A 57013-nucleotide genomic window follows, 5' to 3' on the forward strand; every position below is an offset into this window, starting at 1 on the left:
ATCCGCCCCCAGACCGAGGACCACCCCGACTACCGCGGCTACGCCGGCCAACTCGCCTCCGGCGTCCTGCGCGTCGGCGACCCGGTCACCGTCCTGCCCTCCGGCCACACCACCACCGTCACCGGCCTGGACCTGCTGGGCCGGCCGGTCGAGGAGGCCCGGGCCGGGCAGTCCGTCACCGTCCTGCTCGCCGACGACATCGACGTCTCCCGCGGCGACCTGATCGCCCCGAGCGCGGCCGCGCCCACGACCACCCGCGAGGTGACGGCCACCGTCTGCCACCTCGCCGACCGGCCGCTCACGGCCGGCCAGCGCGTCCTGCTCAAGCACACCACCCGCACGGTCAAGGCGATCGTCCAGGCGCTCCCGTCCCGGCTCGTGCTGGACGACCTCGCCCAGCACCCGGCGCCGGGCCGACTGGTCGCCAACGACATCGGCAGGGTCGTGATCCGCACTGCCGAGCCGCTCGCCCTCGACGCCTACGCCCGCTCCCGCAGCACCGGCTCCTTCCTGCTGATCGACCCGGCCGACGGCACCACGCTGGCGGCCGGCATGGCGGGCGACTCGTTCACCGCCGCCACGGCCGCGCCGGAGCGGGACGACGACGGATGGGACTTCTGACCGTGGCCACCACCAGCGCCGTCATCGACCTCCGGGGGGTGACCAAGTCCTTCGACGCCGCCGCGCCGCCCGCCGTCGAGGGGATCGACCTGCGCATCGAGGCCGGGGAGTTCGTCTGCCTCCTCGGCGCCTCCGGCTGCGGCAAGTCCAGCCTGCTGAACCTCATCGCCGGACTCGACCGCCCGACGGCGGGCCAGGTCACGGTGCCCGGACGGCGGCCCGCCGTGATGTTCCAGGACCACGCCCTCTTCCCCTGGCTGACGGTCGGCCGCAACGTCGAGCTGGCGCTGCGCCTGGCCAAGGTGCCGAAGGCCGAGCGCCGGGCCGAGGCCGCCCGGCTGCTCGCGGCCGTCCGGCTCGGCGACGCGTACGAGCGGCGGGTGCACGAGCTGTCCGGCGGCATGCGGCAGCGCACCGCGCTGGCCCGGGCGCTCGCCCAGGGCGCCGACTGCCTGCTCATGGACGAGCCGTTCGCCGCCCTCGACGCCGTCACCCGGGACCTGCTCCACGAGGAGCTGATCCGGGTCCGGGCCGAACACCGGCTCACCGTCGTCTTCGTGACCCACAGCGTCGAGGAGGCCGCCCGCCTGGGCAGCCGCATCGTCCTGCTGTCCGCCAACCCCGGCCGGATCGCCCACGAATGGACCGTGGACCTCCCGTACCCGCGCCGGGCCGAGAGCCCCGGCGTCGCCTCCCTCGTCCACGAGATCACCGAGCGCCTGGGGGAGGAGATCCGCCGCCATGCCCGCGACTGAGAACACGCTCACCGTCCTGCGCCCGCGCCCCGTGGCGCCACCGCGCCGCACCGCCCCCGGTGGTACGGCCCGCGGCCGCGGCCGCGGCCGACGCCGCCGTACGGCCGCCGTCGCGGGGCCGCTGTCGGCCGTCACGCTGGTGCTCTGCCTCTGGCAGCTCGTCTGCGTCCTGAACCTGTCGGCCACCCTGCCCACGCCCGCCGCCGTCGGCCACGACCTGGCCGCCGCCTGGTCGAGCGGGGCGCTCGCCCCCGCCCTGCTCGGCAGCCTCCGGCGGTGCCTGGCCGGCTTCCTGGCCTCGGTGGCGATCGGCGTGCCGCTGGGCCTGCTGCTCTCCGCCGCGCCCGTGGTCCGCACCCCGATCGCCCCCGTGCTGAGCGCGATCCAGTCCCTGCCCGCCGCCGCGCTGGTCCCGGTGGCCGTGGTGGGCCTGGGCAACTCCGAGCGCGCCGTGTACTCCGTCGTCCTGCTGGGCGCCGTCCCGGCCATCGCCGCCGGGACGCTCGCCTCCCTCGACCAGGTCCCGCCGCTGCTGCGCCGGGCCGGCCGCTCGATGGGCGCCGCGGGCCCCGCCTACGTGCGGCACGTCCTGCTTCCGGCCGCCCTCCCGGGCCTGCTCAGCGCCCTCGAACAGGGCTGGACCTTCGGCTGGCGCGCGCTGATGACGGCCGAACTGATCACCGCGACCCCGCTCCCCGGCATCGGCCGCCTCCTGGACGCGGGCCGCAAGGCCGGCCACCTCAGCCAGGTGCTGGCCGCGACGGTCGTGATCCTCGCCGTCGGCGTCCTCGTCGAGTCCGCGGTGTTCGCGCCCCTCCGCCGCCGGGCCCTGCGCCAACGGGGGCTGACGGCGCCGTGAGGTGCCGTGGCCGGTGCGGGCCGGGAGCCCGCGTCCGGGGCCTCCGGCCCTGATCAGGCCCCGAGCAGGCTCCGAGCAGACCCCGATCCGGAGCCGCGTCGGAGCCCGATCCGGAGCCGATCCGGAGCCGCGTCGGAGCCTCCGCGGAGCCGATCCGGGCCCGCTGTGGGGGAGATCACATCACCCTTCCGGGCCCGTTTCCGGCGCGGTCGGGGGCTCGGAGGGGTCGGTTATGGTGGGTGGGCCCAGACGCTGACGAGGGAACGATCTGGTCTATCTCGACGGGGTGCCATCGCGGTGCGCGAGTTCGGTCTGAAACGGTGGGGGCGGCGATCAGGCCCGGAGCAGTCCGGCGGCGCAGCGCGAACCGGAAGACCGAATTCCTGGACCCTCCCCGCGCTCCTGGTGGCGGCGGTGTCGCTGGCGCTGTTCGCCTGGTTCCGGCACAGCCACGGGGCCACCATGGTCGACATGCTGGTCTACCGGGCCGAGGGCCAGGCCGTCGTACGGGGCGAGGACCTCTACGCGATGCGGCTGCCCGGCTGGGACCTGCCGGCCACCTACCCGCCGTTCGCGGCGATGCTCTTCGTGCCGAGCACCTGGTTCGGCGTGAGCACCCTGCGCGTCCTGGTGATGCTCCTCAACTACGCGCTGCTCGCCGCGGCCGTGCACCTGTCGCTCAAGCTGGCCGGCTGGCCGAAGCAGCACCGCGGGGCCGTGGTGATCCTGGCGACCGGCCTCGGCATCTGGCTGGAGCCGGTCTTCACCACCTTCCAGTACGGCCAGGTCAACCTGGGCATCCTCTGCCTGGTCCTGTGGGACCTCACCCGCTCGGACCGCCACCGCCTCAAAGGCGTGGGCATCGGCCTGGCCACCGCCATCAAGATCACCCCGGGCCTGTTCGCCGTCTACCTGTTCCTGACCGGCCGGGTCCGGGCCGCCCTGGTCTCGGCCGGCACCTTCCTCGCGGCCGGCCTGATCGGCTGGGCCGTGCTGCCCGACGCCTCGTACGGGTTCTGGACCACCTACCTCTGGGACCCGAGCCGGGTCGGCGTGACCGTCCTGGTGGACAACCAGTCACTGCGCGGCGCCGTCTGCCGGCTGCTCGACGTCAACGACCCGGGCCTGGTCGGGCTGATCGCCTCGGCGCTGGTCGCGACCTTCGGGCTCGGGGTGGCGGTGCTGGCCGGGCGCTCGGCGCGGGTGCTGCGCCGGGCCGACGCCTGGGGCGCGGTCTGCGCCGCGCTCACCGCGCTGCTGGTCTCGCCGATCAGCTGGACCCACCACTGGGTCTGGTGCATCCCGCTCCTGGCCCTGCTGGCGGTGGAGGCCAGGACCAGGGGCCGGCAGGTGCTGTTCGGCCTGACCCTGCTGGTGTTCCTCTCCCACGTCATGTGGACGGTGCCGCACCGCTGGGGCCGCGGGGTGGCCTGGTACTGGCAGCTGCCCGGCTCGATCTATCCGCCGATCGCGATCGCCGTCCTGGTCGTCCTGGGCGTGCGGCTGTACCGCGCCCGGCGCCAGGCAGTGGACGCCGCCGGCGGCGGCGGGGCCCTGACCCTGCTGACGGCCAGGCTGGACCGCGATCCCGCACTGACGAACCGGACCTGACGGCCGGACCCACGGACCCAGACCGGACGGATCAGACCTGACGTGACCACCCAGACCGCACCCCCGCCGCCGGCCGCCGCCGTGCCCGCCGTCCGACGGCTGGCCGCGGCCGCCCTGCTCGGCCCGGGCCGGCGCACCCTGCTGCTCACCGCGCTCTGCTTCGCGGTGACCTGCGCCATCGGCCTGCAGGGCTGGACGTCCGTGTCGCTCGGCGGCTTCGACCTCGGCATCTTCGACCAGGGCGTGCGCGGCTACGCCCACTTCGGGCTGCCCGTCTCGACGCTGAAGAGCTTCCACCACGAGTTCCCGCCCGGCTTCTCGCTGCTGGGCGACCACTTCTCGCCGGTGCTGGCGCTGCTCGCGCCGCTGTACTGGATCTGGGACGACCCGCGCTCGCTGATCATCGGCCAGTCGCTGCTGTTCGCGGCCGGGGTGCCGCTGATCCGGCGGATCGCCGGGCACGCCTTCGCCGCCGCCGAGCCGCGCACCGCCCGCCGGGCCGCAGACCTGGCCGGCCTGGCGTACGCGCTCGGCTGGCCGCTGCTGGTCGCCGCCCGGGTGGGCTTCCACGAGGTCGCCTTCGCGGTGCCGCTGACCCTGCTGATGCTCGAGCGCGGTCTGGCCCGCCGGTACGGCACGGTGGTGCTCGCCGCCGCACTGCTGTGCTGCACCAAGGAGGACCTCGGCCTGATGGTCGGGGCGTACGGCCTGGTGCTGCTGCTGCGCACCCGCCGCACCGAGGACCGGGCGGGCCGTCTCACCGGCCTGGGGCTGCTGCTGGGCGGGCCGGTCGCCTCGGCGGCCGCGATCACCTGGCTGATCCCGGCGATGGGCGGGGAGCCGGGCTACTACTGGAACTACGGCTCGCTCGGCGAGGACGGCGGCGACGCGCTGCGCAACCTGCTGCACGACCCGTTCCTGCTGGTGCAGGCCGCCTTCGACCAGCCGCTCAAGCCGCTGCTGCTGCTCTGGCTGTTCGGCACCACGCTGCTGCTGCCGCTGCGCTCGGCCACCGTGCTGTGCGCGCTGCCGCTGCTGGCCGAGCGGATCCTGTCCAGCAACCCCAACCACTGGTCGATCGCCCGGCACTACGACGCGCTGCTGTGGCCGATCCTGCTCACCGCCGCGATCGAGGTGCTGGGGCGGCTGAGCGCCGCCGGGCGGCCGGAGCGGAGCGTGCGGCGGGCGCGCCGGCTGGGCCTCGGCGCCTGCGGCATCGCGCTGGTCGCCGCGCTGCCGATCGGGCTGCTGCCGCTGGCACTGCCGTCCTCCTGGGCTCCCAAGACGAGCGAGGCGGCGCTGGTGCGGGCGGCCGCGCTGATCCCGGACGGGGCGTCCGTCGAGGCGGACAACCAGATCGCGCCGAGGCTGACCGCCCGGACGGACGTGGTGCTGGTCGACGGCACGCCGCGCGGGCGCGAGTACGTGCTCACCCGGGGCGACAAGCGGTCCTTCCCGTTCAAGACGGACAAGGAGCAGGCCGAGCGGATCCAGCTGCTGCTGGCGCACGGCTACCGGCAGCTGTGGGCCGAGGACGGGGTCGTGCTGCTGCACCGGGAGGGCGACGAGCCGATCCCCGGCGAGCACGTGCCGGGGCCGGGCAGCACGCCGGTCCAGGACGAGGTCCCGTCCGACGTGGGGCACAACCTGTTCCGGGGCTGAGGTCCCGACACCGCTTCCCGCACACGCCGGAGGGCCGGCCGGAACGACGTCCGGCCGGCCCTCCGCGTGCCTCAGGGGCGGTTCGAGCCGGTGTGGCTGCCGCTCTGCTGGGAGCCCTGGGGCGGGACGGCGCCGTAGTGGCCGGGCCGGTGGCCGCGCGGGTGCCGGGTCAGCTTGTAGCCGATGACGCCGGCCAGCGCGGCCAGGAAGCCGCCGGCGATCGTCCAGTACCAGCGGCTGTTCCAGCCGGAGAACCAGCCGGTGTACCAGTGCTCCTCCTGGGCCACCGGCGCGGCCGCCTTGGCCGTGCTCGCGCCGCCGCCGACCGGCGGGACCAGCGGGGCCTTCAGCTCGCCGCCCTCCGGCTGGGCGTTGTCGGCGTCGCCCTTGGCGGCGACGTGCAACTGGACCGAGGAGGCCAGGCCGAGGTCCGGCTGCGGGACGTCGCTGACCGACAGCCGCACGTAGTAGGTGCCGGGCAGCGGGTCGCCGGACCACGGCTCGGCCCAGGTGCGGACCTCGCGCAGGGTGCAGTTCAGTGCCAGGGCGGTGGCGCTCTGCTCGGCGGTGGCGTTCTGGGTGCCGGCGGTGCACGACTGGCGCCGGCGCAGCCCGTCGAAGACCTCCACGGACCAGGTCTGCGGGCCGTGCCGGTCGGCCGTCGGGGCCAGGCCGACGGTCAGGTCGACCGTCGGGGTCTGGCCCTCGGAGGCGCCGAACGCCCAGTACAGGTAGTCACCGGTGGAGACGGAGACGTTGGCGTCCTGGCCGGGGGAGAGGTTGACGGCGGTCAGGAAGGAGGTGCCGGCCTTGGTCGCCGGGGCCGGGGTGCCGCTCGCACCGGCCGTGGGGGACGGCGAGGCGGCCGAGGCCGCCGGGGCGCCCAGGGCGCTCAGGGCCAGGGCGGGCAGCAGGGCGAGGGCGGCGAGGGCGCCGCGGATCGTCGTACGCATGGTCAGTTCTCCCGCCAGACGGCGATCCGCCAGCGCGCGATCCAGCCGAGGACCAGACCGAAGGCCAGGCCGGCCAGGGTGAGGGTGAGCAGCAGGATCCAGCCGCGGCCGAGGCCCATCGCGGCGCCCTCCGGGGCGGGCGAGGCGGAGGCCAGGTCGACGGTCAGCTCCAGCGGCATGCCGGGGTCGGCCAGGACGCCGCTCTGCGGGGCCAGCGAGTTGCTGACGACCAGGCAGACGGTGGTCTCCGGCTTCTCCTTGGAGCCCTTCGTCGCGGTGGGGCTCGCGGTGACGTAGCCCTTGGAGTCGTCGGTGGACCAGCGCAGGCCGGTGGAGACCACGTCGGTGCGGCCGCTGCCGGCGTCGGTGCCGCGGACCAGCTCCTGGCCGGTCGCGCTGGTGGCCTGGAGCAGCACCCCGTAGTCCCGGGCCACCGGGCGGTCGAGGGCGACGCTGACCGAGGCGCGCAGCTCCTGGCCGGACTTGACCGGGACCTTGTAGACGCGGTGCTCGGAGAACTTCTCGCGGTCGGTGTAGACGCCCGGGGCGAGAACGGGGGCGCTCTCGCACTTGTCGGTGCCGGTGGTCTTGACCGGGGCCACCGTGTAGGTGTCGTTGGAGCGGTCGACCAGCTGCTTCACCTTGTCGGTGAGCTGCTCCTGGGTGCGGACGTCGGTGTAGGTGCCGCCGGTCGCGTTGGCGATGCAGAGCAGCTGCTGGCGGGTCTTGTCGTCGTGGGCCAGGCCCAGGGTGTCGACCACCAGGTGGATGCCCTGGGAGGCGAGCTCGCGGGCGACGTCACACGGGTCGGGCGGGGTGCAGGTGTCCTCGCCGTCGGTGATCAGCACCACGCGGCGGGTGGTCTCGCCCTTGCCGAGGTCCTGGGCGGCGCCGCGCAGGGCCAGGCCGATCGGGGTCCAGCCGGTGGGCCGCAGGGTGGCGACGGCGGTCTTGGCCTCGACCTTGTTGGTCTTGCCGACCGGGAACAGCTGCCTGGTGTCCTGGCAGCCCTGGGCCTTGTCGTTGCCGGGGTAGTTCGCGCCCAGGGTGCGGATGCCGAACTCGGTCTCCGCGGGCAGCGCGTCGATCACCTCGTTCAGCGACTGCTGGGCCACCGAGATGCGGCTCTTGCCCTGGATGTCCGTGGCGGTCATGGAGCCGCTGACGTCCAGGACGAGGTCGACCCGGGGGGCCTCCTTGGACGCGGGGGCGGCCCCGGCTGATGGTTCGTCGGCGTGGGCGGGCAGGCCGAGGAGCAGCGAGGCGCCCGTTATCGCCAAGGCCGCCAGCAGGCTGCCGAGCCTGGTCTGTGGTCGTCGTCCGGTAGTCACCCGGCCGATCCTAGGGATCATCAGTTCGTCCTGGCGAAACGAGTCCGGATCGTGCCTCAACCAGCCACGGCGCGAACTCCGGCGCATCCGCGCGGAATTCGCTCACGCCGGCCTTACGCGTCGTGGATAGCCTTCGGTGCGCGGCGGACGGGAGCGGGGGCGCGATGGAGCTGGCGGCGGTGGGCAAGCGGTACGGGCGGCGGGAGCGGTGGATCCTGCGCGGGGTCGACCTGGCGGTCGGGCCGGGCGAGCTGGTGCGGATCGCCGGGGACAACGGGAGCGGCAAGTCGACGCTGCTGCGGCTGGTCGCCGGGATCGAGCGGCCGAGCACGGGGCGGGTGGTGCGGCCCGGCCCGGCGGCGTACGTGCCCGAACGGTTCCCGCCGGCCCTGCCCTTCGACGCCGCGTCCTACCTGCTGCGGGTGGGCCGGGTGCACGGGCTGTCGGCGGAGCGGGCGCGGCGGCGGGCGGGGGAGTGGCTGGAGCGGTTCGGTGTCGCGGACCGCGCGGGCACGCCGCTGAGCCGGCTGTCGAAGGGCACCTGCCAGAAGGTCGCGGTCGTCCAGGCGCTGCTCCCCGAGGCGCGGGTGCTGCTGCTGGACGAGGCCTGGACCGGGCTGGACCCGCAGGCCCGGGCGGTGCTGGACGAGGCGGCCGCCGAGCGGGCGGCGGCGGGCGGCACGGTGCTGTTCGTCGACCACGACCCGGCCCGGCTGGCCGGGCTGACCGGCGCCGCGTACCGGGTCGGCACGGACGGCGCGCTGCGGCCCGTCGAGGACGGGTACCGGGAGCCGCCGCCGGGCGGACCGGTGATGGAGGTCGAGGTGGACGTCCCGGACGGCGCCCCGCTTCCCGCGCCGCTGCCGGGGGCGCCGGAGGTCACCGCGCTGGCCGGGACGGCGGTGCGGCTGGTGGTGCCGGCCGCCCACTCGGACGCGCTGCTGCGCCGGCTGCTGCTGGGCCGTCCGGCCGTCCGGGTGCTGGCGGTGCGGCGGCGCGAGGAGGGGGAGCGGTGATGGCGCGGATCGGGGCGCTGACCCGGTACCACCTGGAGCTGCTGGTGCGCTCGCACGCCTGGCTGCCGCCGTTCCTGGCGTACGCGCTGCTGCTCGTGGTCGGGGTGGCGGTGGGCGATCCGCTGCTGGGCGGCCTCGGCTTCGGCGCGGGGGTGCTGCTGCCGGTGAGCGCCTGGTACGTGCGCAGCGTGCTGGGCGCGGAGCCGCCGGCCTCGCGGGCCTGCCTGGTGGCGGCGGCGGGCCCGGTCCGGGTCCACCTGGGGGCGCTGCTGGCGGCGCTGACGGTGTCGCTGGTACTGGCGGTCGGTCAGGTGGCGGCCGTCTGGTGGACCAGTGGGGCGGTGGCGGACCCGGGGGCGCAGCGGGACCCGGGGGCCGGGGCGGCGGTGGCGGCCGGGCTGGCGGCCTCGGTGGCCTGCGCACTGCTGGGGGTGCTGGTCGGGGCGCTGGTGAACCGTCCGGTGCCGGTCCGCGCGCAGTACGGCATTCCGGCGGCGCTGGTGCTGGCCGCGCTGCTGCTGGTGGTGCCGGCCTCGCCGGCCAACGCGGCGGTGAGCGGGCTGGTGTCGGCGGCCCGGACCGGGCGGGTGGCGGTGCCGTGGGCGAGCCTGGCGGCCGCCGTCGTCCTGCTGGCCGTGGTCGGTGCGGGGGTGGTGGCGCTGGCCGGGCGGCGGCCGGAGTGACGGTCCGGCACGGACCGGCGGGCCCGGGTGATTCCGGCAATGGCGGACACACCGCAGTGAATAGTCCATACATATGGATAACACTCGTTAGGGTGCGGAACCGGGGCGCGGCGCCACCGCGATGGCGCCCGGACCCGGCCGGCCTGTCCGACACCCTGGAAGGACCCCGCAATGAGCAACCTCTTCGCGATCGCCTACCCGGACCTCGCCACCGCCCAGGCGGTGCGCAACGAGGCGGTGGGGCTCCAGAAGCAGAAGCTGATCGAGCTGGAGGACGCGGTCGTCGTCGAGCGTCGCGCGGACGGCAGGATCAAGCTGCACCAGCAGGTCAGCACGACCGGGGCGGGGGCCGCGAGCGGCGCCCTGTGGGGCGGGGTCATCGGTCTGCTGTTCTTCATGCCCCTGGTGGGCGCGGCGGTCGGCGGTGCGACCGGGGCGGCGGTCGGCGCCTCCACCGACATCGGGGTGGACGACGACTTCATGCGCCAGGTCGGCGAGCACCTCCAGCCCGGCACCGCCGCGGTCTTCCTGCTGGTGCGCAAGGCGACCGCCGACAAGGTCGTGCCGGCGCTGGCCCGGTACGGCGGGCAGATCATCCAGACCTCGCTGTCGGCCGAGGCCGAGGCCGAGCTGAAGGCGACCGTCGAGGCCTCCCGCGTCCAGAGCGCCGTCTGACCCTCCCTCCGACCGCCGCTCCCGTCGGGGCGGACCGGCCCCCGTCGCCGGTCCGCCCCGATCGGCGTCCCCCGGCCGGCGGCACCGGGCCCTTCCCGATCCCCAGGACGGTCCGTGGCGACACCCTCCGCCGCGTCGAGCTCCGCCGCCGGGCCGAGCCGGCCGGTGCCGACCAGGCGCACCACCGAGCTCGTGCTGGTGGTCGGTGCCGTCCTGATCGCCGTGTTCGGCTACGTCGAGGTCGGCGTCAACCTGGACGGCCGCGTCCCGGCCGACGCGGCCGAGTACGGCGCCGCGCTCGGGGTGCTCGCCCTGGCGGCGCACGCCGTGGTCCGCCGGCGGGCCCGGTACGCGGACCCGCTGCTGCTGCCGATCGCGGTGCTGCTGAACGGCATCGGGCTGGTGGTGATCCACCGGCTCGACCGGGCCACCCCGGGGCGCGCCGCCGCCCCCACCCAGCTGCTCTGGTCGGCCCTGGGGGTGGCGCTGTTCATCGCGGTGGTGCTACTGGTGCGCGACCACCGGCGGCTGCGGCGCTACGCGTACGTCGGGGCGCTGGTGGCCCTGGTCCTGCTGGTGCTGCCGATCTTCTTCCCGCCGGTGTACGGCTCCCGGATCTGGATCGTGATCGGGCCGCTCTCCTTCCAGCCCGGGGAGTTCGCCAAGATCCTGCTGGCCGTCTTCTTCGCCGCCTACCTGGCGGTGCACCGGGACGCGCTGGCGCTCACCGGCCGCCGGTTCCGGCGCCTGCGGCTGCCGCCCGGGCGGGTGCTCGGGCCGGTGCTGCTGATCTGGGCGGCGTTCGTCGGCGTCCTGGTGCTGGAGACCGACCTCGGCACCTCGCTGCTGTTCTTCGGCCTGTTCGTGGTGATGCTCTACGTGGCCACCGCGCGCACCGGTTGGATCGCGGTCGGCGTGGGACTGGCCGCGGTCGGGGCGGTGACGGTGGGCCGGTTCTCGCCGCACGTGCACAGCCGGGTCGCGGACTGGCTGGACCCGCTGGGCTCGATCGAGGCGGGCCGGGGCGCCAACCAGATCGCCCAGTCGCTGTTCGCCTTCGCCTGGGGCGGCGAGCTGGGCACCGGGCTCGGCAACGGGCACTCGGTGCTGATCGGCTTCGCCGCGAAGTCGGACTTCATCCTCGCCACCATCGGCGAGGAGCTCGGGCTGACCGGGCTGATCGCGGTGTTCCTGCTGTACGCGGTGCTGGTCTCGCGGGGCTTCCGGACCGGCATCGCGCTGCGCGACCCGTTCGGGCGGCTGCTGGCGATCGGGCTGGCCGCGATCGTCGGCCTCCAGGTGTTCGTGGTGGCGGGCGGGGTGCTCGCGCTGATCCCGCTGACCGGGATGACCATGCCCTTCATCGCCCAGGGAGGGTCCTCGGTGGTCACCAACTGGATCATCGTCGCGCTGCTGGTCCGCATGAGTGACACGGCCCGGCGGCCCGGGTCGGGGGAGGTCCGGTGACACGCGTCCGGCGCGGGGGCAACGGCCCGCAGGGGCTGCCGGGCATCTCGGTGACCGGGCGCCGGGCGGGCACCTTCTGCCTGCTGCTGGTCGCGGCGCTGTGCGCGCAGGCCACCCGGGTGCAGGTCTTCCAGGCGAAGGAGCTCGACCGCAACAGCGCCAACCAGCGGCTCACCATCGAGCGGTACGCCCAGCCGCGCGGCGACATCCTGGTCGGCCCGGACCGGGTGACCGGCTCCGAGCCGACCGGCGGCCGGTACGCCTACCAGCGCGGCTACACCGACGGCCCGACCTACGCGGCGGTCACCGGCTTCGCCTCGCAGGCGTACGGCACCTCCCAGCTGGAGGGGACCGAGGACGAGCTGCTGACCGGCACCGACGGCCGGCTGGCGGGCTGGTCGCTCCGGGACGCCGTCGCCCGCCGGCGCAGCCCCGGCGGGGACGTCCACACCACCCTGAACCGGGCCGCCCAGCAGGCCGCGATGCGCGGGCTCGGCGACCGGAAGGGCGCGGTCGCCGCGATCGAGCCGGCCACCGGGCGGATCCTGGCGCTGGCCAGCACGCCCTCCTACGACCCCGGCTCCTTCGCCGGGTACGGCGCCGACGACCAGGCGGCCTGGAACCGCCTGCAGGCCGACCCGGACGAGCCGATGCTCAACCGGGCGCTGCGCCAGACGTACCCGCCGGGCTCCACCTTCAAGGTGGTCACCGCCGCCGCGGCGCTGGCCGCCGGGGTGGTCACCGACCCCGGCGCGCCGACCGAGGCGCCCTTCCCGTACGTGCTGCCCGGCACGACCACGCCGCTGGTCAACGACACCCCGGCCTGTGACCGCCCGGGCCTGTCGCTGGCCGCCGCGATGACCGCCAGCTGCAACAGCGTGCTGGGCTACCTGGGGGTGCGGACCGGGCTGGACCCGATGGCCGCGATGGCCGCGAACTTCGGCTTCAACGACCCGAGGCTGGACGTCCCGGTGCGCGCGGCCCGGTCGAACTTCGACACCCGGATGGACGAGTCCCAGCTGGCGCTCTCCTCGATCGGGCAGTTCGACACGGCGGCCACCCCGCTGACGATGGCGATGGTCGCGGCCGGGGTGGCCGACGACGGGACGGTGATGCGTCCACAGCTTGTGGACAGGCTGACCAGGAGCGACGGCACCACGGTGCAGCTGATGCGGCCGTCCGTGTACAAGCGGGCGATGACCCCGGAGGTGGCCGGGCAGGTGCGGGCGCTGATGGCCGACGTGGTGGAGAACGGCACCGGCGCCGCCGCCCGGATCGCCGGGGCGGTGGTCGGCGGCAAGACCGGGACGGCCCAGCACGGGGTGGACAACAGCGGGACGCAGTACGCCTGGTTCATCGCCTGGGCCGCGCCGGCCGGCTCGGACGCGGTGCCGCCGGTGGCGGTGGCCGTGGTGGTCGAGGACGGTGGCGCCACCGATGTGACGGGTGGCGCGCTGGCCGCGCCGATCGCCCGGTCGGTGATGCGGGCGGTGCTCGGCGGATGATCACCGCAGGGGCGCTGAGCTGCCGTTTTACTCACCGAGTGGGAGAAGCGCCGTTTACGAAGTGTCCGGTTTGTACATCAATATGCGCCGATCCGGACAATGCGCCGGTTGGGACTGTTCGTTTGCGACACTGGTGCTTTCGCCGGGTACTGTCCCATGTTTGTTCGGTTGATCCCCGTTGACACCCATGGGTGCCCCGGGTGAACAACCGCTAGGACACCCTCCCCCGCCTAGAAGGACCGCGGTTTTGGCCAGCAACACCCTCGGTGCGCGTCTACTGCGACGCAAGCCCGTCTCGACTCTGATCGCCGAGACCGAAGGCAAGAACTCCCTCCCGGCCGGTGCGCCCGAGGAGGGCGGACGCTCCGGCATCCACCTGCGCCGCTCGATCGGACTGTGGCAGCTGTCCTCGATCGGCATCGGCGCCACCATCGGCACCGGCATCTTCTTCGTGCTGAACACCGCGGTGCCCTCGGCCGGCCCGGCCGTCATCCTGTCCTTCGTGATCGCCGCGATCACCGCCGGACTCACCGCGCTCTGCTACGCCGAGATGGCCTCCGCGATCCCGGTGTCCGGCTCCTCGTACTCCTACGCCTACGCCACCCTCGGCGAGGGCGTCGCCTTCGCCGTCGGCATCTGCCTGCTGATGGAGTACGGCGTCTCCGCCTCCGCGATCGCGGTGACCTGGGCCGAGTACCTGAACAAGTTCTTCGACCTGGCCTTCGGCTTCACGATCCCCGAGCAGTTCTCCGGCGCGCCGGACAGCACCCACTGGTTCAACCTGCCGGCGCTGCTGCTGGTCGCCATGGTCTGCGTCCTGCTGATCCGCGGCGTCAGCGAGTCGGTCAAGGTCAACGCGGCGATGGTCGCGATCAAGATCCTCATCCTGGTGATGTTCATCGGCGTCGCGCTCACCGGCTTCCACTCCGGAAACCTGACCCCGTTCATGCCGCTCGGCATCAGCGGCGTCCAGATCGCCGCGTCCAGCATCTTCTTCTCCTTCATCGGCCTGGACGCCGTGTCCACCGCCGGTGAGGAGGTCAAGAACCCGCGCCGCACCCTGCCGATGGCGATCATCATCTCGCTGGTCGTGGTGACCCTGCTCTACATCCTGGTCGCCGTGGCCGGCATCGGCGCCCAGCCGTGGCAGAAGTTCGACGGCCAGGAGGCCGGCCTCGCCCAGATCCTCCAGGACATCACCGGCCAGAGCTGGCCCGCGATGGTCTTCGCCTTCGGCGCGATCGTCTCGATCTTCAGCATCACCCTCGTGGTGATCTACGGCCAGACCCGCATCCTGTACTCGATGGGCCGCGACGGCATGCTGCCCAAGCGCTTCGCCGAGCTCTCCCCGCGCACCGGCACCCCGGTCTGGAACACCCTCGTGGTGGGCCTCGGCGTCGGCGCGCTGGCCGCCTTCATCCCGCTGCGGGTCCTGGCCGACATCACCAGCCTGGGGACGCTCATCGCCTTCTCGGTGGTCTCGATCGGCGTGATCGTGCTGCGCCGCACCCAGCCCGACCTGCCGCGCGGCTTCAAGGTGCCCGGCTACCCGGTCGTCCCGCTGATCAGCGTCGGCTTCTGCATCTACCTGATCACCGGCCTGCACGCCGACACCTTCCGGGCCGGGGGGATCGCCCTCGCCGTCGCCCTGGTGGTCTACTTCGGCTACAGCATCAAGCACTCGCGGCTGGAGCAGGAGGAGCAGCAGTCCGTGTCCTCCGACAGCTCCGCCGACTGACCCGCAGACGAACCCCACGTGAAGGGCCGCCGACCGCCGAGACGACCGGCGGCCCTTTTCACGCCATCGCCCGTCCGGTGTCCTACGCCATGGCGACAGGGCCCGGTTCCCACCCATAACCTTCCACCATGGTGAGCACCCGCACGCCCGGCTACTCCCGCCCGCGCGGCCGCTTCACCGGCCGCAGCAGAACGCCGGCCCAGACCTCCGCGACCGAGGCCTCGTCCAGACCCGGACGGCCTCCGCGCGGCTTCTCCGTCCGCCCCTTCCCCCGTCAGCGTGGCGAGAGCACGTTTCCGCCCACGCCCGATCGGCTGAACGGCGACCGGCTCGCCAGGCTCGCCTCGATGCGGACCGTCCACCTGCTCGGCTGCCTGATCGCGGCCGGCTGGGCCGCCGCCTTCCCGCTCGTGTCCGACCTGGCCAACCAACGGCTGTGGGGCCTGATCGCGGCCCCCGCCTACGCCCTGGCCGGACTGCTCTGCGTGGCCCTGCCGCGCCGCCACGCGGCCCGGGCCGCCGCTTCGGTCGCCCTCGTCGGGGCCGTCGTGGTCCCGCTCGCCCTGCTCGCCCTGAACGGCCGCCACCAGTCCGAGGTCATGGTGGTCGAACGCTCGGCCCACCTGCTGCTCACCACCGGCACCGCGTACCTGCCGCACCCGGTGGTGGTCACCGACTACAACCCGTACCTGCCAGCGATGTCCCTGTTCGGGATGCCGCGCCAGGTGCTCGGCGACTCCACCGCCTTCGCGAGGGTCGCCGGGGACGCCCGGATCTGGTTCGCGCTGACCTTCTTCGCCTGCCTGCTGGCCGCCTGGCGGCTGCTGCGGCCCTCCCGCCCCGACGGCGGCGACCCGCGGGCGCCGCTGCTGCCGCTGGCCGTCCTCACCGCCTCGCCGCTGATCGCGCTCGCCCTGGTGGTCGGCGGGGTGGACCTGCCGCTGATCGGGGTCTGCTGCCTCGCCATGGCGCTCGCAGAGCGGGACCGCACCGTCGGCGCCGGACTGGTGCTCGCCCTCGCCTGCACCCTGAAGTGGACGGCCTGGCCCGCGCTGCCGGTCGCCGTCCTGCTGCTGTGGCGGCTGTACGGCCGACGCCCCGCGGCCCGGACCGCGCTGATCGGGGTCGGGGTGAGCACGCTGGTGATCCTGCCCTCCGCGCTGGCCCAGCCGGACGCGCTGCGCGAACAGGTGGTGCGCTTCCCGCTCGGGATGACGGCGATCCGCACCCCGGCGGGCAGCCCGCTGCCCGGCAAGGTGCTGGCCGGCTTCGGGCCGACCGGGCACGCGATCTCGCTGTCGCTGATGACCCTGGCCCTGATCGCGGTGGCGATCTGGCTGCTGGCCCGGCCGCCGGTCTCCGCGATCGCCGCGGCCGACCTGCTGGCCGCCGGGCTCGCCATCGCCTTCATGCTGGCCCCGGCCGGGAGGTTCGGCTACCTGGCGCTGCCGGCGGTGCTGGTGATCTGGCCCCGGCTGGCGGCCCGCCGCTGGAGCAGCCGGCGCCCGGTGCCGCGCGGCCGGGTGCGGGAGGAACCGCAGCCGGTACTGCCGCGAGGCTGACGGGGCCCCGGCCGGTGGTGCCCCGAGACCGGCGAGAGCCCCGGCCCGCCCAGCCGTGAGGCCGGGGGGCGGGGGCTCTCGCCGTCGTCCCGACAGGTACTACCGGCCGCCGGCGGCCTTCAGGATGGAGGCGACGGCCGGGCCGGCCGCGTCCACGCCGTGGCCGCCGCCCTGCACCTCGGCGGCCACCGCGAGGTTGCCGCGGTAGGCGGTGAACCAGCTGTTGGTGACGTCGACGCCGGCGACCTCGGCGGACCCGGTCTTGGCGCCCGCGTTGTCGGTGATGCCGGCCATCACCTCCTTGGCGGTGCCGCCGGTGGCGGTGGCCGCCATCATCGCCTTCAGCTTGGCGTCCACGTCCGGGGAGAGCGGGCGGGCGGCCTTCTGCTGCGGCAGCTCGGCGACCAGGACCGGCTGCTTGAACTCGCCGCTCTGCACGGTGGCCGTGACCGAGGCGATGGCCAGCGGGTTCATCTGGACCTTGCCCTGGCCGATGTAGTTCATGGCCTGCTCGTCCTTGCTGCCCGGCGTCGCCGGCACCTTGCCGTCGGTGTTCGGCAGGCCGGTCTTCCACTCCAGGCCGATGCCGAACACGTCCTTGGCCGTGCCGGACAGCGTCTCGGGCTTGAGGCTGGCCAGGCCCTGATTGATGAAGGCGGTGTTGCAGGACATCATGAAGTCCTGCTGGAGCGTGTTGTTCGGGAAGGCGCCCGGGAACGAGTTCGGGATCGGGTGCGCGTTGCCGCTCTTCTCCGGGCAGGCCACCACGGTGTCCGGGTTGACCCCGTTCTCCAGCAGCGCCGCCGAGGTGACGATCTTCATCGTCGAGCCCGGCGCGAGCAGTCCGAGGAACGCCCGGTTCTGACCGCTGGCCGGCGAGTTGGCGAAGGCCAGCACCTGACCGGTGCTCGGCTCGATCGCGACGATGGAGCCGGGCTTGCCGGCCAGGTCGGTCATCGCCTTCTCGGCGGCGGCCTGGAGGGTGTTGTCGATGGTCAGCTTGAACGGCTTGCCGGGCTTCGGCTCGACGATGGTGAACAGCTTGTCCTGGGCACCCTTGCCGGCCGGGTCGGAGATCACCACCGCGCTGCCCGCGTCCTGGTCCCTGGCCGGGTCCGGCGGCAGCAGCTTGGTGGCGTTCTCCTGGAGGGTGGTCATCAGCGTCGGGGTGAGCGAGGCGCCCTGGACCGGCTTGCCGTTGCGGTCCACCACGGTGGACGGCGGGGCGAAGACCGGCTGGACGGCGATGGTCTCGTTGCCGGACAGGTGGGGGTGGATCACCGACGGCGTCCAGTGCACGGCCGGGGTGTCGTCGCTCATCTTCACGACGCCCAGGAAGCCCTGGTAGTCCCAGGCCCGGCTGGTGCCCGCGAACTCGGCGCGCGCCTTGTAGGACATCAGGGTGCCGGTGGGCCCGGGCGCGGCGGTGGCGGACGGCGTGTCGGTCGCCCCCGGGGTCGCGGAGGCCGCGGCGGACGGCTTGGCGGCCGGGGCGGGGGTGCCGGTGGCGGCGGAGAACACCTGCTGGGTGGTCGGGCCGAACGGGGTGAGGGTCAGCGCGCTCGGCTTGACCTGGTCGCGGAAGGCGGTCAGGGCGGCCGTGGCCGCGGCCGGGTCGTCGGTCAGCGAGGCCGCCTTGGCGATGTCGCCGGCCTGCCAGGCCGCCAGGAAGTCCTTCGTACCGGCGGCCGCCTGTTCGGCCGAGGGGGGTTCGGCGACCACGGTGCGCGGCTTCTTGCCTCCGGAGCCGCCGTCCGAGCCGTTCATCAGGCTGTACGCGCCGTAGCCGCCGCCCGCGAGGACGGCGATGGACACGCCGGTGATGATGCCGATCTTCGCGCCACTGCGCATGGTGCAGGTCCCCCAGGGGTCTCGCGGCCGGGCGCAACCGGCGGGGCCGGAAACGCGGTACCCCTCCACCCTAGGCAGCGCGGATCGGTGCGCCGGCGAATCGCCCGGCACTTGTGACGGATCTGGTACGTGTCGTGCACCGCATACGGACGATTCGCGGGAACCCGGTGCGCGCCGGACGGATCAGATCCAGGTGCTGAACCACATCCGGCGGCGCCAGTCCTCCAGGGGGATGGTCTGCCCGGTGAACAGCGGATAGAAGAAGAGGAAGTTCCAGACGATCAGCAGGACCAGCAGGCCCGCCGCCGCGGAGCCGATGATCCGGCGGTCCCGGGAGGCGCCGGGCGGCCCGATCAGGGCGCCGACCAGCATCGTCACCGCGAGCACCAGGAACGGGACGAAGACCACCGCGTAGAAGAGGAAGATCGTCCGCTGCTGGTAGGCGAACCAGGGCAGGTAGCCGGCGGCCAGGCCGCAGAGCACCGCGCCGGCCCGCCAGTCCCGCCGGGCCGCCCAGCGCCACAGGCAGTAGGCCAGCGCCGCGATGCCCGTCCACCACAGCAGCGGGGTGCCGATGCCCAGCACCTCGCGGGCGCAGTCGGCGGCGGTGCAGCCGGCCTGGCCGTACTTGGGGGACTCGTAGTAGAAGGACACCGGCCGGCCCAGCACCAGCCAGGACCACGGGTTGGACTGGTAGGTGTGCGGGTCGCTCAGGCCGACGTGGAAGTCGTAGACCGTCGAGTGGTAGTGCCACAGGGCGCGCAGCGCCTCGGGTATCCACGGGTAGTCGGTGGAACGGCCGACCGCCCAGTCCCGGCCCCAGCCGCCCTGGCCGGGGGCGGTGCTGCTGGCGAACCAGCCCCACCAGGAGGCGACGTAGACCACGGCCGAGACCACGACGACCGAGACGAAGGCCGGCACCACGTCCCGGGCGAGCACGGCCAGGAACGGGCGCGGGGCGCCGGCCAGCCGGCGGGCGCCGACGTCCCAGAGCACGGTCATCAGGCCGAAGGCCGCCGCGACGTACAGACCGCTCCACTTGGTGGCGCAGGTCAGGCCGACGCAGACGCCGGCCGCGATCCGGTACGGGCGCCAGCCCAGGTTCAGCCGCTGGGCGAGCCCCGGGTCCTCGACCCCGCCCAGTCGCGCGGCCAGCAGGGCCCTGGTGCGGTCGCGGTCCAGCAGCAGGAAGCCGAAGGCGGCGAGGGTCCAGAACATCACCACCAGGTCGAGCAGGGCGGCCCGGCTGAGCACCAGGTGCAGGCCGTCCACCGACAGCAGCAGGCCCGCCACGCAGCCCAGCAGGGTGGAGCGGAACATCCGGCGGGCGATCCGGGCCACCATCAGCACCGACAGGGTGCCGAGCAGGGCCACCGCGAACCGCCACCCGAAGGGGTTCATGCCGAACAGCTGCTCGCCCGCCCCGATGATCCACTTGCCCACCGGCGGGTGCACCACGTACGAGGGCGTCGCCCGGTACGGGACGGCCGCGCCCGGCGTCATGATCGTGGCGTTGGCGTCCTCCGGCCAGCTGATCTCGTAGCCGCCGTGCCAGAGCGCGTAGGCGTCCTTGGCGTAGTACGTCTCGTCGAAGATGATCGCGTGCGGCTGCCCGAGGCCGGTGAACCGCAGCAGGCCCGCGAAGACCGCCACCGCGACCGGGCCCAGCCAGCCGGCCCAGCGGCAGAGGAAGAACCACAGGCCCTGCGGCAGCGAGACGCCGACGCGCAGCAGCAGCGGCGACTGCGGCACGTCCCGGGGCGTCACCCGGGGGCCGTCCGGCATCGGCGGCACCAGGCGCTCGGTGAGCGTCCCCGTGGAGCGGGCGGTCCAGCCGTACCGGGCCAGGCGCTCGCGCCAGCCGGGCGGCCCGGCCTGCGGCGCGGGCCCGGCCTGGGGCGAGCGGGGGGACGGCAGGCCGACGCCGCCGTACGCGGAGTGGTCCGTACCAGTGGGCGTCTGGGCCGCCGTGTCGCCGTTCATCCGCCACATCGTAGGGGCGCTCTTCGCACGCGTGTCCGCTCCCTCGGAAGCTGACCGAATCGTCACCAAAAGCCCCGGGCGCCCGGCAGCTGCGAGGATGGGGACCGTGACAGGAGTACTCGTTCTCGCAGGCACCCCCATCGGCGACGTCTCGGACGCCCCGCCCCGACTGGTCAACGAACTGGCCACGGCGGACGTGATCGCGGCCGAGGACACCCGGCGGCTGCGCCGGCTCACCCAGGCCCTGGGGGTGACCCCGGCCGGGCGGGTGCTCTCCTACTTCGAGGGCAACGAGGTCGGCCGCACCCCCGAACTGGTCGAGGCACTGCTCGGCGGCGCCCGGGTGCTGCTGGTCACCGACGCCGGCATGCCCTCCGTCTCCGACCCCGGCTACCGGCTGGTCGCCGCCGCCGTCGCCGCCGACGTCAAGGTCACCGCGGTGCCCGGCCCCTCGGCGGTGCTCACCGCGCTCGCCCTGTCCGGCCTGCCGGTCGACCGCTTCACCTTCGAGGGCTTCCTGCCGCGCAAGAGCGGCGACCGCTCCCGGCAGCTCGCCACGATCGCCGCCGAGCCGCGCACCATGGTCTTCTTCGAGGCGCCGCACCGGATCGCGGAGGCGCTCACGGCGATGGCCGAGGCGTTCGGGCCCGAGCGGCCGGCCGCCGTCTGCCGCGAGCTCACCAAGACCTACGAGGAGGTCAAGCGCGGGCCGATCGGCGAGCTGGCGGCCTGGGCGGCCGAGGGCGTCAAGGGCGAGATCACCGTGGTGGTCGCCGGCGCCCCGCCGGCCGCGCCCCAGGAGCTGACCCCGGCCGAGCTGGCCCGGCTGGTGGCCCTGCGCGAGGAGGCCGGGGAGCGCCGCAAGGAGGCCATCGCGGCCGTCGCGGTCGAACTCTCGCTGCCCAAGCGGGAGGTCTTCGACGCGGTCGTGGCGGCGAAGAAGGAAGGCCTGGAGGGGGCCCCGGGAAAAGCGTGAACACCGGGGGTTGCGTTGCTCACGGGGAGTCGTACCGTGGAGAGAAGGCCCCGGTAAACGCCCGCTGAGCTGAAGTTTCGGTCGCGGTTCGCGGTCCTGGGGAGGCCCTTCGTATAGGGCTTCCCAACCCGCATCCAAGTCTTCACAAGTGGGGCGTCGACCGGGGCGGTCCGGGCATTTCCTGAAAGGGAAAGACCCAGCCGGACGAGCGTCCGGCGGGCGCTGGGAGACGGCTATGAGCGAGCGCAGCGAGCGACCCGACAAGAGGTGCGCGTTCCGCGAAGCGGCCGACGAGCGAAGCGAGGTGGGCGCATGAGCGAGATCGTCGGTAGCCCCCGCGGTGGCAATTCGCTGAGCACGGCCGGCCTGGCCGGTCGGCCGCACACTCCCGTCGAGACCGTACGGGAGGCCTACTCCTTCGCGTGCCTGCGCTGCGGGTACGGCTGGGAGCAGGCGTACGACATCGAGCACCACGTGGCCAAGGACGGGCACGTCGTGTTCGAGTACCACGCCAACGGCGTCCGGGTGCCGTCCCCGCTGCTCAAGCCGACCTGCCCGGGGTGCGGTGGTCACACCGTGCGGATCATGCGCGAGGGCCGGGTCGCCACCGCCGACCAGCCCTGGCACCACGCCCCCGGCTACCCGGCGCACGCCGAGCCGGCCGGGACGCCCCCGGTGGCCGAGCCCGACCGGCCGCGCGGACGCTGGGCCCGGTTCTGGTCGCGGTTGCTGGGCTGACACCGGGGCGACGAGGAGGGACCGCCCCCGACCGGGAGAGAACTCGGTCGAGGGCGGTCCGCACGCCCGACTAAGCTTTCCGACCATGGCGGCCACTGCAGACCACAGCACCACCGGGGCGAGCGCCCCGGCGTACTACGTTTCCACCCCGATCTACTACGTCAACGATCGCCCGCACCTGGGCCACGCGTACACCACCGTGGCGGGCGACGTCCTCACCCGCTGGCACCGCCAGCGCGGCGAGAAGGTCTGGTACCTGACCGGTACCGACGAGCACGGCCAGAAGATCATGCGGACCGCCGAGGCGAACGGCGTCACCCCGCAGGAGTGGTGCGACAAGCTGGTCGAGGAGGCCTGGAAGCCGCTCTGGGAGCACCTGGAGATCGCCAACGACGACTTCATCCGCACCACCGAGGAGCGGCACACCGCCCGGGTGCAGGAGTTCGTCCAGGACCTGTACGACAAGGGCGAGATCTACAAGGGCGGCTACTCCGGCCCGTACTGCGTCGGCTGCGAGGAGTTCAAGCTCCCCTCCGAACTGCTCGACGGCGCGACCGCCGACGAGAAGCTCTGCTCCGTGCACAAGCGGCCCGTCGAGTGGCTGGAGGAGGAGAACTACTTCTTCCGCCTCTCCGCCTACGGCCCGCAGCTGCTGGAGTTCTACGCGGCGAACCCGGACTTCATCCAGCCCGCCTCGGCCCGCAACGAGGTGCTGCGCTTCGTCGAGCAGGACCTCAAGGACCTCTCGATCTCCCGCTCCACCTTCGACTGGGGCGTCCCGCTGCCCTGGGACGAGAAGCACGTCCTCTACGTGTGGGTGGACGCGCTGCAGAACTACATCACCGCGGCCGGCTACGGCAGCGACCCGGAGCGCTTCGCCGAGCTGTGGCCCGCCTCGGTCCACCTGGTCGGCAAGGACATCCTCCGCTTCCACGCCGTCATCTGGCCCGCCATGCTGATGGCCGCCGGGCTGCCGCTGCCCAAGCGGGTCGTCGCCAACGGCTGGCTGATGGTCGGCGGCGAGAAGATGTCCAAGTCCAACCTGACCGGCATCGCGCCCACCGACCTGACCTCGCACTTCGGCGTGGACGCGTACCGCTACTACTTCCTGCGGGCGATCCCGTTCGGCACCGACGGCTCGTTCTCGTGGGAGGACTTCACCGCCCGGTACACCTCCGAGCTCGCCAACGACTTCGGCAACCTGGCCTCCCGGGTCGCCGCGATGGTCGGCAAGTACTTCGGCGGGGTGCTGCCCGCCGCCGTTTCGGCCGGCGAGGCCGAGCAGGCCGTCGCGGACGGGCTGACCAGGGCCGTCGAGACGGCCGACCGGAAGATCGGCGAGGAGCTGGACTTCGCGGGCGGCATCGCGGCGATCTTCGAGTTCGTCAAGCAGGTCAACGGCTACCTCACCGAGCAGGAGCCCTGGAAGGTCGCCAAGGACGAGTCGGCCGAGGGACAGGCCCGCCTGGCCACCATCCTCTACACCGCCGCCGAGGCGCTGCGCGCCACCGCCGTGCTGCTCAACCCGGTGATGCCGTCCACCGCCGAGAAGCTGTGGACCTCGCTGGGCGCCGAGGCCGCCGGACTGGGCGCGCTGTCCGCGCAGACCGTCGCCACCGTGGCCGACTGGGGCCGGCTGCCCGCCGGTGCCACCGTCACCAAGGGCGAGATCCTGTTCCCGCGCCTCGAAGAGAAGCCGACCGCCTGACATGGCCGCCAAGGACGACGCCCGGTCGACCCCGCCGCCGCTGCCGGAACCCCTGGCAGTGGCGGTGGCCGACTCGCACACCCACCTCGACATGCAGTCCGGCACCCCGGCCGAGGGCCTGGCGAAGGCCGCCTCGGTCGGGGTCACCACGGTGGTCCAGGTGGGCTGCGACGTGCCCGGCTCGCGCTGGGCCGCCGAACTGGCGGCCCAGTACGAGCAGGTGCACGCGGCCGTCGCCCTGCACCCGAACGAGGCGCCGCGGATCTTCCTCGGCGACGCGGACGGGTGGTCCGGGCAGCAGCGGAAGGCCGGCGGCGCCGCCGCGCTGGACGAGGCGCTCGCCGAGATCGACCGGCTCGCCGCCCTGCCGCAGGTGGTGGCGGTCGGCGAGACCGGCCTGGACTACTTCCGCACCGGTCCGGAGGGCGTGGAGATCCAGAAGGAGTCGTTCCGCCGCCACATCGAGACGGCCAAGCGGCACGGCAAGGCCCTGGTCATCCACGACCGGGACGCCCACGAGGACGTCATCGCCCTCCTGCTGGAGGAGGGCGCCCCGGAGCGGACGGTCTTCCACTGCTACTCCGGCGACGCGGAGATGGCCAAGACCTGCGCCGAGCACGGCTGGTACCTCTCCTTCGCCGGCCCGGTCACCTTCAAGGCCAACCAGCCGCTGCGCGACGCCCTGCTCGCCACCCCGCTGGACCGGATCCTGGTCGAGACCGACGCCCCGTTCCTCACCCCGCACCCCTACCGCGGCCGCCCGAACGCCCCGTACCTCATCCCGGTCACGGTGCGCTCGATGGCCGCCACCCTGGGGCTGCACGAGGACGAGCTGTCCACGGCCGTCGCGGCCAACACGGCGCGGGCCTTCGGGTACTGAGCCCGTGGCCGGGGGCCCGTCCGGATCGGCGCGTCCGGACGGCGGCCCCCGCGCCCGTATCCTTGGCGCGTGAGCACCACCGACCCCACCCCTGACAGCCGCCCCCAGCCTCCGGCCGGGGGGACCCCCCTGCTGGGCAGCGCCGACATCCGGGAGCTGGCGGCCGCGTTCGGCGTGAAGCCGACCAAGCAGCGCGGGCAGAACTTCGTCATCGACGGCAACACCGTGCGGCGGATCGTCCGGGCCGCCGAGGTGACGGAGCAGGACGCGGTGGTGGAGGTCGGGCCCGGGCTCGGCTCGCTCACCCTGGCGCTGCTGGAGGTGGCGCGGCACGTGACCGCGGTCGAGATCGACCCGGTGCTGGCGCAGCACCTGCCGGACACCGTCGCGGCCCGGATGCCCGGCAAGGCGGACTCCTTCGACCTGGTGTTCAGCGACGCCATGGAGGTCACCGAGCTGCCCGGGCCCGCGCCCACCGCGCTGGTCGCCAACCTCCCGTACAACGTCGCCGTGCCGGTCCTGCTGCACATGCTGGCCACCTTCCCCAGCATCGAGCGGACCCTGGTGATGGTGCAGAGCGAGGTCGCCGACCGGCTCGCCGCCAAGCCGGGCAACAAGGTGTACGGCGTCCCGTCGGTCAAGGCCAACTGGTACGCCGACGTGAAGCGGGCCGGCGCCATCGGGCGGAACGTGTTCTGGCCCGCCCCCAACGTCGACTCCGGGCTGGTCTCGCTGATCCGCCGCGAGCCGCCGAAGACCACTGCCAGCCGCCAGGAGGTGTTCGCGGTGGTCGACGCCGCGTTCGCCCAGCGGCGCAAGACCCTGCGCGCCGCGCTGGCCGGCTGGGCGGGCTCCGCCGCAGGGGCCGAGCAGGCGCTCGCGGCCGCCGGCATCGACCACAGGCTGCGCGGCGAGATGCTCACGGTGGAGCAGTTCGCCGCGATCGCCGAGCACAAGCCCGCCGAGGACAAGCCCGCCGAGGACAAGCCCGCCGAGCACAAGCCCGCCGAGGACGCCACGTGATCACCGTACGGGTGCCGGCCAAGGTCAACGTCCAGCTGGGAGTCGGCGGGCTGCGCCCCGACGGCTTCCACGACCTGGCCAACGTCTTCTTCGCGGTCGCCCTCGGGGACGAGGTCACCGCCACCCACGGCGAGGGCGTGACGCTCGGCTGCTCCGGCCCCGACGCCGCCGCCGTCCCACTGGACGACAGCAACCTCGCCGCCCGCGCCGCCCGGCTGCTCGCCGCCCACCACGGCATCGCCGACCCGGGCGTGCACCTGCACATCGCCAAGGCCATCCCGGTGGCCGGCGGCATGGCCGGCGGCAGCGCCGACGGCGCGGCGGCACTGGTCGCCTGCGACGCGCTCTGGCAGCTGGACACCCCGCTGCCGGTGCTGCTGGAGCTGGCCGCCGAACTCGGCTCCGACGTGCCGTTCGCCCTGCTCGGCGGCGTCGCGCTGGGCCGCGGCCGCGGCGAGATCCTGGAGCCGCTGGCCGCCGAGGGCACCTTCCACTGGGTCTTCGCGGTCGCCGAGGGCGGCCTGTCCACCCCCTCGGTCTTCCGCGAGTGCGACCGCCTGCGCGAGGAGGCCGGCACCGGCTCCGGCGCCACCGACGTCCCCACCCCGGACGCCGACCCGGCGCTGCTCGCCGCCCTCGCCGAGGGCGACGCCGTCGCCCTGGCCGCCGCGCTCGCCAACGACCTCCAGCCCGCCGCGCTCTCCCTGCGCCCCGCACTCGCCGCCACCCTGCGCGCCGGCACCGAGGCGGGCGCGCTCGGGGCCCTGGTCTCCGGCTCCGGGCCCACCTGCGCCTTCCTGGTCAAGGACGCCGAGGCCGCCGCCGCGGTGGCCGAGGCGCTGCGGGCCTCCGGCACCTGCCGGACCGCCCACGCCACCCACGGGCCGGTGCCGGGGGCGGCCGTGGTGGGCTGACGCGGTGAACGTGCTCCGGCGGGCCCATTAGGCTGGGGAGATCGGGGTGTCCCGAGAGGGGCACCCGGCCGTCGAGCGGCGGGCCGCCCCGCGACCGCCGAACCCAGGAGCGCAGCACACGTGGCCGTCAACCTCGCCACCATCGAGTCCGTCACGAAGGTCTACGGCACCCGCGCCCTGCTGGACGCCGTCAGCCTGGGCGTCAGCGAGGGCGACCGGATCGGCGTCGTCGGCCGCAACGGCGACGGCAAGACCACCCTGATCCGGATGCTCGCCAAGCTGGAGGAGCCCGACGGCGGCCGGATCACCCACTCCGGCGGGCTCCAGATGGCCGTCCTCACCCAGCACGACTCGCTCGACCCGAACGCCACCATCCGGCACGAGGTGATCGCCGACCGGGCCGACCACGAGTGGCTCGGCGACGCCCGCATCCGCGACATCATCGAGGGCCTCTTCGGCGGCCTCGACCTGCCCGGCTTCGCCGACGGCCTGGACACCGTCATCGGCCCGCTCTCCGGCGGCGAGCGCCGCCGGATCGCGCTCGCCAAGCTGCTGCTCGGCTCGCCCGACCTCGTCGTCCTCGACGAGCCCACCAACCACCTCGACGTCGAGGGCATCAACTGGCTCGCCGAGCACCTCCAGAAGCGCCGCTCCGCGCTCGTCTGCGTCACCCACGACCGCTGGTTCCTCGACCAGGTCTGCACCCGGATGTGGGACGTCCAGCACGGCGAGGTGCACGAGTACGAGGGCGGCTACTCCGACTACGTCTTCTCCCGCGCCGAGCGCTCCCGGATCGAGGCCGTCGAGGAGCAGAAGCGCCAGAACATGGCCCGCAAGGAGCTGGCCTGGCTGCGCCGCGGCGCCCCCGCCCGCACCTCCAAGCCGCGCTACCGGATCGAGGCCGCCAACGCCCTGATCGCGGACGTGCCGGAGCCGCGCGACAAGTCCGAGCTGATGAAGTTCGCCAACGCGCGGCTCGGGAAGACGGTCTTCGACCTGGAGGGCGTGACCGTCAAGGCCGGCCCCAAGCTGCTGCTGGAGAACCTCACCTGGCAGCTCGGCCCCGGCGACCGGATCGGCCTGCTGGGCGTCAACGGTGCCGGCAAGACCTCGCTGCTGCGCGCGCTGCGCGACGCGTACGCGAGCGAGGGCGACGTGCAGCCCGCGTCGGGCGTCATCAAGGTCGGCAAGACCGTGCGGCTGGCCTACCTGTCGCAGGAGGTCGCCGAGCTGGACCCGGAGACCCGGGTGCTCCAGGCCATCGAACAGGTCCGCTCGAGGGTCGACCTCGGCAAGGGCCGGGAGATGAGCGCCGGCCAGCTGTGCGAGCAGTTCGGCTTCGGCAAGGACAAGCAGTGGACGCCGGTCGGCGACCTGTCCGGCGGCGAGCGGCGCCGGCTCCAGCTGCTGCGGCTCCTGATGGACGAGCCCAACGTGCTGTTCCTGGACGAGCCCACCAACGACCTCGACATCGAGACGCTCAACCAGCTGGAGGACCTGCTCGACGGCTGGCCCGGCTCGATGATCGTCATCAGCCACGACCGCTTCTTCATCGAGCGCACCACGGACACCGTCCACGCGCTGCTCGGCGACAAGAAGATGCGGATGCTGCCGAACGGCGTGGACGAGTACCTGGAGCGCCGGGCCCGGATGGCCGCCGAGGCTTCCGCCGCCGCTCCGGCCGGTTCGGCCGGTTCGGGGGCCGCGGACGCGTCCGGCGGCGCGGCCGGTGCCCCCGCGCTGTCCGGCGGGGACCTGCGGGCGGCGAAGAAGGAGATGCAGAAGCTGGAGCGGCAGATCGCCAAGCTGGACGAGAAGGAGTCCAAGCTGCACGCCCAACTCGCCGAGCACGCCGCCGACTTCTCCAAGGTCGCGGAGCTGGACGCGCAGCTGCGCGGCGTCCGGGAGGAGAAGGAGGAGCTGGAGATGAGCTGGCTGGAGCTGGCCGAGCAGGTCTGAGCGGGTCTGTCAGGTCTGAGCAGGTCCGGGCGAGGTTGCCCGTCGGGGTTGCCCGGGCCGGGTCGCTCGTCGGAGTTGCCCGGGCCGGGTCGCTCGTCGGAGTTGCCCGCGCCGGGTCATCCGTCCGGACGGCCGCGGAGGAGCGTTTCGAGCTCCTCCGCCGCGCGGCCGAGCGCACTGCGCGTCGGGTCGTGCGGGGCGGTCGGACGGGCCGCCGGGGTCGTCGGCGGGCGGTGCGCCCGGGCGGCGGCGGACAGCTCGTCCAGCGCGTGCCGCACCCGTCCCACCTCGGCAGGGTCCGGCACCCGCCCGCCGTACCGGATCTGCGCCGCGAAGGCCGCCACCGCGCCGCCCAGCCGCTCCAGCGCCGCCGTCGCCGGCAGCCACTGCTCGGCCAGCCGGCCGGCGGGCGGCGGCTCCGTCAGGCCCTGCCGGACCTCCCGGCGGGCGTCCGCCAGCGACCGGTAGGCCGTACGGCGCAGCCACACCTGGGCGTTGCCGTCCCGTGCGGCGGAGTCCTCGCGGGCGCCGCCCCCGCCGGTGACGGCCTTCGCGGCGTCTGCCCTCTCGGCAACGGCCTTCGCGGCGTCTGCCCTCTCGGCGACGGCGTCCTCGACGACGGCGTCGAGGTAGGCCCGCAGCGCCGTCGTCGCCTCGACCAGCCTGGGCTCGATCCGGTGACGCGGGCGCTCCGGCCACAGCAGGTAGCCGAAGAGCAGGACGATCGCGCTGGCCAGCACGGTGTCCAGGACCCGGGGCCAGAACTCGGCGGCGCCGCTCTGCCCGCCGAGCTGGAGCAGGACCAGCGCCATCGGCGTCATCACCACGGTGTTCAGCCCGTAGTGCGCCGCCGTCGCGTACGGGAGCAGGGCCACGCAGCCGGCGGCCATCGCGGTCAGCGCCCACTCGCCGGTGGCGGCCATGAGCAGCGCCGCGGTCACGGCCACCCCGAGCACCGTGCCGACCGAGCGGCTCACCGCACGCAGGAACACCGAGCCGAGGTCCGGCTTGAGCACGAAGGCGATCGTCATCGGCACCCAGTAGCTCTTGCTGAGCGGGTAGTTGGCGGTCACCGCCGAGCCGACCGCGATGCACAGCGCGACCCGCAGCCCGTACCGGACCGACCCCCGGGACAGCAGTCGCGCCCGCAGCCGCCAGGGGTCCGGAGGCGGTGCGGGGGCGGTGCCGAGCCGGGTGTCGCGGCCGGCCACGGTGTCGGCGGCGGCGCGCAGGGCCACGTCCAGGGCCTGCCGCGAGGGGGTGTCGGGCCGCCAGTCGGGGACGGCGACCTCGCCGCCGCCCCGCCGCACGGCGGCCGCCAGCCGGTTCGGCACCTCGGCCACCTCCGGCGGGACCGGACGGCGGGCCCACACCAGACCGGTCGCCGCCTCGGTGGCGGCGAGGGCGGCCTCGTACATCCGACCGCGGCGGTCCGGTGCGCTCCGCCCGTCCCGCGAGCTCCGCCGGTTCGTCCCGAGCAGGTCCTGGAGCTGGTTCAGACGGGCCGTCAGCACCTGGCGCGAGGCCCCCGCCCGCGGGCCGCCCAGGTCCGCCAGGGTGCGGCCGAGCGCTTCGTACGCGGCGGCCAGCGCCCGGTTGCGGGGATCCGCGGCGGGCCGGTTCGGCGCCCCCGCCGGCAGCCCGAGCAGCACCACGAACGCCGCCCCGACCAGCAGCATCGGCGCCGCCGCCCACCACGGCCGCGGCAGGGGCATCCCGCTGCCCAGCGCGGCCGACACCAGCAGCAGCATCCCGGCCGCCGAACCGCGCGGACCCGTCGCGCTCAACGCGCCGGAGGCGAAGGCGGTCAGCGTCAGCGCGAACCCCAGGACGAGGCCGTCCACGTCGGCGTGCTGAAGCGCGGTGCCGATCAGCATCCCGACCGCCGAGGCGAGGACCGCCGTCCCGATCCGGGCGGCCCGCAGCCTGCCCGGTTCGACCCGGTCGTTCATCGTCGCGTGCATCGCCCCGAGCCCGGCGAACACCCCCAGATCCAGCCGGCCCGCCAGCAGCCCCACCGTCAACGGCACCGCCATGCCCACCGCCGCCCGCACCATCAGCGCCACCGGCACCGGCGGCCGCGCGGGCCGCGCGGCACGGGCCCACCAGGGCGAAGGAGAGACGTCGGAAGAGCTCACGCGGTCACGTCCGTTCTGCGGCCTCGGGTCGCTGCTGTGCGACATTGCGCGGCAGATGGGGCGTACCGGGCCAGTCTACCCAGGGCCACCGTGGCGGCCCGTACGTGTCAAGTTCGTACCGATCGCGTACGGGCGGGCCAAGGTCCCTGCCGGGCCGACAGGGGTGGTGGCTACGATGACGGAGGTGGAAACCGTCCACAGGGCGGTCGGCACGCCGACCAGGACGGTACGAACCAGAAGTTGACGGTGTGTTGCGGCACGCGGCCGCCCGGGAAACCCGGGCACGGCCGGCCGTACGGGGGAGAGGTGAACTGCTGTGGCAGGCAATGGTGCAACTAGTTCGGGGACGCCGGCTCCTTCGGTGAGTCCGTCGCCCAGTCCTTCGCCGACGCCCTCGGCGAGTCCCACGCCGAGTCCGTCGGCGAATCCTTCGCCCAGCCCATCGGCGAGCCCGGCCCCGAGCCCTTCGGCGAGCCCGGCACCCAGTCCGTCGTCCAGCCCCGCGCCCAGCCCGTCGGGTACCGACCCGAACGGTCAGGCGCCTGCGAACGAGCCGGCTCCGTACGTGCTGGAGCAGAAGCTCCCCTGGCCGCTGGGCGGGATCGACCTCGCCCCCATCGTCAGCACCATGCAGACGAACGGCAGCGCGAGCGACCTGGTGGCGGCGTTCGGCAAGCAGAACGTCGAGATCGAGCTGCAGACCCTGAAGACGTTCGCGGGGAAGGTCGAGGCGCTTCTCGCCGCGATGGAGGGCTCGGCGGCCGCGCCGTACAAGCTCCAGGAGCAGAAGGTCACCCAGGGCAGCTTCGTCAACGGCGCGGACGCCGGGAGGTTCCCGGAGGCGGTGGCTCTGAACTCCGCCTACGGCAAGGTGCACGAGCAACTCGTCAAGCTCCACAAGGACTTCGTGGCCCAGATCGAGGCGATGACGACGGCGGTCGCGAAGACGGCCAGCTCGTACGACAGCAATGAGAACCAGGCGGCGGCCGCCCAGAACGCGGTGGCGAGCTCGTACGGGGCCAACGAGAACCGGACGCCGCCGGCGGGATCGAGCGGGACGGCACCGAAGTCCAAGGACTTGAACCTCTGACCGGGGTGCCGGGAGAGACCTACGGGGAGACGGGGAGCGAATCATGGCAGGAACGACAGACTTCGACAGCATCGACCATGCAGTGCTCAAGGGAATGGTCGACGGCGCGAAGCCGACAGAGGTGCTGAAGCGTGCGGCGCAGCTCCAGGACGCCGGCCGCGTCCTGTCGGAGCTCAGCAAGGCTCTTCAGGCACACCTGGGCCAGGTCCACTGGGAAGGGCCGGCGGCCGAGAACTTCAAGACCTGGGTCGGCAACCTCTACAAGTCAGCGGCGATCATCTCTCAGCACTCCACGACCGCGGGCAACGCGATGACGCAGGCCGGCGAGGCGCTCAGCACGGCCAGGGCCGCCGTGCCTCCGGTCCCTCAGACGGAGGTCGACGCGGTCGCCCGGCACAACTCGCAGACGGTGTACATCCCACCGGCCGCGGCGCAGAACATCGTCGGTCAGTCGGTCGACTCGTACATGGCTTCCGTCGACAAGAAGTGGGTGACCGCGGACGCGGCCAACCAGGCCAAGGCGAAGATCGAGAAGGAACGGCAGGAAGCCATTCTCCAGATGGAGAAGCTGGCGCAGGCGTACAGCGCGGCGACGACGACGCTGAACGGACTCGACGACAACGTCTCCCTGCCGGGGACGCCGGGGAACGGGAAGGACCAGAACGACTCCAGCGCGGCGTCCAACGGGAGCGGCGGAGGCACCGGCGGTGGTGGTGGCACCGTTCGCAGCCCTCGTCTGAGCGGCGGTAGCGGCGGTGGTTCCAGCCCGTCCGGTGGCGGCTACGGCGGCGGCACGGTCCTGCCCCGCGACCCGGGCTCGGGCGGTTCCGGCCCGTCCAACCCGGGCAACACGACGCCCCCGCCGCACGGTGGCGGCGGCCAGCTGCCGCCCGCGCCGCAGGACCCGGGGACCTCGATCCCGCCGTCCTACCCGTCGGAGCCGGTCAACCGGCCGGGCACCGACCTCAACAGCCTGCCCCCCGCGCCGACCCTGCCCACCCAGACCGGCCCGTACGGCCCCGGCGGTGGCCAGCTGCCCACGGACGGACCGACCACCCTCCCCGGCTATCCGAACGGGCCGGGTGGCCCGAGCGGCGGTCCCGGCACCCCCACGGGCGGCCCGGTCACGGGCTTCCCCTCGGGACCGGGCGGCGGATCGTTCCCGACCAAGGGCGGCGGCCAGATCCAGCCGCGCACGAGCACGTTCGGCGGCGGCCCGGCGCTAGGGAAGGGCGGCACTCCGGGGCTGCCCAGCGGGACGGTCTTCGGCGCCCGCGAGGCGGGGCCGGGCGGCGGCCGGGTCGGTGGGCCCGGCGGCGCGGGCGGCATGCACCCCGGCATGGGCGGCGCTCACGGTGGTGCGGTCGGGGCCGGCGGCGGTTCGCGGGGCCGGGGCCTGTCCTCGACCACCGGCGGGACGGTCGGAGGGCGCAAGGGGCCGGCCACGGGCGGGGAGTTCACTCCCGGTGGCACCGGTCTGCGCAACCGCGCGGCAAGTGCGGGCGAGGGCGGCGCCCAGTCCCGGCAGAACGGCATGATGGCCCCCGGAGCGGCGGGCCACGGCGGCCGGAACGAGCGCGACCGCCGCAAGCGGGCCGACTACCTGCACGAGGACGAGGAAACCTGGACGAGTGGTACGCCGCACAGCAATCCGGACGTGATTGAGTAGACGGCAACGACTGCCCGGCCACTGGGCCTCCCCAGTGGCCGGGCAGGCTTGTTCGGGGCACGCTTCCCGGTCGACGGAGAGATTGACGAGGAGTTGTGATGGGGCGGACTGACGCGCGAGCGCGTTGGCGGGCTGCTGCTGCGGCACTTCTGGCGACGGGAATCGTGGCCGGCCCGGTCGCAGCACCTGCGGTTGCGGACGATACGGTCCGCGCGCGGCAGTGGCACCTGGATGCGATGCATGCTCCAGAGATGTGGAAGGTCTCCACGGGGCAGGGGATCACCGTTGCCGTGGTCGACGGAGGGTTCAGGCTGGACCACCCTGACCTCGTGGGGCAGTTCCTGCCGGGAAAGGACTTCAGCGGCATTCCCGGGGGAGTGGGATCGTTCAAGAACGGCCACGGCACGGAGATGTCCAGTTTGATCGCCGGCACGGGGAAGGGCGTGGGGGGAACCGGCGCCTACGGTTTGGCGCCAGGTGTCAAGATCTTGCCACTCAAGATCAACAATGGGACTGCCGGGTCCGTGGTCTCCGCCGATTTCCTGGATCAGATCGGGCAGGCCGTCAACTACGCGGTCGACCAAGGGGCAAAGGTCGTCAACATCTCGCAAGGGATTGCGGCCGTGACGGCTTCGCCGGACGATGTGGCCAAGCTCGACAGGGTCCTTGCCAGTGCGCGATCCAAGGGCGTCCTTGTGGTGTCCAGCGTTGGGAACGAGGCGAAGGCCGGAAACCTGGTGTCATATCCCGGCGGGTTGCCCAACGTCGTGGGTGTGGGGGCCATTGACCGTCAGGGAACCGTTACGGACGAGTCGGAAACCGGGCCTCATGTCGCACTGGTCGCGCCGGGAGCGGAAATCCTCGCGGCATGCACCTCGGAGACTGAGTACTGCAAGAGTCACGGGACCTCCGACGCAGCAGCTCTGGTTTCCGCTTCGGCGGCACTGATCTGGTCGGTCCACAAGGACTGGACGGCGAATCAGGTTCTGCGGGTGCTCATCAATACGGCGAGCAGGCCGAACGGGGGAACGGTTCGCACGGATGACGCCGGCTGGGGCGCGGTGCGGCCGCGTATCGCGTTGACGGATCCGGGGGATCCGGGCCCGGCGAACGTGTCGCCGCTTCCGGCTGATGCGGCCACGCCGTCGGCGGCTCCGTCGTCTTCGGGCAGTCCGTCGGCTGCCGCGTCGGTGGTGCCGGTTCCGGTCGAGTCCCCGACCGAGGTGGCTGCTGGTGCGCAGCCGAAGGCGGAGAAGTCGGCCGGTTCGGGCAGCACGGTGCCGATCGTGGCCGGTGTGGTGGCCGGGTTGGTGTTGGTGGCGGGTGTGGTGTTCGCGGTGGTGCGGCGTCGGAGGAAGCCGGGCGCGCGGCCCGAGGTGACGCAGGTGCCGCCGCAGCAGCAGCCGATGGGGGCGGTGCCGCCGCCTCCGCCGTCGTACCAGCCGCCGGTGCCGCCGGAGGACAATCCGTACGCGAGGTAGTCGCGGGCGCGAGCCGGTGACATGCACGAGGGCGTCAGGGGAACCTGGCGCCCTCGTGCATGTCGGGGGCGCGGGGCGGGGGTTGTGCGCCGGGCTCACCCGGGTGGCGGCTGGTGGGGTGGGGCGGGGGTGGTGAGGGTGGTGGTATGGATGCGGAGGGTGCGGGGCGGGTCGGGCAGGTGCGGCGGGCGGCGGCTGCGGCGCTGATCGGGACGGCGATCGAGTTCTACGACTTCTTCATTTACGGGACGGCCGCCGCGTTGGTGTTCGGGCCGGTGTTCTTTCCCGGGCTGGGCGCGGTGGGGGCGTTGTTGGCGGCGTTCTCGGTGTACGCGGTGGCGTTCCTGGCCCGGCCGGTGGGGGCGGTGGTGTTCGGGCACTTCGGGGACCGGGTGGGGCGGCGGGCGACGCTGGTGGTGTCGCTGCTGTTGATGGGGCTGGCGACGGCGGGGGTGGGGCTGCTGCCGGGGTTCGGGGCGTGGGGGTGGTGGGCGCCGGCGGTGCTGGTGGTGCTGCGGGTGTGTCAGGGCGTCGGGTTGGGCGGGGAGTGGGGCGGGGCGGCGCTGCTGATCGCGGAGAACGCGCCGGCGGGGCGGCGGGGGAGGTACGGGGGCTTCCTGCAGCTGGGGCCGACGATCGGGTTCGTGCTGGCGAACGGGGTGTTCCTGGCGCTGCAACTCGGCCTGGACGACGGGGCGTTCCTTGCGTGGGGCTGGCGGGTGCCGTTCCTGGCCTCGTTCGTCATGGTCGCGGTGGGGCTGTTCGTCCGGCTGCGGGTCGAGGAGTCGCCGCTGTTCCGGACGGAGGTGCGGCGGGAGCGGCTGCCGGTGCTGGAGGTGCTGCGCGGGCACTGGCGCCCGGTGCTGGCGGGAAGCGGCGCGATCACCGTGGGGTACGCGCTGTTCTACCTGACCACGACGTACGCGCTGGCGTACGCGACCACCGGGCTCGGGGTGGCGAGCACGCTGGTGCTGTCGATGCTGCTGGTCGGCGCGGCGGGGATGGCCGCGACGGTGTGGCTGAGCGCCTCGCGCAGTGACCGGTGGGGGCGGCGGCGGACGCTGGGGTGGGCGACGGGCCTGGCCGCGGGCTGGTCGCTGGTGCTGTTCCCGCTGCTGGAGACGGTGAGCCGACCGCTGATGTTCGTGGCGCTGGCGGGGGCGATGGTGGTGCTGGGTGGCATGTTCGGGCCGCTGGCGGCGTTCCTGCCGGAGCTGTTCCCGACCCGGGTCCGCTACACGGGTGCGGCGCTGACGTACAACCTGGGCGGGGTGGTCGGCGGGGCGACGACGCCGCTGGTGGCCACCCGGCTGACCGGGGCGTACGGGACGGCGCAGCCGGTGGGCTGGTACCTGGCGGTGCTGGGTGTGCTGGCCCTGGGGTGCCTGCGGATGCTGCCGGAGAACACCGGCGCGGAGCTTGCGGCGGTGGACGGCTCGGTGGACGCGTCGGGGGACGGGCCGGGGGAGGGGCCGACGGACGGCGAACGCCGCCGGGCGCCCCGGTGGGGGACGGACCCGGCGGCGTAGCGGGGCGCGGGGCGCGGTGGCGGGGGCTCAGCCGGCCAGGGCGGCGCGGCCGGCCAGCACGACGGCGGTGTGCCGGGCGACGCGCTCGCCGAGGTGCTCGGCGGTGGCGATGTCGGCCTTGTGGACGCCTTCCGGGCCGGCGTCGACCGGGGAGGAGGCGGCGGCGCCGTTGAAGAAGCCGAGTCGGTTGATGTCGTTCTCGGAGTCGGTGGCGGCGCTCCAGCCGGGCTTGAGGCCGAGGTTGACCCAGTTCATGCCGTGCTGGGCGGCGAGGGTCTGGAAGAAGCCGAGGGTGCCGGCCTTGTCGCCGCTCTTGGAGCCGGAGTTGGTGAAGCCGGCCGCGACCTTGTCCTTCCAGGCGTCGGCGTACCAGCGCTTGCTGGTGGCCTCGGCGAAGGTGTGGAAGGCGCCGGAGGCGGTGCCCATGTAGGTGGGGGAGCCGAAGACGATCGCGTCGGCGGTGTCCAGCCGGGCCCACTGCTCCTCGGTGATGGTGTCGACGGCGATCGTGACGACGTCGGCGCCGGCGGCGGCGGCGCCGCGGGCGACGGCCTCGGCGATCACGGCGGTGTGGCCGTAGCCGGAGTGGTAGGCGAGGGCGACGGTGGGACGGACGGCGGTCATGCGGACACTCCAGGGGAACGGGAAGGGGACGGGGAACGGGAAGGGGACGGGGAAGGAGGAGGGGGAGCGGAAGCGCGCAGCGCGGTGGAATGCGGCCCGGCCTCGACAGTCTCCAATATAGACCAGGTCTCCATTGGATACCAAGGGTGGATTGGAGACCGTGGGGACTACCCTTGACGCATGACGACGGAGGAAGCGGCCGGGCGGGGCGCGGGAGAAGAGCGGCACGGGCAGGCGTACGACGTGTTCGGCCGGCTCTGTCCGAGCCGCGGGGTGTTCGCCGAGTTGGCCGACAAGTGGTCGATGCTGATCCTGGTGAGCCTCCGCCTCTCCGGGGCGCAGCGCTTCTCCGAGCTCCAGCGCGGGATCGGTGGGGTCAGTCGCAAGATGCTCACCCAGTCCCTGCGCAACCTGGAGCGCAGTGGACTGGTGCTCCGTACGGTCTTTCCGGAGACGCCGCCGCGGGTGGTCTACGACCTGCTGCCGCTCGGCCGCGAGCTGGCCGAGCTGCTCGAGCCGGTCGGCGAGTGGACGGAGCGCCGCGCCGGGCGGATCCTGGCGGCCCAGGAGGAGTTCGACGCGGCGCACGGCGCGGACTGAGTCCGGGCGGGCCCGGTGGAGGCCGATTTCCCTTCGGGGCCCGGAGCCGTGTAATGTCTTCCTTGTTCGAGCGGCCGGGAAGAAGAAAAGCCCGGCAAGCGAGCAAGCCCCTATAGCTCAGTCGGTAGAGCGTCTCCATGGTAAGGAGAAGGTCTGCGGTTCGATTCCGCATGGGGGCTCCACTGAAAGACCCTCGCCTCGCGGCGGGGGTCTTTCGCGTTCCCGGCCGGTTCCGCACCACCGACACGCCACGGCCTAGCGGGTCGCGTACGGAATGCGCTGTGATGGTGCGTCATCGGCCGCCCGCCCGAGGGGTGCGGGCGCGAGCCGGACCCCGACCGGGAGGGCGTCATGGGTGTTCGACTCGTGGTGGTGGACGACCACCGACTGCTGGCAGAGGCGCTGGCCACCGCGCTTCAACTGCGCGGTCACCGGGTGCTCGCGGTCGGTTCCCCGGCCGGCGTCGCCGCCGACCTGGTGGTCGGCCGGCGGCCCGAGATCTGTCTGCTGGGGGTGGCCGCGCCGGGGGAGCCCGGTGCCTTCGACGGGCTGCGCCGGATCCGCCGCGAGCGTCCCGAGGTGGCCGTGATCGTGCTCGGTCCGGTGGGTGAACTGCGCGGAGTGGCGGGGGCCTTCGCGGCCGGTGCGGCCGGGTACGTGCCCAGCGACGAGCGGATCGAGGTGGTCGAGCGGGCCATCGGACGGGCGCGCGCGGGCGAGGCCGCGGTCGCGGTGGACATCCTGCGCGGCGCCTTCGACCAGTTGCTGCGACCGGCGGTCGAGCCGGACGACGAGGCCGTTCGGCTGCTGCGGCTGCTGACCCGCCGTGAGGTGCAGGTGCTGGCCCGGATCGCGGACGGCGAGGACACCGCGGCGATCGCCGCCGGGATGCGGATCGCGGCCAGTACCGCCCGGACGCACGTCCAGCGGGTGCTGATGAAGCTCGGCGCGCGGACCCGACTGGAGGCGACCGCGGTGGCGGCGCGCACCGGCCTGCTGGAGCGGATGGCCGGAGGCTGAGGACATGGTGAGAAGACCGGATCGGGCCGCCCGGGTGGTGCGGAGCACTCCGGTGGCATTGGGAGAATGCCCGTCGTACGCATTCCGTCGACGGCTTCCGCCCGAACGGGCGGACCGTCGTTCGCTGGAGGTCGCAACATGAGTAAGTACCTGGTCACGGGTGGCGCCGGCTACGTCGGCAGTGTGGTCGCCGCCCACCTGCTGGAGGCGGGGCACCAGGTGATCGTCCTGGACGACCTCTCGACCGGTTTCCGCGAGGGCGTCCCGGCCGGTGCCGAGTTCGTCGAGGGCCGGATCCAGCAGGCCGACAAGGTGCTGGACGGCTCCTTCGACGGCGTCCTGCACTTCGCCGCCTCCTCGCAGGTCGGCGAGTCGGTCGCGGACCCGGAGAAGTACTGGCGCAACAACGTGGCCGGTTCGCTGGAGCTGATCAGCGCGATGCGCGCGGCGGGCGTGCGCAAGCTGGTGTTCTCCTCCACCGCCGCCACCTACGGCGAGCCTGAGGCCGTGCCGATCGCCGAGACCGCCCGCACCGCGCCGACCAACACCTACGGTGCCACCAAGCTCGCCGTGGACCACCTGATCACCAGCGAGGCCGTCGCCCACGGCCTGGCCGCCGTCTCGCTGCGCTACTTCAACGTGGCCGGTGCGTACGGCAGTTCTTCCGGTGTCGCGTTCGGCGAGCGGCACGACCCCGAGTCGCACCTGATCCCGCTGGTCTTCCAGGCCGCACTGGGGCAGCGTCCGCACATCGCGGTGTACGGCGACGACTACCCGACCCCGGACGGCACCTGCATCCGCGACTACATCCACGTCGCCGACCTGGCCGAGGCGCACCTGCTGGCGCTGGACGCGGCCGAGCCGGGCGAGCACCTGATCTGCAACCTGGGCAACGGCAGCGGCTTCTCGGTGCACGAGGTGATCGAGTCGGTCAAGCGCGTCACCGGCCGGGAGATCCCGGTGCGGGTCGAGGGCCGTCGGGCCGGTGACCCGGCGGTGCTGGTGGCCTCCGCCGCCCGTGCCCACGAGGCGTTGGGCTGGACCCCGCGCCGCCCGAACCTGGACGAGATCGTCGCCGACGCCTGGAAGTTCACCCTGGCGAAGAACGGCCGGTGAGCGGCGATCGCTGAGCAGCGGTCGGTGAACGCCGGTCGGTGAGCAGCGGCCGGTGAGCGGCGATCGGTGAGTGACGGACGGACCGGTCGCCGTGGGCGCCGCACCCGGAACACCCGGGAGCGGTGCCCGAGAACGGCACCCGAAAGCGGTGCCCGAAAACGGCGCCCGATGGTTCAAGTCCGGCCACTCGCGCACCTCCTGACGAAACTTCACCGAATCGCCACGAGCGCGTTTCCCGCCCCGTACGCTGAGTGCGGTACCGGTGGGGGCCGGCGCCCGTTCGGTCTCACCGGCCACCGGTGGGCGGGCGGAACGGCGGATCCGGAACGCGGACGTCGGGCCGGTCCCCGTCCCCGGGCTCGGGCGGTCTGAGCAGGGGGAGGGGACAATGGGGCGGATTCGCGTCCTGGTGGTCGACGACCACCGGATCTTCGCCGAGGCACTGGCCGCGGCACTGGCCGCCGAGCCGGACGTGGAGGTGGGGGCCGCGGGAAGCGCGGCCGCCGCCGAGCGGGCCTTGGAGCGCGCGGTCGGCGAGGGCCGGGCCTACGACGTGGCACTGATCGACGCCGACCTCGGCGTCGAGGCCCCGGGTAGCGGCGGCAGTGCCGCCGGTACGGCCGGGGCGATCGCCGTGGCCGGCCCGGCCGGATTACCCGGCGGGGCCGGAGTCACCGGTCCGTACGGGGTGCCGGGAGCGCCGGGTGCACCGGGAGTCGGCGGGGCGCACGCCCGCCGCAGGCCCGGCGCGGAACACGGCGACGAGGCCCGGCGCGGCCGCGTCGCCCCGCCCGTGCCGCAGCCGCGCCGGGTGGCCGTACCGCCGGGGGCGCCGGTTCCGTCGTCGGGCGGTCTGCTGCCCGGTGTCGGCGCCAGGTCCGCCGCGGAGCACCTGCGGGGCGATCAGCTCAGACCCGCCGCCCCGCCGCCCGACGGCATCACCCTGCTGGCCCGACTCCGCCGCGCCCACCCCGGGCTGCGCGCGATCGTCCTGGCCACCGCGGACGACCCGCTCCGCGCCGCCCGCGCCCTGCACGCGGGCGCCACCGGCTGGGTGGCGAAGGAGAGTTCGCTGGCCCGGCTGCTCGCGGTGGTCCGGGGCGTGCTGCGGGACGAGACGCACCTGCCGCCCGCGCTGCTCACCGGGGTGATCCGCGAGCTCACCACCGCCCGGCGGGACCGTACCGAGAGTGAGCGGCTGGTGGACACCCTGACCCCGCGGGAGAAGCAGATCCTGCGCTGCATGGTCGCGGGCCTCGGCCGACAGGCCGTCGCGGAGCGGCTCTACCTGTCTCCGCACACCGTCCGGACGCACATGCAGAACGTGCTGGGCAAGCTCGGGGTGCACTCCACGCTGGCGGCCGTCGCGGTCGCCCGCCGGGCCGGGGTCAGCCCGGCCGAGCCGGCCGTGCCCCCGCCGCCCTCGGTGGTCGGCACCGTCGACCGGCCCTGAGCCGGGCCGGGGCCGCAGCCCCGGAGCCTTCGTCAGCCCGGGGTGTCGTCAGCTCGGGGTGCCGTCAGCCCGGGATGTTGTCGAACGGGGCGACCAGCAGCCGCAGCAGCGCGGCGAGTTCGGTCTGCTGGCCGGAGGTGAGCTGGGCGAGCAGTTCGCGCTCGTGCGCCAGCAGTCCGGCGAGCGCCTGGTCGGCGCGGTCGCGGCCGTCGTCGGTGAGCCGGACGAGCACGCCGCGCCGGTCGTCCGGGTCGGGCAGGCGCTTGACCAGGCCCTTGCCGGTGAGCCGGTCGATCCGGTTGGTCATGGTGCCGGAGGTGACCAGGGTCTGGGTGAGGAGCTGGCCGGGGGAGAGCTGGTACGGGGAGCCGGCCCGCCGCAGGGCGGTCAGGACGTCGAACTCCCAGGGCTCCAGGCCGTGCTCGGCGAAGGCGGTGCGACGGGCCCGGTCCAGGTGCCGGGCGAGCCGGCTGACCCGGCTGAGCACCTCCAGCGGCTCCACGTCGAGGTCGGGGCGCTCCCGGCGCCATGCTGCGACCAGCCTGTCGACCTCGTCCTCCATGACGATCAGTGTATCGGTGGATGTGTCGATGTGAAGTCTCTTGACATCGAGAAATGTGCCAGCAAGGCTAACCGGAGATATCTTGATGTCGAGATACCTGCGAGGTGAACCATGACCACCCCCGTCTGGGACCCGGCGCAGTACCTGCGCTTCGCCGACGAACGCACCCGCCCGCTGCGCGATCTGCTCGCCCGCGTCCCCGCCATCCCGCACCCGGGCGCCGAGGTCATCCTGGACATCGGCTGCGGCCCCGGCAACTCCACCGCCGTGCTGCGCGAGCGCTGGCCGCGGGCCCGTCTCACCGGCGTCGACAACTCCGCAGCGATGCTGGCCACCGCGCGCAGCGAGGGCGAGCCCGACGCCGAGTACCTGCTCGCCGACGCCCGCGACTACGACCCGGCTCCGGCCGGGCCCGACCTGATCGTCTCCAACGCCACCCTCCAGTGGGTGGACGGGCACCTGGCGCTGCTGCCGCGCTGGGCGGACGCCCTCCGGCCCGGCGGGGCGCTCGCCTTCCAGGTGCCCGGCAACTTCGACGCCCCCAGTCACACCCTGCTCGCCGACCTGCGCCGCAGCACCCGCTGGCGGGACGCGCTCGGCGAGGGGACCGTCCGGGCCGGCGTCCACCCGCCCGAGCGCTACCTCGACGCCCTGGCAGCCGCCGGCTGCCTCCCGGACGTCTGGGAGACCACCTACCTGACCCTGCTGCCGGGGCCGGACCCGGTCCTGGAATGGGTCAAGGGCACCGCGCTGCGCCCGGTCCTCACCCGGCTCACCGACCCGGCCGACCGGGCGGCCTTCCTCGCCGAGTACGGGCGGCTGCTGCGCGAGGCCTACCCGGCCGGGCCGCACGGGACGGTGTTCCCGTTCCGGCGGATCTTCGCCGTGGGGATCAGGCAGCCGGGCTGAGCCGGACCGGCCGGGGCCGGCCCGGGGGGCGGGGCACAGCCGAGTCGGAGCCGGCCCGGGGGGCGGGGCACAGCCGGACCGGCCGGAGCCGAGCCAGGCCGGGGACGCCGGGCCGAGGACGAGCCGGGCCGGCACCGCCCGGGTCAGGCCCGGCGGTCGCCGACCAGCCTCGGGTGCCGCTCCAGGCCCTCCAGCCCGTGCCAGGCGAGGTTCACCAGGTGCGCCGCCACCGTCGCCTTGTCCGGCTTGCGGACCTCCAGCCACCACTGCCCGGTCAGCGCGACCATCCCGACCAGCATCTGCGAGTACATCGGGGCCAGCCGGGCGTCGAAACCGCGGGACTTGAACTCCAGGCCCAGGATGTCCTCGACCTGCGTGGCGATGTCGCTGATCAGCGAGGCGAAGGTGCCGGTCGACTGGGCGACCGGGGAGTCCCGGACCAGGATCCGGAAGCCGTCCGTCGAGGTGTCGATGTAGTCCATCAGCGCGAAGGCGGCCTGCTCCAGCAGCTCGCGCGAGTGCCCGCCGGTCAGCGCCCCGGTCACCATGTCCAGCAGCAGCTGCATCTCGCGGTCGACGACCACCGCGTACAGCCCCTCCTTGCCGCCGAAGTGCTCGTACACCACGGGCTTGGACACCCCGGCGCGCTCGGCGATCTCCTCCACCGAGGTGCCGTCGTAGCCGCGCTCCGCGAAGACCGTCCGGCCGATCTCCAGCAGTTGCTCGCGCCGCTGCTTGCCGGTCATCCGGACCCGGCCGCCGCGGCGGCGCGGGGCCGAGGACGAGCCGCCGCCGGTGCCCCGCTCCGGGCCTTCGTCTCCGGTGCCGGCCGCCGGTGCAGCGGACCGCGGACGGGTCGGCGCCGTGGCGGGCGCCGCGTCCGTCCGCGTGCTGTCGTGACCGCCTGTGCTGTCTGCGCTGCTCCCGTTCACCCCTACATCATGCTGGAAGCGCCGACTCATGCGGCGCGGCGGGCGGCGATCCGCTGCGCGTCCGGCCAGCGGACGTCCCGGACCCAGCCGGCCAGCTCGAACCAGCGGATCAGCCGGGCCGAGGAGTCGATCTGTCCGCGCAGCACCCCGTGCCGGGCCGCGGTCGGGTCGGCGTGGTGCAGGTTGTGCCAGGACTCCCCGCAGGAGAGCACGGCGAGCCACCAGACGTTGCCGGAGCGGTCCCGGGAGCGGAACGGGCGGCGTCCGACGGCGTGGCAGATCGAGTTGATCGACCAGGTGACGTGGTGCAGCAGCGCCACCCGGACCAGCGACCCCCAGAAGAAGGCGGACAGCGCCCCCTCCCAGGACAGGCTCACCAGACCGCCGACCAGTGCGGGCAGCAGCAGCGAGATGGTGGTCCAGAGCCAGAACAGCCGGGAGATCCGCCTTATGGCCGGGTCGCGCACCAGGTCGGGGGCGTACGTGAGCTGCGAGGTCTGCTCCTCGTCGAACATCCAGCCCATGTGGGCCCACCACAGGCCCTTCATCAGCGCCGGGACGCTCTCCCCGTAGCGCCACGGCGAGTGGGGGTCGCCGTCCTTGTCGCTGTACCGGTGGTGCTTGCGGTGGTCGGCCACCCAGCGCACCAGCGGGCCCTCGACCGCGAGGCTCCCGACGATCGCCAGCGCCAGGCGCATCGGGCGGCCGGCCTTGAAGGCGCCGTGGGTGAAGTAGCGGTGGTAGCCGATGGTGATGCCGTGGCAGGTGAGGTAGTACATGGCGACGGTGATCGCGAGGTCCGTCCAGCCCAGCCCCCAGCCCCAGGCCACCGGGACGGCGGCCACCAGGGCGGCGAAGGGCACGAGGATGAACAGGGAGAGCGCGATCCGCTCGGCCAGGCCCTGCTTCTCCCCGCCACGGGTGGCGGACAGCCGGGTGGCCGCGGCGTCGGCGTCGGTGGTCCCGGCAGTCCCGGCGATCCCGATGACCTCGGCCGGAGCGGCCGAAGCGGCGGGATCCGCGGGATCGGAGGGGTCGGCGGGATCGGAGTCGGGAGACGGAGTGCGGGACGCGGCGTTCCCCGCGCGCGCCTCGCCGGCCTGGATGGTCATGGGCGTCCCTTTGCGGCGTCCCGGAAGCGGGAGAGAAGCGGAGCTACGTTGGCGTAACCTACGGCATCGTAGGTTGCGCTCCGTGTCCAGGGGAACACTCCGCCGCGCGGCGCTCGAGTGAATTCACCCGACTGGATGGATGAACCGCGGGTCCGGAGGGTTCGGCCGCCGGGGACGGAATCGGGCCCGTGGATCGACGCAAGTCGATACCCACGGCAGGGCCCTCTCGGGTAGGGTCTGACACGACTGTCCGCCGTGGTGTAATGGCAGCACAGGGCCCTTTGGAGGCCTTTGTCTGGGTTCGAATCCTAGCGGCGGAGCCTCTGCACGCCTCGGGTTCGGGCGTTTCCCACCGCGCCGGTATTGTCGGTGCTGCTCGGCGGACTGTGCGAATGGCGACCGGCCTGGGTCCGGGCCGGGCCTGCTCTGCCCTCTCTGTGAACCTACCGAGGAGCCTCCCCGCATGGGTGCCAATTCGCTTGCCGCCGTTGTCGTGCTCGCCGCCGGTGGCGGGACCCGGATGAAGTCGAACAAGCTGCCCAAGGTGCTGCACGAGGTGTGCGGGCGCTCGCTGGTGGGGCATGCGGTCTCGGCGGCCCGCGAACTGACGCCCGGCCAGCTGGTCGTGGTGGTCGGCCACCAGCGCGAGCAGGTCGAGGCGCACCTGGCGGAGCACTACCCGGCCACGCGCACCGCGGTGCAGGAGGAGCAGAACGGCACCGGGCACGCGGTGCGCACCGCGCTGGAGTCCCTGACCGCCGACGGCGTGGTGCTGGACGGCACGGTCATCGTCACCGCCGGCGACTCGCCGCTGCTGACCGGGGAGACCCTGCGCCGGCTGGCCGACGCGCACACGGCCCAGCAGAACGGCGTCACCGTGCTGACCGCCGTCGTCCCCGAGCCCTTCGGCTACGGCCGCATCCTGCGGGACGAGGACGGCACCGTCGCCGCGATCGTCGAGGAGCGGGACGCCAGCGCCATCCAGCGCGCGATCACCGAGATCAACTCCGGTGTCTTCGCCTTCGACGCCAAGCTGCTCGCCGCGGCGCTGGGCGAACTCACCACGGACAACTCGCAGGGCGAGGAGTACCTGACCGACACCCTGGAGATCCTGCGCAAGGCGGGCCACCGGGTCGGCGCCGTGGTGGCCGAGGACCACCGGGACATCCTGGGCATCAACGACCGGGTCCAGCTGGCGCAGGCCCGCCGGCTGCTGAACGACCGCCTGCTGGAGCGGGCGATGCGCGAGGGCGTCACCGTGGTGGACCCGGCGACCACCTGGTTCGACGTGCAGGTCACCTACGAGCCGGACGCCGTGGTGCTGCCGAACACCCAGCTCCAGGGCGCCACGCACCTGGGCGAGGGCTGCGAGGTGGGCCCGAACTCGACCCTCAAGGACACCGCGGTCGGTGCCGGCGCCCGGGTGAGCAACACCACGGCCGACCGCGCCGAGGTGGGCGAGCTGGCCACCGCCGGTCCGTACGCCTACCTGCGGCCCGGCGCCAAGCTCGCCCGCAAGGCGAAGGTCGGCACCTACGTCGAGGTCAAGAACTCCGAGCTGGGCGAGGGCGCCAAGGTGCCGCACCTGTCCTACATCGGCGACGCCACCATCGGCGAGGGCACCAACATCGGCGCGGCCTCCGTCACCGTGAACTACGACGGCGTGAACAAGCACCGCACGGTCATCGGCGCGCACTGCCGCACGGGATCGGACAACATGTTCATCGCCCCGGTCACCGTGGGTGACGGCGCCTACACCGCCGCCGGTTCGGTGATCACCGGGGACGTCCCGGCCGGGGCGCTCGGTGTGAGCCGGGCCACCCAGCGCAACATCGAGGGCTGGGTGGAGCGCAAGCGCCCCGGAACGACGTCCGCGCAGGCCGCGAAGGCGGCGGAGGACGGGGCCGAGCAGGCCTGAGCGGGCGGGCCGGGGCCCGGAGGGCAGGTCCCGAGGCGGACGGTTTCTGCGCGGGCGCGTAACCTTGGGGACATACGTGCGCCACTGGGCTTACCGCCCGTGTCCAGGCGTACCGACAATTCCCCAACCCGTGCCGCGATCGGGCCCTGCCTGCCCGCCCCCGGGTCAGGGTTCAGCGTCCGCAACGCGAGGAGACGGTGCAGTGAGCGGGATCACGACGTCGGGTGAGAAGAAGCTGAAGCTCTTCTCCGGCCGTGCCCACCCGGAGCTGGCGAGTGAGGTGGCCGAGGCGCTCGGGACCGAGCTGGTCCCCACCAAGGCCCTGGACTTCGCCAACGGCGAGATCTACGTCCGCTTCCTGGAGTCCGCGCGCGGTGCGGACTGCTTCGTGATGCAGAGCCACACGGCTCCCATCAACCAGTGGATCATGGAGCAGCTGATCATGATCGATGCTCTGAAGCGGGCTTCCGCCAGGAGCATCACCGCGATCCTGCCGTTCTACGGCTACGCCCGCCAGGACAAGAAGCACCTCGGCCGCGAGCCCATCTCGGCCCGCCTGGTCGCCGACCTGCTGCGCCAGGCGGGTGCCGACCGACTGATGGCCGTGGACCTGCACACCGCGCAGATCCAGGGCTTCTTCGACGGCCCGGTGGACCATCTGTTCGCGCTGCCGCTGCTGGCCGACTACATCGGCGAGAAGGTCGACCGCTCCAAGCTGACCGTCGTCTCGCCGGACGCCGGTCGGGTGAAGGTCGCCGACCAGTGGTGCGACCGGCTGGACGCCCCGCTGGCGATCATCCACAAGCGCCGCGACATCACCCAGGCCAACACCATCCTGTCGGCCGACGTCGTCGGTGACGTCCAGGACCGGGTCTGCGTGCTGGTCGACGACATGATCGACACCGCCGGCACCATCTGCGCCGCGGCCGACGCGCTGTTCGACAACGGCGCCGCGGACGTCGTGGTGGCGGCCACCCACGGGGTGCTCTCCGGCCCGGCCGCGGACCGGCTGAAGAACTCGCGGGTGAGCGAGTTCGTGTTCACCAACACGCTGCCCACCCCGGCCTCGCTCCAGCTGGACAAGATCACCACGCTCTCCATCGCCCCGTCGATCGCCGCCGCGATCCGCGAGGTCTTCGAGGAGGGCTCGGTGACCAGCCTCTTCGAGGGCGTGCACTGACGAAGCCCGTGCAGGCGGCCCCGGTCCGGACGGACCGGGGCCGCCGCCGATTTCGCGGGAGGCCGCCGGTGCGGTTAGACTCGTGAAACTGCTCGGCGAGGGATGTCGTGTGCCTGCTCGACGGGCGCCCGCTCCGTGATCGACGCGCTGCCGGTGCCGGATTTCCGTCCGCCCGGCAGGCCGTTGCCGCCGAGTGACCCCCGAACGTACTGAGGGTGTGGTCCCGGCGGTTTTTCGCGTTGCCTGCACCCCCGCGCCATCTTCCACGAGGAGTGCAGTCGTGTCCGAGATCCGTATTGCCGCTGAGACCCGTACCGAGTTCGGCAAGGGTGCCGCCCGTCGCGCCCGCCGCGCCGGCTTCGTCCCCGGTGTCGTCTACGGCCACGGCCACGCCCCGGTTCACCTGAACCTGCCCGGCCACGACCTGATGATGGCCCTGAAGACCCCGAACGCCCTGCTGGTCGTTCCGATCGAGGGCAAGGACGAGTACGTCCTGCCGAAGGCCGTCCAGCGCGAGGCCATCAAGCGCACCATCGAGCACGTCGACCTGCTGCTGGTCAAGCGTGGCGAGAAGGTCACCGTCGAGGTTCCGGTCCACGCCGAGGGCGAGCTGGCCCCGGGCGGCAACCTGCTGGAGCACGTCCTGCAGGCCCTGCCGATCGAGGCCGAGGCCACCCACCTGCCCGAGGCCGTCACCGTCTCGGTCGAGGGCCTGGAGGCCGGTGCCTCCATCCACGCCAAGGACATCGTCCTGCCGGCCAACGTTTCGCTGGCCGTCGAGGCCGACGCCGTCGTGCTGCAGGTCATCGCCGCCCAGGCCGCCCCGGCCGAGGAGGAGGCCGCCGAGGCCGAGGGCGCCGAGGCCTGAGCCTCGTAGCGCTTAATTGCTGAGACCGCTGCCCCGGTCGCTCCCGTCGGAGCGACCGGGGCAGCGGTGCGTCCGGGATGATGACGTCGAGCGCGAAGGCGAGGAGAGCAAGGAATGGCTGAGGACTACGACGGCCCCTGGCTGGTGGTGGGGCTGGGCAACCCCGGGGAGCAGTACGCCCGGAACCGGCACAACATCGGCTTCATGGTGGTGGACCTGCTGGCGCAGCGGATGGGCGCCAAGTTCAAGGCGCACAAGAGCCGGGCGCAGGTGGCCGAGGGACGGCTGGCGGGCAGGCGGGTGGTGCTGGCCAAGCCGATGTCCTTCATGAACCTCTCCGGCGGGCCGGTGACGGCGCTGCGCGACTTCTACAAGGCGCCGGCCTCGGCGCTGATCGCGGTCCACGACGAGCTGGACATCGACTACGCGGCGCTGCGGCTGAAGCTGGGCGGCGGGGACAACGGCCACAACGGCCTGAAGTCGATCACCAAGTCGCTGGGCCCGGACTACTACCGGGTGCGCTGCGGGATCGGCCGTCCGCCGGGCCGGATGGAGGTCGCGGACTTCGTGCTGAAGGACTTCTCCTCGACCGAGCGCAAGGAGCTGGAGTGGTTCGTGGACCGCTCGGCGGACGCGGTGGAGGCGCTGCTGTCCGAGGGGCTGGAGCGGGCCCAGGGCACGTACAACACCTGACCGATCGTCAGGACCGCGCGTGGGGTACGCAACAGTCGTACAACGCTTGCCCGTCCAAACCTGAATCGGTGTGAGAACCCTGTGCGGGATCGGATAGCGTCGGCCCGGTACGCGAACGAGTCCTGGGAGTTCTCGATGCGGGGAATGCGTCCGGTCCGCCGAGTGCGGCCGAGCCGGGGGGACGGGCTGAAGCGGCTCGGACGGCGGGTCGGCACGGCCGGCGCGCTGGGGGCGGCCGGCGTCCTGCTGTCGGGCGGTGCGCTGGCGCACGCGGATCCGGCGGCCGAGGCGGACCCGGCGGTCTCCCCGGAGCCGGCGGCGGCGCAGTTCGGCCCGGTGCTCGGCGATTCGATGGGCCCCGACGCCGGGCTGCTGGCGGTCGGCGGCGGCCTGGTGGTGGCGGCCGGCGGTGCGGCGCTGTGGCTGAAGCGCAGGCGTGCGGGCGAGGAAGCGGAGTAGGACCCCGCGCGGCGCAGGACCCTCACGCGGAGCGGGCGCGCCACGCTCCGAGCGGGAACCTCGTGCCGAGGGGGGCCGGCGTCCCGGACGGGACACCGGCCCCTCGGCCGTTCTCGGGCGGCCGTCAGCCGGTGTTGCGCAGGCCGGCGGCGATGCCGTTGACGGTCAGCAGCAGTGCGCGGGCGCGCAGCGGGTCGTCCTGGCGTCCGGCCGAGAGCTCCTCGCGCTGGCGGCGCAGCAGCGCGACCTGGAGGTAGGAGATCGGGTCGAGGTAGGCGTCGCGGACGGCGAAGGTCTGCTTCAACACCGGGTTGCGCTCCAGCAGTTCGCTCTCGCCGGTGAGCCGGAGCACCTCGCGCAGGGTGAGCGCGTGCTCGGCCTTGATCTCGTCGAAGACGTGGTGCAGCTCGCCGGGCACCAGCTGCTCGACGTAGTGGCCGGCGATCCGCAGGTCGGTCTTGGCCAGCGTCATGGCGACGTTGGACAGGAAGTTGCGGAAGAAGTGCCACTCGCCGTACATCTCGTCCAGCACGTCGCCGAGGCCCGCCGCGCGCGCGGCGGCCAGGCCGGAGCCGACGCCGAACCAGCCGGGGACGATCTGCCGGGACTGGGTCCAGCCGAACACCCACGGGATGGCCCGCAGGCCGTCCAGGCCGGCGCCGGAGTCGGGGCGGCGGGACGGGCGGGAGCCCAGGTGCAGGGAGGCGAGCTGGTCGACCGGGGTGGAGGCGAAGAAGTACTTCGGCAGGTCCTCCTGCTCGACCAGGGCGCGGTAGGCGGTGTGGGCGGCCTCGGAGACCCGGTCCATCGCGGCGTCCCAGCGGGCCAGCGACTCGGGGGCCTGGCGCGGGGCGGTGTGCAGCGCGGAGGCGGAGAGCGTGGCGGAGAGGGTCAGCTCCAGGTTCTCCCGGGCCAGCGAGGGGAGCAGGTACTTGTCGGAGATGACCTCGCCCTGCTCGGTGACCTTGATCTCGCCCTCCAGGGTGCCCCAGGGCTGGGCCAGGATGGCCTCGTGCGAGGGGCCGCCGCCGCGGCCGACGGTGCCGCCGCGGCCGTGGAACAGGCGCAGCCGGATGCCGTAGCGGTGGGCGACGTCGCGCAGCCGGCGCTGGGCGCGGTGGATCTCCCACTGGGAGGTGGTGATGCCGCCGAACTTGGAGGAGTCGGAGTAGCCGAGCATGACCTCCTGGACGTCGCCGCGCAGCGAGACGAGCAGGCGGTAGGACGGGTCGGAGAGCATCTCGTCGAGGATGCGGTCGGCCTGCTGGAGCTCGTCGGTGGTCTCCAGCAGCGGCACGATGCCGATCTTGGCGATGCCGGCGTGCAGGTCGAGCAGGCCGGCCTCGCGGGCCAGCACGGTGGCGGCGAAGACGTCGTCGGCGCCCTGGCACATGGAGATGATGTAGCTCTCGACGATCTCGTCGCCGAAGCGCTCGAAGCCCTCGCGGATGGTGCTGAAGACGCCGAGGGTCTTGGTGCCGGCCTCGTCCAGCGGGGCCGGGGTGGGGGCGAGCGGGCGGCGCGAGCGGAGCTCCTTGGCGAGCAGTTTCTGCCGGTACTCGCGGGGCATGTCGGCGTAGCGCCAGGCCTCCTCGCCGAGCCGGTCGAAGAGCTGGCCGAGGGCGTGGTGGTGGGCCTCGGCGTGCTCGCGCACGTCCATGGTGGCGAGCTGGAGGCCGAAGGCCTCGACGGTGCGGATGGCGCGGGCGAGGCGGCCGTCGGCGATGAGCTCGCCGCGGTGGGAGCGCAGCGAGTCCTGGATCAGCCGCAGGTCGGCGATCAGCTCGCGGGTGCCGAGGTAGTCGCGGCCCTCGACGTGCGGGGTGCCGCCGGCCAGTCGCTCGCGGGTGTTCTCCAGCTTGAGCCGGATGCAGGTGGCCTTGAGGCGGTAGGGCTCCTCGGCGTTCATCCGCTTGTAGCGCGGGCTGAGTTCGGGGAGCAGGTGCAGATCGGTGTTGAGCGAGGCGAGCAGCTCGACCGAGGCGCCGGCCAGCCGCTCGGAGGTGGAGAGCGTGTTGCGCAGGTCGTCGATCGCGGAGAGCGCGTCCTTGATGCCGTACTCGTGCTGGAGGTTGAGGACGTCCCAGGTGACCTGCGGGGTGACGTTGGGGTTGCCGTCGCGGTCGCCGCCGATCCAGGTGCCGAAGGTGAGCGGCCGCACGCCGTCGGGCAGGTTCAGGCCGACCCGGGCGAGCTCCTCGTGCAGCTCCTCCAGGACCTCGGGGACGGCCTCGCGGTAGAGCTCGTCCAGGTAGTAGACGGCGTTGCGGGCCTCGTCGGTGGGCTCGGGGCGGGCGATGCGCAGCTCGTCGGTCTGCCAGAGCAGGTCGATGACCTCGGCCAGACGGCGGTCGGCGGAGCGCTTGGCGCTGCTGGTGCGGGCCTGGTCGGCGGCGGCCAGGCCGGAGGTGACCTCGTCGCGGTGGATGCGGTCGAGGAGTTCGCCGATCCGGCGCAGCTTGTTGAGGACGCTGCGGCGGGCGGCCTCGGTGGGGTGCGCGGTGAAGACCGGGCGGACCGCGAGGTGGGCCAGGGTGTCCTGGAGGTGCTTGGAGTCCGCCTCGGCGAGCTGGTCGGCGGTCTGCGCGAGCAGCGAGCCCTCCCGGGCGCGGCGGGTGGCGAGCTCGCGGCCGCGGTGCACCTGCTCGGTGACGTTGGCGAGGTGGAAGTAGGTGGAGAACGCCCGGACCAGCTTGGCGGCGGTGTCCAGGTCGATGTCGGAGAGGAGTTCGGCGGTGGCCTCGCCGTCGGTGCGGCTCAGCAGACGGACCTGTTCGACCAGGCCCAGCAGCTGGGGGCCCTCCTGGCGGACCAGCGTTTCGCCCAGCAGGTCGCCGAGGCGGCGGATGTCCGCACGCAGGGCGGCGTTGTCGGCGACGACGGGCGTGGGGCTGTCCGCCGGGGTGGGGACCGGAGCGGTCACGGCTGGCTCCCTGTGGTGGTGGGGGTTCGGCAACGGCTCATCGTCACAGGTCCACACGCGTGTGGCGGGTGTGACGCGTGCGGACCGCGCTGTCCGACGCGACCAGCATAGGTGTCGGGACCGGTGCTGTCCGCGAGGTGGCCGGATGGCGGACAGGGCCGCCGAAAACCATCTGTGGTCTGGACCACTTGACGGCTTCGGGGAGTGTGCCGGGAGGTCCCGGTGGGGAGGGGAGGGGGTTGCCGCTTACGCTGTGGGGCATGAGCAAGTCGCCTGGGGAGCGCGTGCCGGTCCGGTCGTTCTGGTGGTGGAAGCGGCCGCGCAGCGCTTTCCTGGACATCGGGCTGGGGCTGCTCGCCGCGGTGGAGTGCGCGGCCAGCACGATCGCCTTCCTCTCCGCCCGGATACACGTCAGCACCGCGGGAGCGGTCGGCATAGCCCTGCTCGGCACGCTGGCCGGCGGCTCGCTGGTGGTGCGCCGGCGCTGGCCGGCCGTCCCGGTGCTGGTGACGCTGCTGGTGATGCCCGGGATGCTGGGCGTGCTGCTGCTGGTGGTGGCGCTGTACACGCTGGCCTCGACCTGGGAGTGGCCCTCGCGGCGGCGCCGGGTGGTGGCGCTGTCCGCGCTGGCCTTCGCCGAGACGGCCGCCGTGATGGCGGTGTCGCTGATGACGCCCGGCGACGCGCTGGTGGACCCGCCGCCGATGTGGGGCCAGATCCTGCTCTCACTGCTGGTGGCGGTCGGGCTGACCGTCGCCCCGGTGGTGACCGGACTGTACGTCGGCGCCCGGCGGCGGCTGATCGAGTCGCTCAAGGACCGCGCCCACGGCCTGGAGACCGAGCTGGACCTGCTGGCCGAGCAGGCGCGGGAGCGCGCCCGCCGGGCCCGGCTGGAGGAGCGCACCCGGATCGCCCGGGAGATGCACGACGTGGTGGCGCACCGGGTGTCCCTGATGGTGGTGCACGCCGGGGCGCTGGAGCGGATCGCCGGCAAGGACCCGGACAAGGCGGCGCAGAGCGCGAAGCTGATGGGCGAGGTGGGCCGGCAGGCGCTGAACGAACTGCGCGAGATCCTCGGGGTGCTGCGGATGGACGACGAGCGGCAGCCGGAGCCGGACTCGCTGGCCGGGCTGCCGAGGCTGGTCGACCAGTCCCGCGCGGCCGGGATGGTGGTGACCCTGACGGTCAGCGGCAGCCGGCAGGAGTTCACCGGCGAGGCCGAGCAGACCGCCTACCGGGTCGTCCAGGAGGGCCTGACCAACGCGCACAAGCACGCGGGCGGCGCGCAGGTGTCCGTCCTGCTCTCGTACGCGCCGAACGGGGTGCGGGTGGCCGTGGTGAACGCGTGCCCGGGCGGGGAGAGGGGCGCGGCGAAGCTGCCCAGCGGGGGCAACGGGCTGCTCGGGATGCGGGAGCGGGTGATCGCGCTGGGCGGCAGCTTCTCCTCCGGGCCGGAGGCGGACGGCGGGTTCCGGATCGAGGCGGTGCTGCCCTCCCGGCTGGCGGTGCGGGCCGAGCCGCTGCGCTGAGGCGTCCTCGGGCCGCGGTCCCCGGCCTCAGCCCTCGGCTCCGGTCCCCGGCCCTCAGCCCTCAGCCCTCAGCCCTCAGCCCTCAGCCCTCAGCCCTCAGCCCTCAGCCCTCAGTGCTCCTCGGGGGTGCGCAGCCGCTCCGGGACGGTGCCCAGGACCAGGGTGGAGATCGCCTGGTCGATGCCCTGGCCGAGGAACCACTCGCCGGTGTGGTCCAGGCTGTAGACCCGGCCCTCCTCGTCGACGGCCAGCAGCGCCTGCCCGTACGCCTCCTCGCCCAGCGGGGCCAGCCGGGTGCCCAGCGCCCGGCCCAGGTCGAGCAGGGTGCGCGGCTGGTGCAGCCCGCGCAGCGGGTCGATCAGGAACGGGGTGCGGGCCAGCTGGCGGCCCGGGCCGGACAGGTCGAAGGCGAGGCCGCCGAACTCGGCCCAGGCCTCCACCGCCGCCGGGAACACCGCGTGCCGTACGCCGGTGGGCGCGCCGTACCCGACCAGGGCGTCGGCCCACTCCTCGGCCTGCCGGATCTGCCAGCGGCCGGGGTGCCAGCCGGCCGCCTTGAGCTCGGCGGCGACGTCGGCGGGGAAGCGCGGGCGGGTCCGGGGGCCGGCGGGGGCGAGGGTGGCCGGTGCGGAGGGGATCGGCGGGTTCAGGGCGGACTCCAGGGCTGGGGGACGGGGGACGTGCCGGCGCTCGGCCGGTCAGTGCGCGGGCGGTCCGACGGCGACGCTGCGCACGGTGAAGTGCTCCAGCATCGGAGCGCAGGAGCGGCACGGCGGGGCGTGGCTGCCGTGCGCCGGGTCGCCCTCCTCGCGGATGCGCACGGTCGTCATCCGGGCGCCCTTGAGCGACTTGCGGGCCTCCTGCAGGGTCATCGGCTTGCGGGCGGCGCGCTTGGAGCGCCGGCCGTCGACCGCGGCCAGGTGCTGGGAGAGCAGGACGGCCTCCGGGCAGCGGCCGGTGAACCGCTCGCGGGCCTCCGCCGGCAGGGTGTCCAGGAAGTCGGCGACCAGGTGGTGCAGCACCGGGCGGCGCGGGTCCTTGTCGCCCGCCAGGGTGTGCACCTCGCCGCCCTTGAGCGACAGCGCGGCGGCGACGGCGGGCAGCAGGCTGTCGCGGTGGTGGCGCAGCACGGGCGGGCCCGCCGGCTCACCGGTGGTCATCCGTCGTCCTCCTCCTCGTAACCCGGCGTGGGCCGGAGTGACCGGGCCGGTCCGGGGCAAGCCTGTCAAACGGCACTGACAACCGCACAACCGGGGTGCGGCGGCGGTGGGTGCCGCGGCGGGCCGGCCGGCGGACACCCGATGCCGGTCGAACGCGTGCGCGTCCGTCACGACTTGTCCGCCGATTTACCGAAACGGCCCCGGGGCCCGGCGCCCGGCCGGTAGCGTTCCGGCAGCGGGCCGAAGCGGACGCGGCCGACCGTGCGCACCGCCGCGGCGGCCCGACTCCGGTGCCCGCGTCGGACGTTGAGGCCGCCGGGGAGGGCCTGTCGCCCGCCCCGGCGCTGAGCGAAGGGGCTCGTGCGATGACGTCGGAACCGCAGGACTCGCACCGGCAGGACGCGCACCGGGACACGCGCCGGCAGGACGCGCACCGGGACACGCGCCGGCAGGACGCGGCCTGGCAGGACGAGCACCGGCAGGACGCCAACCAGGCGCCCGGCGGCCACGTGCCCGCACCGGACGAGCCGCCCCGGCCGGTGCCCGAACACCCCGTGGGGCTGGCCGTGGTCGGAGCCGGCTACTGGGGCCCGAAGCTGGTCCGCAACGCGCAGCACACCCCGGCGCTGCGGCTGCACTGGCTGTGCGACCTGGACGAGGCCAAGGCCCGGGCGGTGCTGGGGGAGTACAGCACCGTCGGGGTGACCGACAGCTACCGGCGGGTGTTGGCGGACGAGCGGGTCGGCGCGGTCGCCGTGGCCACGCCGGCGGGCGCCCACTACGCGCTGGTGCGGGCGGCGCTGGAGGCCGGCAAGCACGTGCTGGTGGAGAAGCCGATCACCACCTCCGCCGCCGAGGCCGAGGAACTGGTCGACCTGGCCGAGCGGCTCGGCCTGGTGCTGATGTGCGACCACACCTTCTGCTACACCCCGGCCGTGCGGCGGATCCGCGAACTGGTGCACGGCGGGGAGATCGGGGACGTCCAGTTCTTCGACTCGGTGCGGATCAACCTCGGTCTGGTGCAGCCGGACGTGGACGTGCTGTGGGACCTCGCCCCGCACGACCTGTCGATCCTGGACTTCGTGCTGCCGCCCGGGGTCGAGCCGGTCGGGGTGTCCGCCCAGGGCGCCGACCCGATCGGGGCCGGCCGCGCCTGCGTCGCGTACCTCACGGTCCGGCTCAGCAACGGCGCGCTGGCGCACTGCCACGTCAACTGGCTCTCCCCGACCAAGGTCCGCACCACCCTGATCGGCGGCTCGCGGCGCACCCTGGTCTGGGACGACCTCAACCCGCAGGCCCGGCTGGCCGTGCACGACCGGGGGGTCGACCTCACCCCGCCCGACCAGCTGACCGACGCGATCCGGCACCGGGCGCTGATCTCCTACCGGGTCGGCGAGATGGTCGCGCCCGCGCTGGTCGAGCAGGAGGCGCTGCGCAACGTGATGGCCGAGTTCGCCGCCGCCATCACCGAGGGCCGGGCTCCGCTCACCGACGGCCGGGCCGGGGTGCGGGTGCTGCAGCTGCTGGAGGCGGCCTCGCTCAGCCTGGGACTCGGGGGCGCCACCGTCCCGGTGGGCA

At 73.6% G+C, this 57013-nt stretch carries 46 protein-coding genes, 2 tRNA genes and 1 pseudogene (1 of these 49 cut by a window edge); 37 read left to right on the forward strand and 12 right to left on the reverse strand.

The features are described 5' to 3' along the window. From ABZ449_RS27830 to ABZ449_RS27850, 5 genes and pseudogenes are all read left to right on the forward strand, one after another. Positions 1 to 621: pseudogene (locus ABZ449_RS27830) on the forward strand (hypothetical protein); the annotation flags it as partial. Then, positions 609 to 1376: an ABC transporter ATP-binding protein gene (locus ABZ449_RS27835; RefSeq protein ID WP_360351348.1), complete on the forward strand. Its 768-nt coding sequence runs from the start codon at positions 609 to 611 to the stop codon at positions 1374 to 1376. The pseudogene ABZ449_RS27830 and the gene ABZ449_RS27835, both read left to right, overlap by 13 nt. Beyond that, positions 1363 to 2235, forward strand: a complete 873-nt coding sequence (locus ABZ449_RS27840; protein WP_360351351.1) for an ABC transporter permease subunit — start codon at positions 1363 to 1365, stop codon at positions 2233 to 2235. The genes ABZ449_RS27835 and ABZ449_RS27840 overlap by 14 nt, the downstream gene beginning before the upstream one ends. 405 nt (positions 2236 to 2640) lie before the next feature. After that, positions 2641 to 3846 (forward strand): glycosyltransferase 87 family protein, encoded by a 1206-nt coding sequence (locus ABZ449_RS27845; protein ID WP_360351353.1) that lies wholly within the window; start codon positions 2641 to 2643, stop codon positions 3844 to 3846. A 42-nt stretch (positions 3847 to 3888) separates the two neighbouring features. Beyond that, positions 3889 to 5508, forward strand: coding sequence for a DUF2079 domain-containing protein (locus ABZ449_RS27850; RefSeq protein ID WP_360351356.1), 1620 nt, complete (start codon positions 3889 to 3891; stop codon positions 5506 to 5508). A gap of 71 nt (positions 5509 to 5579) precedes the next feature. On the opposite strand, the gene ABZ449_RS27855 is transcribed toward ABZ449_RS27850, so the two are convergent. Next, complete coding sequence (locus tag ABZ449_RS27855; RefSeq protein WP_360351359.1) at positions 5580 to 6461, reverse strand: peptidase; 882 nt, start codon at positions 6459 to 6461, stop codon at positions 5580 to 5582. Between the two features lie 2 nt (positions 6462 to 6463). Next, complete coding sequence (locus ABZ449_RS27860; RefSeq protein WP_360351362.1) at positions 6464 to 7792, reverse strand: VWA domain-containing protein; 1329 nt, start codon at positions 7790 to 7792, stop codon at positions 6464 to 6466. Between the two features lie 164 nt (positions 7793 to 7956). Here ABZ449_RS27860 and ABZ449_RS27865 point away from each other — a divergent pair, with 164 nt between their 5' ends. The 7 genes from ABZ449_RS27865 to ABZ449_RS27895 all read left to right on the forward strand — a co-directional run bounded on the left by ABZ449_RS27865 (position 7957) and on the right by ABZ449_RS27895 (position 16438). Beyond that, positions 7957 to 8808, forward strand: a complete 852-nt coding sequence (locus ABZ449_RS27865) for an ATP-binding cassette domain-containing protein (protein ID WP_360351366.1) — start codon at positions 7957 to 7959, stop codon at positions 8806 to 8808. Further along, positions 8808 to 9491, forward strand: a complete 684-nt coding sequence (locus ABZ449_RS27870) for an ABC transporter (RefSeq protein ID WP_360351475.1) — start codon at positions 8808 to 8810, stop codon at positions 9489 to 9491. Before ABZ449_RS27865 ends, ABZ449_RS27870 begins: the two co-directional genes overlap by 1 nt. Positions 9492 to 9662: 171 nt before the next feature. Next, entirely contained in the window at positions 9663 to 10166 is a 504-nt protein-coding gene (locus ABZ449_RS27875; protein WP_360351369.1) for a DUF1269 domain-containing protein, read from the forward strand. 114 nt (positions 10167 to 10280) lie between these two features. Continuing rightward, entirely contained in the window at positions 10281 to 11633 is a 1353-nt protein-coding gene (locus tag ABZ449_RS27880) for an FtsW/RodA/SpoVE family cell cycle protein (protein WP_360351372.1), read from the forward strand. A 44-nt stretch (positions 11634 to 11677) separates the two neighbouring features. Next, positions 11678 to 13138: a penicillin-binding transpeptidase domain-containing protein gene (locus ABZ449_RS27885; RefSeq protein WP_360351478.1), complete on the forward strand. Its 1461-nt coding sequence runs from the start codon at positions 11678 to 11680 to the stop codon at positions 13136 to 13138. A 247-nt stretch (positions 13139 to 13385) separates the two neighbouring features. Continuing rightward, positions 13386 to 14876 (forward strand): amino acid permease, encoded by a 1491-nt coding sequence (locus ABZ449_RS27890; protein ID WP_360351375.1) that lies wholly within the window; start codon positions 13386 to 13388, stop codon positions 14874 to 14876. A gap of 128 nt (positions 14877 to 15004) precedes the next feature. Next, positions 15005 to 16438, forward strand: coding sequence for a glycosyltransferase 87 family protein (locus ABZ449_RS27895; RefSeq protein ID WP_360351378.1), 1434 nt, complete (start codon positions 15005 to 15007; stop codon positions 16436 to 16438). A gap of 99 nt (positions 16439 to 16537) precedes the next feature. Here ABZ449_RS27895 and ABZ449_RS27900 read toward each other — a convergent pair whose 3' ends face one another. Together ABZ449_RS27900 and ABZ449_RS27905 are read right to left on the reverse strand one after the other, a co-directional pair. Then, complete coding sequence (locus tag ABZ449_RS27900) at positions 16538 to 18289, reverse strand: penicillin-binding transpeptidase domain-containing protein (RefSeq protein ID WP_360351380.1); 1752 nt, start codon at positions 18287 to 18289, stop codon at positions 16538 to 16540. A 183-nt stretch (positions 18290 to 18472) separates the two neighbouring features. Next, a complete protein-coding gene (locus ABZ449_RS27905) occupies positions 18473 to 20272 on the reverse strand; it encodes a phospholipid carrier-dependent glycosyltransferase (RefSeq protein WP_360351383.1) in 1800 nt (599 codons plus the stop codon). A gap of 106 nt (positions 20273 to 20378) precedes the next feature. On the opposite strand from ABZ449_RS27905, the gene rsmI reads away from it, so the two are divergent. The 7 genes from rsmI to ABZ449_RS27940 all read left to right on the forward strand — a co-directional run bounded on the left by rsmI (position 20379) and on the right by ABZ449_RS27940 (position 28470). Beyond that, entirely contained in the window at positions 20379 to 21248 is an 870-nt protein-coding gene (gene rsmI / locus ABZ449_RS27910) for a 16S rRNA (cytidine(1402)-2'-O)-methyltransferase (RefSeq protein WP_360351386.1), read from the forward strand. 312 nt (positions 21249 to 21560) lie between these two features. After that, positions 21561 to 21986 (forward strand): hypothetical protein, encoded by a 426-nt coding sequence (locus ABZ449_RS27915; RefSeq protein WP_360351389.1) that lies wholly within the window; start codon positions 21561 to 21563, stop codon positions 21984 to 21986. A gap of 85 nt (positions 21987 to 22071) precedes the next feature. Beyond that, entirely contained in the window at positions 22072 to 23694 is a 1623-nt protein-coding gene (gene metG, locus ABZ449_RS27920; RefSeq protein WP_360351391.1) for a methionine--tRNA ligase, read from the forward strand. A gap of 1 nt (position 23695) precedes the next feature. Next, on the forward strand, positions 23696 to 24574 hold the full coding sequence (locus ABZ449_RS27925; RefSeq protein WP_360351394.1) for a TatD family hydrolase: 879 nt from the start codon (positions 23696 to 23698) through the stop codon (positions 24572 to 24574). A gap of 69 nt (positions 24575 to 24643) precedes the next feature. After that, complete coding sequence (rsmA, locus tag ABZ449_RS27930; protein ID WP_360351397.1) at positions 24644 to 25597, forward strand: 16S rRNA (adenine(1518)-N(6)/adenine(1519)-N(6))-dimethyltransferase RsmA; 954 nt, start codon at positions 24644 to 24646, stop codon at positions 25595 to 25597. Beyond that, positions 25594 to 26511, forward strand: coding sequence for a 4-(cytidine 5'-diphospho)-2-C-methyl-D-erythritol kinase (locus ABZ449_RS27935; RefSeq protein ID WP_360351400.1), 918 nt, complete (start codon positions 25594 to 25596; stop codon positions 26509 to 26511). The genes rsmA and ABZ449_RS27935 overlap by 4 nt, the downstream gene beginning before the upstream one ends. A gap of 120 nt (positions 26512 to 26631) precedes the next feature. Beyond that, entirely contained in the window at positions 26632 to 28470 is a 1839-nt protein-coding gene (locus ABZ449_RS27940; protein ID WP_360351403.1) for an ABC-F family ATP-binding cassette domain-containing protein, read from the forward strand. Positions 28471 to 28586: 116 nt separating this feature from the next. Here ABZ449_RS27940 and ABZ449_RS27945 read toward each other — a convergent pair whose 3' ends face one another. Further along, the gene (locus ABZ449_RS27945) at positions 28587 to 30608 is read right to left on the reverse strand and encodes an FUSC family protein (RefSeq protein WP_360351406.1); all 2022 of its coding nucleotides are present in this window, start codon (positions 30606 to 30608) and stop codon (positions 28587 to 28589) included. 565 nt (positions 30609 to 31173) lie between these two features. On the opposite strand from ABZ449_RS27945, the gene ABZ449_RS27950 reads away from it, so the two are divergent. From ABZ449_RS27950 to ABZ449_RS27965, 4 genes are all read left to right on the forward strand, one after another. Next, the gene (locus ABZ449_RS27950; protein ID WP_360351408.1) at positions 31174 to 31698 is read left to right on the forward strand and encodes a hypothetical protein; all 525 of its coding nucleotides are present in this window, start codon (positions 31174 to 31176) and stop codon (positions 31696 to 31698) included. A gap of 43 nt (positions 31699 to 31741) precedes the next feature. Beyond that, a complete protein-coding gene (locus ABZ449_RS27955; RefSeq protein WP_360351411.1) occupies positions 31742 to 33367 on the forward strand; it encodes a hypothetical protein in 1626 nt (541 codons plus the stop codon). Positions 33368 to 33618: 251 nt separating this feature from the next. After that, on the forward strand, positions 33619 to 34848 hold the full coding sequence (locus tag ABZ449_RS27960) for a S8 family serine peptidase (protein ID WP_360351414.1): 1230 nt from the start codon (positions 33619 to 33621) through the stop codon (positions 34846 to 34848). A gap of 146 nt (positions 34849 to 34994) precedes the next feature. Continuing rightward, positions 34995 to 36377, forward strand: a complete 1383-nt coding sequence (locus tag ABZ449_RS27965; RefSeq protein ID WP_360351417.1) for an MFS transporter — start codon at positions 34995 to 34997, stop codon at positions 36375 to 36377. Between the two features lie 27 nt (positions 36378 to 36404). On the opposite strand, the gene ABZ449_RS27970 is transcribed toward ABZ449_RS27965, so the two are convergent. Then, positions 36405 to 37001, reverse strand: a complete 597-nt coding sequence (locus tag ABZ449_RS27970) for a flavodoxin family protein (RefSeq protein ID WP_360351420.1) — start codon at positions 36999 to 37001, stop codon at positions 36405 to 36407. Between the two features lie 180 nt (positions 37002 to 37181). Between ABZ449_RS27970 and ABZ449_RS27975 the strand changes: the two genes are divergently transcribed. The 5 genes from ABZ449_RS27975 to ABZ449_RS27995 all read left to right on the forward strand — a co-directional run bounded on the left by ABZ449_RS27975 (position 37182) and on the right by ABZ449_RS27995 (position 41190). Then, positions 37182 to 37601, forward strand: coding sequence for a helix-turn-helix domain-containing protein (locus tag ABZ449_RS27975; RefSeq protein ID WP_360351423.1), 420 nt, complete (start codon positions 37182 to 37184; stop codon positions 37599 to 37601). A gap of 106 nt (positions 37602 to 37707) precedes the next feature. Further along, positions 37708 to 37783: transfer RNA gene (locus ABZ449_RS27980), tRNA-Thr, on the forward strand. Between the two features lie 169 nt (positions 37784 to 37952). Beyond that, a complete protein-coding gene (locus ABZ449_RS27985) occupies positions 37953 to 38621 on the forward strand; it encodes a LuxR C-terminal-related transcriptional regulator (protein WP_360351426.1) in 669 nt (222 codons plus the stop codon). 138 nt (positions 38622 to 38759) lie between these two features. Further along, a complete protein-coding gene (gene galE, locus ABZ449_RS27990; protein ID WP_360351429.1) occupies positions 38760 to 39737 on the forward strand; it encodes a UDP-glucose 4-epimerase GalE in 978 nt (325 codons plus the stop codon). Between the two features lie 388 nt (positions 39738 to 40125). Beyond that, the gene (locus ABZ449_RS27995) at positions 40126 to 41190 is read left to right on the forward strand and encodes a response regulator transcription factor (protein WP_360351432.1); all 1065 of its coding nucleotides are present in this window, start codon (positions 40126 to 40128) and stop codon (positions 41188 to 41190) included. A 64-nt stretch (positions 41191 to 41254) separates the two neighbouring features. Here the strand turns inward: ABZ449_RS27995 and ABZ449_RS28000 are convergent, their stop codons facing one another. Beyond that, the gene (locus ABZ449_RS28000) at positions 41255 to 41752 is read right to left on the reverse strand and encodes a MarR family transcriptional regulator (protein ID WP_360351434.1); all 498 of its coding nucleotides are present in this window, start codon (positions 41750 to 41752) and stop codon (positions 41255 to 41257) included. Between the two features lie 111 nt (positions 41753 to 41863). On the opposite strand from ABZ449_RS28000, the gene ABZ449_RS28005 reads away from it, so the two are divergent. Next, positions 41864 to 42661 (forward strand): methyltransferase domain-containing protein, encoded by a 798-nt coding sequence (locus ABZ449_RS28005; RefSeq protein ID WP_360351437.1) that lies wholly within the window; start codon positions 41864 to 41866, stop codon positions 42659 to 42661. A 143-nt stretch (positions 42662 to 42804) separates the two neighbouring features. Here ABZ449_RS28005 and ABZ449_RS28010 read toward each other — a convergent pair whose 3' ends face one another. Both ABZ449_RS28010 and ABZ449_RS28015 read right to left on the reverse strand, forming a co-directional pair. Then, entirely contained in the window at positions 42805 to 43407 is a 603-nt protein-coding gene (locus tag ABZ449_RS28010) for a TetR/AcrR family transcriptional regulator (protein ID WP_223886267.1), read from the reverse strand. 212 nt (positions 43408 to 43619) lie between these two features. Further along, entirely contained in the window at positions 43620 to 44705 is a 1086-nt protein-coding gene (locus tag ABZ449_RS28015; RefSeq protein WP_360351440.1) for a fatty acid desaturase, read from the reverse strand. Positions 44706 to 44954: 249 nt separating this feature from the next. On the opposite strand from ABZ449_RS28015, the gene ABZ449_RS28020 reads away from it, so the two are divergent. From ABZ449_RS28020 to ABZ449_RS28045, 6 genes are all read left to right on the forward strand, one after another. Next, positions 44955 to 45025: transfer RNA gene (locus tag ABZ449_RS28020), tRNA-Gln, on the forward strand. Positions 45026 to 45168: 143 nt separating this feature from the next. Then, entirely contained in the window at positions 45169 to 46623 is a 1455-nt protein-coding gene (gene glmU, locus ABZ449_RS28025) for a bifunctional UDP-N-acetylglucosamine diphosphorylase/glucosamine-1-phosphate N-acetyltransferase GlmU (RefSeq protein WP_360351443.1), read from the forward strand. A gap of 202 nt (positions 46624 to 46825) precedes the next feature. After that, a complete protein-coding gene (locus tag ABZ449_RS28030; RefSeq protein ID WP_360351446.1) occupies positions 46826 to 47803 on the forward strand; it encodes a ribose-phosphate diphosphokinase in 978 nt (325 codons plus the stop codon). Positions 47804 to 48083: 280 nt separating this feature from the next. Continuing rightward, on the forward strand, positions 48084 to 48671 hold the full coding sequence (locus ABZ449_RS28035) for a 50S ribosomal protein L25/general stress protein Ctc (RefSeq protein ID WP_360351449.1): 588 nt from the start codon (positions 48084 to 48086) through the stop codon (positions 48669 to 48671). 114 nt (positions 48672 to 48785) lie between these two features. Beyond that, complete coding sequence (gene pth, locus ABZ449_RS28040; protein WP_360351452.1) at positions 48786 to 49364, forward strand: aminoacyl-tRNA hydrolase; 579 nt, start codon at positions 48786 to 48788, stop codon at positions 49362 to 49364. A 162-nt stretch (positions 49365 to 49526) separates the two neighbouring features. Next, positions 49527 to 49823, forward strand: coding sequence for a hypothetical protein (locus ABZ449_RS28045; RefSeq protein WP_360351455.1), 297 nt, complete (start codon positions 49527 to 49529; stop codon positions 49821 to 49823). A 124-nt stretch (positions 49824 to 49947) separates the two neighbouring features. Here the strand turns inward: ABZ449_RS28045 and ppc are convergent, their stop codons facing one another. After that, positions 49948 to 52746: a phosphoenolpyruvate carboxylase gene (gene ppc / locus ABZ449_RS28050; protein ID WP_360351458.1), complete on the reverse strand. Its 2799-nt coding sequence runs from the start codon at positions 52744 to 52746 to the stop codon at positions 49948 to 49950. Between the two features lie 260 nt (positions 52747 to 53006). Here ppc and ABZ449_RS28055 point away from each other — a divergent pair, with 260 nt between their 5' ends. Next, positions 53007 to 54275 carry a histidine kinase gene (locus ABZ449_RS28055; protein ID WP_360351461.1) on the forward strand — a complete coding sequence of 423 codons (1269 nt, stop codon included), beginning with the start codon at positions 53007 to 53009 and terminating at the stop codon, positions 54273 to 54275. Positions 54276 to 54385: 110 nt separating this feature from the next. Here the strand turns inward: ABZ449_RS28055 and ABZ449_RS28060 are convergent, their stop codons facing one another. Together ABZ449_RS28060 and ABZ449_RS28065 are read right to left on the reverse strand one after the other, a co-directional pair. Continuing rightward, the gene (locus ABZ449_RS28060; protein ID WP_360351480.1) at positions 54386 to 54913 is read right to left on the reverse strand and encodes an SUKH-3 domain-containing protein; all 528 of its coding nucleotides are present in this window, start codon (positions 54911 to 54913) and stop codon (positions 54386 to 54388) included. 60 nt (positions 54914 to 54973) lie between these two features. Then, positions 54974 to 55435: a YwqJ-related putative deaminase gene (locus tag ABZ449_RS28065; protein ID WP_360351463.1), complete on the reverse strand. Its 462-nt coding sequence runs from the start codon at positions 55433 to 55435 to the stop codon at positions 54974 to 54976. 365 nt (positions 55436 to 55800) lie between these two features. On the opposite strand from ABZ449_RS28065, the gene ABZ449_RS28070 reads away from it, so the two are divergent. Further along, positions 55801 to 57013: the 5' portion of a Gfo/Idh/MocA family oxidoreductase gene (locus ABZ449_RS28070; RefSeq protein ID WP_360351466.1), read on the forward strand. The gene runs 35 nt beyond the window's last position; 1213 of the gene's 1248 nt are visible here — the first part of the coding sequence; the start codon lies at positions 55801 to 55803; its stop codon lies beyond the right edge, outside the window.

The organism is Kitasatospora sp. NPDC005856, from assembly GCF_040629945.1.
Classification (GTDB): domain Bacteria; phylum Actinomycetota; class Actinomycetes; order Streptomycetales; family Streptomycetaceae; genus Kitasatospora.

Excerpts from the sequence above, each read along its gene's own strand:
- ABZ449_RS27835 (WP_360351348.1), top strand. The coding sequence starts at position 609 with ATGGGACTTCTGACCGTGGCCACCACCAGCGCCGTCATCGACCTCCGG.
- ABZ449_RS27840 (WP_360351351.1), top strand. The coding sequence starts at position 1,363 with ATGCCCGCGACTGAGAACACGCTCACCGTCCTGCGCCCGCGCCCCGTG.
- ABZ449_RS27855 (WP_360351359.1), bottom strand. The coding sequence starts at position 6,461 with ATGCGTACGACGATCCGCGGCGCCCTCGCCGCCCTCGCCCTGCTGCCC.
- ABZ449_RS27865 (WP_360351366.1), top strand. The coding sequence starts at position 7,957 with ATGGAGCTGGCGGCGGTGGGCAAGCGGTACGGGCGGCGGGAGCGGTGG.
- ABZ449_RS27870 (WP_360351475.1), top strand. The coding sequence starts at position 8,808 with ATGGCGCGGATCGGGGCGCTGACCCGGTACCACCTGGAGCTGCTGGTG.
- ABZ449_RS27875 (WP_360351369.1), top strand. The coding sequence starts at position 9,663 with ATGAGCAACCTCTTCGCGATCGCCTACCCGGACCTCGCCACCGCCCAG.
- ABZ449_RS27895 (WP_360351378.1), top strand. The coding sequence starts at position 15,005 with ATGGTGAGCACCCGCACGCCCGGCTACTCCCGCCCGCGCGGCCGCTTC.
- ABZ449_RS27900 (WP_360351380.1), bottom strand. The coding sequence starts at position 18,289 with ATGCGCAGTGGCGCGAAGATCGGCATCATCACCGGCGTGTCCATCGCC.
- ABZ449_RS27905 (WP_360351383.1), bottom strand. The coding sequence starts at position 20,272 with ATGAACGGCGACACGGCGGCCCAGACGCCCACTGGTACGGACCACTCC.
- ABZ449_RS27915 (WP_360351389.1), top strand. The coding sequence starts at position 21,561 with ATGAGCGAGATCGTCGGTAGCCCCCGCGGTGGCAATTCGCTGAGCACG.
- metG (WP_360351391.1), top strand. The coding sequence starts at position 22,072 with ATGGCGGCCACTGCAGACCACAGCACCACCGGGGCGAGCGCCCCGGCG.
- ABZ449_RS27925 (WP_360351394.1), top strand. The coding sequence starts at position 23,696 with ATGGCCGCCAAGGACGACGCCCGGTCGACCCCGCCGCCGCTGCCGGAA.
- ABZ449_RS27955 (WP_360351411.1), top strand. The coding sequence starts at position 31,742 with ATGGCAGGAACGACAGACTTCGACAGCATCGACCATGCAGTGCTCAAG.
- ABZ449_RS27960 (WP_360351414.1), top strand. The coding sequence starts at position 33,619 with ATGTGGAAGGTCTCCACGGGGCAGGGGATCACCGTTGCCGTGGTCGAC.
- ABZ449_RS27965 (WP_360351417.1), top strand. The coding sequence starts at position 34,995 with ATGGATGCGGAGGGTGCGGGGCGGGTCGGGCAGGTGCGGCGGGCGGCG.
- ABZ449_RS27970 (WP_360351420.1), bottom strand. The coding sequence starts at position 37,001 with ATGACCGCCGTCCGTCCCACCGTCGCCCTCGCCTACCACTCCGGCTAC.
- ABZ449_RS27975 (WP_360351423.1), top strand. The coding sequence starts at position 37,182 with ATGACGACGGAGGAAGCGGCCGGGCGGGGCGCGGGAGAAGAGCGGCAC.
- ABZ449_RS27985 (WP_360351426.1), top strand. The coding sequence starts at position 37,953 with ATGGGTGTTCGACTCGTGGTGGTGGACGACCACCGACTGCTGGCAGAG.
- galE (WP_360351429.1), top strand. The coding sequence starts at position 38,760 with ATGAGTAAGTACCTGGTCACGGGTGGCGCCGGCTACGTCGGCAGTGTG.
- ABZ449_RS27995 (WP_360351432.1), top strand. The coding sequence starts at position 40,126 with ATGGGGCGGATTCGCGTCCTGGTGGTCGACGACCACCGGATCTTCGCC.
- ABZ449_RS28000 (WP_360351434.1), bottom strand. The coding sequence starts at position 41,752 with ATGGAGGACGAGGTCGACAGGCTGGTCGCAGCATGGCGCCGGGAGCGC.
- ABZ449_RS28005 (WP_360351437.1), top strand. The coding sequence starts at position 41,864 with ATGACCACCCCCGTCTGGGACCCGGCGCAGTACCTGCGCTTCGCCGAC.
- ABZ449_RS28010 (WP_223886267.1), bottom strand. The coding sequence starts at position 43,407 with ATGACCGGCAAGCAGCGGCGCGAGCAACTGCTGGAGATCGGCCGGACG.
- ABZ449_RS28015 (WP_360351440.1), bottom strand. The coding sequence starts at position 44,705 with ATGACCATCCAGGCCGGCGAGGCGCGCGCGGGGAACGCCGCGTCCCGC.
- glmU (WP_360351443.1), top strand. The coding sequence starts at position 45,169 with ATGGGTGCCAATTCGCTTGCCGCCGTTGTCGTGCTCGCCGCCGGTGGC.
- pth (WP_360351452.1), top strand. The coding sequence starts at position 48,786 with ATGGCTGAGGACTACGACGGCCCCTGGCTGGTGGTGGGGCTGGGCAAC.
- ABZ449_RS28055 (WP_360351461.1), top strand. The coding sequence starts at position 53,007 with ATGAGCAAGTCGCCTGGGGAGCGCGTGCCGGTCCGGTCGTTCTGGTGG.
- ABZ449_RS28065 (WP_360351463.1), bottom strand. The coding sequence starts at position 55,435 with ATGACCACCGGTGAGCCGGCGGGCCCGCCCGTGCTGCGCCACCACCGC.